Origin of the sequence: Chryseobacterium sp. C39-AII1 (assembly GCF_039672645.1) — a bacterium.
Classification (GTDB): domain Bacteria; phylum Bacteroidota; class Bacteroidia; order Flavobacteriales; family Weeksellaceae; genus Chryseobacterium.
Map to the genome: position 1 here is coordinate 178,568 of NZ_JBDFPQ010000002.1, position 57,671 is coordinate 236,238.

Consider the following 57,671-nt stretch of genomic DNA (forward strand, 5'->3'; position numbering starts at 1 on the left):
GGCGGCTTCGCCGCCGAAACCAATCCAAAAAATTCCATCAAAATAATGAAAGGCAAAGGTAACTTTCACAAGCCATTTAATCTTTTTTTAAGCTGTAATAAACTTTAGTTAAGTTTCTAAAAGCTATTTTTTCAGTCCGTTTTTTATCTACCTTTGACTCAAGAAAAACAAAACAAATATCATTATTATGAAAAAATTTTTAACAGCAATGTCTATAGCTTTAGGACTTGGACTTGCTACAGCTCAGCAAACTGCACCTGCTACTGCAGCTAAAACTCAACAACTTGCCCAAACAACTAAAACAGCAGCAAAAGCAACGACTGCAGATGCAAAAGCAGCAAAACCGGCAACGCAAGCAAAATTAAAAAAGGATGGAACTCCTGATAAAAGATATAAAGAAAATCAAAAACTAAAAAAAGACGGAACCCCAGATAAAAGGTACAAAGAAAACAAATAAACTCAACTTATAGTTGTTATTTTCATAATCAAATTTCGAAGAACCGATGACCACTCATTCATCGGTTTTTTTTGGCTTATCTCACAAAAATGGTTTCAGATTCTCTACTTATTTATAAATTTGAACCATGTTAAACTTCCTAAAGAAAAATGCGGCATTGGTTTGGGCAAAAAAACATGTTCAAAAAGCTGAAGAATTCAAGAAAAATGCAGAGAAAAATCAAGAAGATCTTTTATTATCTCTCGTAGCTACTGCCCAAAAAACACTTTTTGGAAGAGAACATGATTTTGAAAACATCAAAAGCGTAAAAGATTTTCAGGAGAGAGTTCACATTGGAGATTATGAAGTGTTGAAACCTTATATTGAAAGAGTAAAAAAAGGACAAGCCAATATTCTCTGGACAGAAACGCCCGAATATTTTGCTAAAACTTCAGGAACAACTTCCGGTGCTAAATATATTCCCATTTCAAAAGAAGGAATGCCTTTTCAAATTAAAGGAGCTCAAAGTGCCCTTTTTCATTATATTGCCAAGAAAAATAATGCTGATTTTGTAAAGGGAAAAATGATCTTTTTACAGGGAAGCCCTGAATTACAGGAAAACTTCGGAATAAAAGTCGGTCGCCTTTCTGGAATTGTAGCCCATCACATACCTAATTATTTACAGAAAAACAGACTTCCAAGTTTGGAAACCAATATGATGGAAGACTGGGAAGCAAAGGTTGATAAAATTGTAGAGGAAACCGAAAAGGAAAACATGACTTTGATTTCAGGAATTCCGCCTTGGTTGATTATGTATTTTGAAAAGCTGATTGAAAAACACGGCAAAAAAATCAAACAAATTTTTCCAAATCTTCAATTGATCGTTACGGGTGGCGTAAATTACGAACCCTATCGCGATAAAATGGAAGAATTATTAGGTGGAAAAGTTGACATTGTTCAGACATTCCCCGCTTCCGAAGGATTTTTTGCGTTTCAGGATGATTATACAAAAGAAGGATTATTACTTTTAACCAATCATGGAATTTTCTATGAATTTATTCCGTTGGAAGAATACGGAAAACCAGATGCCAAAAGATTAACCTTAAAAGAAATTGAACTTAATAAAGATTACGCGTTAATTTTAACGACAAATTCAGGACTTTGGGCGTATTCCATTGGGGATGTGGTGAGATTTATTGATAAAAATCCGCACAGAATTTTGGTGAGTGGACGGACGAAACATTTTACCTCAGCATTCGGGGAACACGTGATTGCTTTTGAAGTGGAAGAAGCCATAAAAGCGACTTTGGAAAAATACCCTGCACAAATTACCGAGTTTCATCTTGCTCCACAGGTAAATCCTAAAGAAGGACTTCCTTATCATGAATGGTTTATTGAATTTGAGAAAAATCCTGAAAATTTAGATCAATTAAGAAAAGAGCTTGATGAGCAATTAAGAAAAAGAAATACGTACTATGATGATCTAATTTCAGGGAATATTTTACAACCACTCCATATTTCAACATTAAAGAAAAATGCTTTTAATGAATATGCAAAATCTCAGGGTAAATTAGGCGGACAAAATAAAACACCGAGACTTGCCAATGACAGAAAAGTTGCAGATTTATTGGAAATATATAAACTTTAAACACATTTTTTCAATTCCAGAAAGGTATATTCAAAAAAAATTATAAATTTGAAAAACTAAAAAATAATAATGAAAGCATCTGTACTTTTAAAATCATCTTTACTGACTTCTCTATTTGTAATTTCATCTTGTGCTACAACAAAATACACAGAAGACGTTTCTAAAAATAACTATTCTAATTTGGAAGCAGGAAGAATGTATACGGTAAAGATGAAAGATGGCTCGAAAAGCAAAAAAATGTTATTCCGTAATGTAGATGGTGATAACCTGATTGGTACAGCAGGAAAAAAAGACAGTACAGAAGTAATTATTCCAAAAGCTGATGTTGCTGCGGTAAGAGATAACAGAAAAGCGAGAATTACAGCGGGTGCAGCAGTAATTGGCGCAGCAGGAGTTGCAGCCATCGTACTGAGCTCATCGAGAGCAGACTAAAATAGATTTTATCTTTTAGACTTCATTTGATTTATCATTTAAAATTCAATGATATGAATAGCCCTAAGTAAATATTTAGGGCTATTTTTGCACATGATTTCTTTTACGCCGTTAAAGACATTACAAAATGTCGAATTCAGAAATCTTCTTACGGGGAGATTTTTTATCGTTTTAGCCTTCAGAATGCTTGCTACGTTATTGGGATGGTGGGTTTACCAGCTAACAAAAGACCCTTTTTCCATCGGGCTTATCGGGCTTTCAGAAGTAATTCCGGCGGTGAGCTGTGCTTTATACGCTGGCCACGTAATCGATATGAACGAAAAGAAAAGACTTCTTCTTACTTGTAATTACGCCTATATTTTTCTGATCGGTTTACTTTTGATTCCTGCATTTTTAAATGTAGAAATGCACTTCACAGGACATCAGATCACTTATTTTATTTATGGTGTAATTTTCTTTACAGGAATCGCAAGAGCGTTCATCGGGCCGATGATTCCCGTTATGATACCTAAAATCGTTAAAAAAGATAATCTTCCCAATGCCATTACTTTAAATCAGGCAACATTTTTGGTTTCTTCTGTTTGCGGACACGCGATCGGAGGATTTTTGATTGGCTATTTTGGTGTAAAATGGACTTTAGTTGTTATTATTTCATTAATTTTTATCGCTTCCCTATTCTTTTTTCAATTAAATAAACAAGAATCTGAACATAAAAAAGGACAAATAAATATAGTGGAAAGTATGCGCGAAGGAATCACCTATATTTTTAAAACGAAAGAAATTTTAGGAGCTCTTTGTTTAGACATGTTTGCCGTATTATTCGGAGGTGCTGTTGCCATGATACCTGTATATGCAACTGATATTTTGAAAGTTGGTGCGGAAGGGTTCGGTCTCTTAAATGCCGCGTCGGATATTGGCTCGATGTGTATTATCACGATTTTATCATTAATTCCTTTACGCAAAAATCAGGGTAAAATTTTATTAGGCGTGGTAACAGGATTCGGGCTTTGTATCATCGGATTCGGGCTTTCAAACTGGTACTGGCTTTCATTCATGTTCCTTGTTTTAAGTGGAATGCTGGATGGAATTTCCGTTGTTATCCGAGGTACGATCGTTCAGCTAAAAACTCCGGATCATATTCGTGGAAGGGTTCTAAGTGTGAACTCTATCTTCATCATGTCGAGCAACGAAATGGGACAATTTGAAAGCGGATTATCTGCAAAAGTACTTGGTGTTGTACGTTCTGTTGTTTTCGGCGGAACCATGACCGTGCTTATCGCCCTTCTTGTAGGAAGCACAAACCCTAAACTTAGAAAAATGCAATATTAAAAGCAATAAAGCGGATTTTATTAAATATATAATAAAAACTTTAATTCAACGTTAATAATTTTTTATATTTGTATATTAAAATTCCCCTTTATGAAAAAAACTCTACTCATTTGCTTTTGCGTATTGGGTTTTAGTGTGAGTGCACAATCCTTTACCGATAAAAATCTACAACAATCTGTTTTGCAAATAAATACTGCAAAAACAGCGAGTGACTATGAGGCTCTTTTTAAGAAGTTTTCAGAATCTAAAACTACTGAAAGATGGCAGGCATATTATTATGCAGCTGTATCGATGTATCTTAAAACAGAATCATCTATAAAAAAAGGAAACAACTCGTCTCTAGCAGGCTCTAATGCATTAGCAGATAAATTTGCAATGGGTGCATTAGGTACTCAGCATAGCAATGATGAAATAGAAATTCTTTTAGGTTTAATTCATCTTCAAAAAGTTGCATTGAACACTTCTACAAATGTTCAGAAAGATGTAAAAGCTGCTTCTGATTATATATCAAAATTGGAAAGCACTTCATCCAATAATCCAAGATTGTCAATTCTTAAGGCCAGAATGGCTCAACAAGCTAATAATACCACAGAAGCTGAAAACTTTTATCAGAAAGCTTTAACGGAATTTAGTGTAGCCGCTTCTTCAAATACCTCTCCTACTTGGGGCAGCCAATTAATTAAATCTAAAAACTAATCTCAGGATTAAGATAACTTTAAATCGATCGACATGAAAAAATATCTACTGGTCTTTCTTTTTTTTATAACCCAAATGGTTTTTGCCCAGCAAGACTGTATTACGGCCATCCCTATTTGTAGTGATGCTGATATTGCTTTGACACCGGGAGGAACTGGTACTGTAGCAGAGTCTGAGCATTCTTCAGGTTCTTGTTTATATGGTGAAAGTAACTCGATCTGGCTTACTTTTAGCATACAAACTGCAGGTACTTTAACATTCCTGATTACACCTACTGGACCTGGTTCTAATAGTATTGACTATGACTGGGCATTATATGGGCCGAATCACAATTGCGCCAATCTTACCGTACCGCCATTAAGATGTTCTTATGCCGGACTTGGTTCGTCTATAACACCTCCACTTACAGGATTAAATATGACTGCACTAGACACTTCTGAAGATGGTGGTGGTGATGGTTTTGTAAAATATATAGACGTGCTACCAGGGCAAATTTACCATTTGCTTTTAAACAACTTCTCTACTACAGTAGCTCCGTTTTCATTAACATTTGGAGGAACAGCAACTTTACTTACTCCATTTGATAACAATTCTTTGCAGATTTATCAGCCTAATCCATTCTTTGGAGCTGGGCCTGCTAAAGATGGGAAAATAGATGTTTGTAGCCAATCTTTTACTTATGATTTTTCACAATGGTCTACACAGATCATTAACGGAAACCCTAATTTCGTTGTAAAATATTACAAGAGCGCAACAGATGCTATGGATGATGTAAACCCTATTACAACTCCAATTACAGCAAACGTCGCAACAACATATCATTATTCAATTTCATACGTAGATCCGGGTAGCCCGTTGAGCTTCCTGAATCAATGTAGGGAATTTGGAACCATTGAGTTTACCGACCGATCGTTTGTATTAACCAATGCCACTCTTACAGAATGTAGCAATAATAATTCGGGGACAGCAACATACAATTTAATGGGACCAAATATTGGGTTAACACCCAACCTTACGGTAAAATATTATCCTTCTATGCCTGATCTGAATGCAGGTACAAACGAAATCACAGTTCCGTATGCTTACGTATCTGCTGAAGGCTCTGCTTTTGTAAAAGCTACAAACGAATATGGCTGTGTAACTATATCAGAGTTCACATTGAAATTCCACCCGATTGTTGTGGTAAATGATAATGCTATTATTAGATCTTGTTTCCTTGAAGCGAATCATTCAACAGCAATATTTAATCTTACAGCGGCGGCAGTAACAGCCCAAACAGGAACTACAAAAACATATTATCCGTCTATGGCAGATGCGGTAAACGGAACAAACCCAATACCAAATCCATCTACATACATTGCCCCAAGTGGTGTAGCGTATGTAAAAGTTACAAATGCACAAGGATGTTATGCAGTAGCGAAAGTTACATTAGAAGTAATTCCGCCAGTATACTCTTCTGTTTTAGCAGAAAAAGTGATCTGTATTGAAAACACAACAACGCTGGATGCAGGACCTGGATTCAACGGATACGAATGGAGCACTGGAGCAACAACACAATCGATCACAAATGTAGGAGTTGGAACGTATTGGGTAAAACTAAAAACAGGAGATTGTATTGCTTTACAAACCGTAAAAGTATATCCGGCAGAAGAGCCTGTAATCACGAATATCGATATTGCTACAAATACTGTTACAGTAAATGTAATGGGAGGAACACCACCTTATAAGTACTCTATCGATAATGTAAACTGGCAAGATTCAAATGTATTTGAAAATGTATCAAGAGGAGATCATACAGTTTATGTGAAAGATGCCTACAATTGTAACTCTGTAGACGTTACATTCGTTCTTCCGAACTTAGTAAATGTAATTACACCAAACGGAGACGGTATTAATGATGTGATTGATTATTCTTCACTTTCAGGAAAAACAGGCTTAGTTTTAAGCATCTTCGACAGATATGGAACTAAAATACACCAAGCCGATAAGAGCAACGGCTACAAATGGGACGGAACCATTGGAGGTAAAAAAGTTTCTACAGGAACATACTGGTATTCTGTAACCTGGAACGAAAACAACAAAAAGAATACAGCATTCAAGTTTTCAGGATGGGTAATGGTTAAAAACAGAGATTAATTAGAATCATACTAAAAACCGCTCTTCGGAGTGGTTTTTTTGCTATTCTTCAATATATTATGTTAATTAATTATTATTTTCGTTAGACTATTATAAATTCATTTAAAATGAAGAAATTATTACTGCTTTTTATTTTATTTACGTCACAGCTATTTTTTTCACAATCAGATTGTATTACGGCAATTCCGGTTTGTGGAAATTCAGATTTATCTTACAACCCGAGTAGCTCAGGAACTATTCAGGAGCAAACATCCGGAAGCTGTTTAGGTTTAGAACACTATTCTGTTTGGTATGTATTTACCGCTGCAACTACAGGCACAATAGAATTTACCATTACACCTTATACCGTCCCAAACGTAACCCGCTATGATTACGATTTTGCAGTTTACGGTCCAAATATCGATTGTACAACATGGGATTTTGGTAATGCTGTAAAATGTAATTATTCAGGAACCAATGGATCTACAGGATTAAGTTCTACAATTACAGGCGACCGATGGGAAACTCCATTAGATGTTATCGCTGGAGAAACATATTATCTACTTATTGACAACTATCTTCCCTCAAACCCTTATGGTTTTTCATTAACATGGGGAGGAACAGCACTTTTAACTTCAGCCTTTAACGATCCTGCATTAACCCCTAACCCTTTCATCCCGCCAGGTTCTCCGGCAGCAAATCCTGCTGATCCTAATGAAGTTTTACACTGTTCATTACCTGCAATGTTTGACTTAAGTTCATTATCAGCACCAATTATCAACGGAAATCCGAACTTTACAGTAAGCTATCATTTAAATCAAAATGATGCCATTTCAGGAGACGCACCTGTTACAGCTCCGATGATGGTAAATGATACAGACATCTACTATTATAGATTAAAATATGAAAACCTTGCCGATCCTACGAATGCAGCCAACGGTTGTTTCCAAGTTGGAAAATTTAAATTTAAACAAGGAAATATCGTTGCTAATGATGCTACAGTTTATGCCTGTAACAACAATAATGTAGGAACTGGAGTATTCGATCTTACTTCCGCAAACGTGTATGGAGGAACTAATACTACAAAAAAATATTATCCAACAATGGCTAACCTGACTGCAGGTACAAGCGAAATTCTAAACCCGGCCGCTTACTCTTCTACATTACCTAAAAAAGTGTATGTAAAAGTAACAACAGCGGAAGGCTGTACAGATAGTGCAGAAATTACATTAGCATTTCATCCTTTGGTAGTTTTAACAGAAGCCACTCTTGAGTCTTGTTATATTACGACAAATATTACAACAGGTTCGTTTGATTTAACTTCAGCAAATGTTTCAACACTTACCAACCCAACGAAGAATTTCTACACAACGCTGACAAACGCTAAAAACGGAACTAACCCAATTGCAAACCCAACCAACTACATTTCAACTACAGGAGAAGTTTACGTAAGAGTTTACAGCGCCAACGGATGTTATTCGATTACCAAAATTAATCTTAAAGTTTTACCACCTGTAAAATCTGCAGTATTAAAAGATCAAACAATTTGTATTGAAGATAGAACAACTTTAGATGCAGGCCCTGGATTTGACGGTTACGAATGGAGCACGGGAGCAACCACTCAATCTATCACTAATGTTTCTGTGGGAGCTTATTGGGTAAAACTACAAACAGGAAAATGTTTCACACTTCAAAATGTAAATGTTTATCCTTCAGAGCAGCCTGTAATTTCTAGTTTGGATATTACAAACAATACGATCACCGTATTTGCAAACGGAGGTAAAGCACCTTATAAATATTCATTAGACGGAATCAACTGGCAAGATTCAAACGTATTCAGCGGACTTCCGAGAGGTGAAAATAAAATTTTCGTTAAAGATGCTTACGATTGTGAGCCTGTAGATATTCAGGTAACTGTTCCGAATTTGGTGAATGCTATTACGCCAAATGGAGATAATGTAAATGATGAAGTAGATTATACTGCTTTAGCCTACAAAAAGAATCTTGTATTTACGGTTTACGACAGATACGGAAACAAATTGTATCAGGCTGATAAATTGAGAAACTTCAAATGGGATGGAACGGCTTCCGGTAAAAAAATCCTTACGGGAACATATTGGTACACCATTACATGGAATGAAAATGATAAAAACAATACCGCGACCAAATACAGCGGATGGATATTGGTAAAAAATAAAGAATAATTTCATTTTAATATTTAACTTAAGTCACCTCAAATTTGTTGGGGTGATTTTTTTTATGCACCAAAAGAAAGCCTTTTACTACGAAGATTTTAAAACTTATCAACAATAAATCTTGGTTAGTATTTTTTAATTCCTTTTCAAATAAACTATCTTTGCACAATGGCGCAGAAAGAAACACTATCATCTCTTACCCACGGAAACTTCGCGAAAGAGCTATCGATTGCTGATGGAAAAATGCCTCCTAATGCAGTAGATTTTGAACGGTTGATCATTGGTACTTTTTTAATTGATAAAAAAGGGCTCGACCATTCTATTGATTTACTGACTCCTGATGTTTTTTATGACCCAAGACATCAGGTAATTTTTGCTTCTATATTAAAACTTTATGAAGGAAACCATCCTGTCGATCTTATGACGATCATTCAGGATTTAAAAAAAGAAGATAAGCTGTCTTCTGCGGGCGGAGATCATTATATTATTGATCTTACTATGGGAGTTAGTTCATCTGCTCACATCGAATATCACGTTCGCGTTATCCTTGAAAAATACATCCTAAGAAGTTTAATTAATGTTTCTGCCAATGTAATTGATTCGTCTTATAAAGAATCCACCGACGTTTTTGAGCTTTTAGATAAAGCCGAACAATCATTTTTTGAAATTACAAACGGAACGATCAAAAAAGGATTCGACACTGCCAATTCATTAGTAAAACAGGCGATCGATACCATAAAATCTTTAAAAGATAAAGAAGGACTTTCCGGAGTACCTTCAGGATTCCGAGATGTGGATAAAGAAACGGGAGGTTGGCAAAATTCCGATTTAATTATTATTGCGGCACGTCCTGCAATGGGAAAAACGGCTTTCCTTCTTTCCATGGCGAGAAATATTGCGGTTGGTCACAAAATCCCGATGGCGCTGTTCTCTCTTGAGATGGCATCGGTACAGTTAATCACCAGAATGATCGCTTCCGAAACAAGAATTTCTTCAGAAAAATTAAGAAAAGGAACTTTGGATGATGAAGAATGGCAACGACTGTTCTCCAACGTATCCGAATTGGAAAATGCTCCTTTATATATAGACGAAACTCCTTCCCTTTCGATCTTCGACTTCCGTGCAAAATGCCGACGATTGGTAATGCAGCATGGTGTAAGAATTATAATGGTCGATTATCTTCAGCTGATGACAGCTGGAGGTGGCGGAAAAGGAGCCGGAAACCGTGAACAGGAAATTTCCATGATTTCCCGTTCATTAAAAGCCATTGCAAAAGAATTAAATGTTCCTGTAATTGCACTTTCCCAGCTTTCCCGTAGTGTGGAAACGCGTCCCGGAAAAAGACCTCAGCTTTCTGACTTGAGGGAATCTGGGGCGATTGAGCAGGATGCCGATATTGTATCATTTATCTTCCGACCAGAATATTATAAAATTACCGTTTGGGATAATGATGAAGAAGGGCAGGAAACTTCAACGGAAAATCAGGCAGAATTAATTATTGCAAAACACAGAAATGGTGCAACTGCTGATGTAAGATTATCTTTCTTAAAACATTTTGCCAAATTTGCAGATATCGAAGCTGCATTTGATGGCGCAATTGGATATAATTCTAATGCCGGGTTATTAGGAGAACCGAGCGGATACAATAGCATCACAAAGGGAATGGACCCAAGTAAAGCATTTGATTTACCAGATAGCTCTAAACTTTCAGGTTCATCGATGAATGATTTGGATGACGATGATGATTTTCCTTTTTAAATTAAATTCTTCTTTTGTATGAATATAAAAACAGTAAGATTAAAACCCATTACAATTAAATCAATTAGAGATTTTATATTGGATAATCATATTGATGAAAATAAGGTCATCATTTTGAATAAATATAATTTTGACGATATAATTCTTGAACATTTGGAATTTTATAAGGTAAGTGCCACATTTCCATATAAAATAATTACCGTTCTTATAGAGGAAGATCCATTTAACACAATAACTCAAAATAATATTGGTATAATTAACGATTACGATTATGATTTTAATTATATCGAGGATTCTGATAATACAACTTTTTATTAATTGAAAATAGAGATTTACACAGACGGAGCTTGCAGCGGAAATCCCGGAAAAGGAGGATACGGAATTCTTATGCGCGTTCCTGAAAAAAATTATCAGAAAACATTTTCAAAAGGTTTCAGAAAAACAACCAACAACAGAATGGAACTTTTGGCTGTGATTACCGCTTTGGAGAAATTAAAATCTCCTGAAAACGAAATTCACGTGTACACAGACAGCAAATATGTTTCCGATGCCATCAACCAAAACTGGATCGCCGGATGGATAAAAAGAGGCTGGAAAAACGTAAAAAATCCTGACCTTTGGAAAAGGTTTGTAGAACTGTATAATATCCATTCTCCGAAAATGCACTGGATAAAAGGTCATGCAGGGCATTTTGAAAACGAACTTTGTGATAAACTTGCCGTAGCAGCTGCTGCTTCGCCAGATCTTGAAATCGACACGTATTTCGAGAATATTGAAAATAATTCTTTATTCTAATTTTTCCATTTAATATTAATTAGAATAATCTCAAATCGCTAGTATTTAATTTTTCATCACCTTATCTTAAATTCTTTGCTAATTCGCACCGCAATTTTATTAAATTAATATTAAATATACATTTATTAAGAGGAAATTAATATCTTTACACATCTAATAAATGTGATATACTAAATGAATAAAAAACTACTGCTTTATTTTTCCCTTCTATTACTATGCTGTTCGGGCAACCTTTTTTCGCAAACGTATCAACTAGCAGGAAGTCCTATTAGTACAACGGGCTGGACGATGGTTTCGCCAACAATATTAGAACCAGGAGGTGAATTCATTCAGCTTACTCCGGATACCAATGATCAATCCGGATCTATAAGGCTGAATGATCCTATTAACCTAAAGTATTGTGACAAGTGGAGAGTAGAATTCGATTTCAGGATGGATTCTAACCAAACGGCGAACGGAGACGGTCTTGCTTTTTGGTATCTTCAAAACCCACCTGTGGCAAGTGTTTTAGGCTCTGGACTTGGTGTTTCTCAGAATGCCGTGGGACTTATTGTAGGATTTGATACCTATAACAATACCACAACGGCTGTTATGAGTAAAGTACATGTTGCATATGGTCAAGTTACAAATACGACTGACACAAATAATGTAGAATTCTTCAATGTTGCAGGGAGCTCTTTCCACTCTCCTGATATGAATGCAACCCTGCCTTTTCAAGGTGCTACTTACAAGCATGTGGAAGTGACTGCAGATGTTGTACCCGGTACTCAAAACTGGACTATTAAAATTACTATTGACGGAACTGTGATCTGTAATCAGGTTTTCGCACCTTCCGGTACTGCTGCCGCAATGACGGTTGGATATTTCGGATTTTCAGCTTCTACGGGAGGAAACAGATCAAGACATTCTATTAAAAATGTAAAAATTTATACAGATAAAGTTACAATTAACCAGCCTTCGGTATCAGCAACTTTTTGTCCGGATCCTTCTACAAATCAAGGGACGGTAAATCTTACAGCCTATCAGAATCAGTTTGTAGCGAATCCTTCAAATTATACATTCACGTATTTTACGCCTGGAGGAACTCAAATTGCGGCACCTACCGCTTATCAGTTTGCTGCAAACACAACCGTATCGGTTGTGGTGAAAGATAATGCGGGCGTTCTCTGTGATAATCCGGATGGAAAAATATTGCTAACATTAGCTCCGTTAAAGGCTGATGATGTAACAATTCAGGCATGTAACAACAATAATGCGGGGACAGCATCTTTCAATCTTGCTGCTGCACCTGTAACCACTGTAGTAGGAGCCACGAAGAAGTTCTACAAAACAATGAACGACCTGAATGCAGGAACAAATGAAATTGTAAATACAAACGCTTACGTTTCTGCTCCCGGAAAAGTATTTGTAAAGGTAACAACACCGCAAGGATGTACAGATACCGCAGAAATTACATTGGCTTTCTACGCTGCAATTCCTATAAAAGAAGCTACTTTACAGTCTTGTTATATTGATAATAATATCACTTCAGGATCTTTTGATTTAACAAAAGCTGATGTTACTACATTAACTACAGCAACAAAAAAATACTACACTACTGTAAACAATGCAATAAACGGAACCAACGAAATCGTAATTCCTACTCCATACATTGCTACAACAGGAACAGTATATGTAAAGGTAATAGATGCAAACGGATGTTACATGATTGCTAAAGTTAATCTTATTGTAAATCCTCCGGTATATTCATCAATTTTAAAAGACAAAACGATCTGTATTGACAGCAGAACCAATCTTGATGCAGGCCCTGGCTTTGACAGCTACGAATGGAACACAGGAGACACTACCCAAAGCATCGGTGGCGTACCAGTTGGGATATATTGGGTAAAATTGAAAACGGGCAACTGCTATACCATTCAGACAGTAAAAGTAATTCCGGCTACAGAGCCTGTAATTTCAACAATAGATATTACAAACAATACGATAACAGTAAATGTAAACGGAGGGCTTGCTCCATACAAATACTCTTTAGATGGAACTAATTGGCAAGACTCAAACGTTTTCACAGGTTTGGCAAGAGGTGAAGTTGTGGTATATGTAAAAGACTCCTACAACTGTACGCCAGTTCATACACAGATTACTGTTCCGAATTTGGTAAACGCAATCACACCAAACGGAGACAACGTAAATGACGTAATTGACTACTCCGCATTGGCATATAAGAAAAATCTTGTCTTCACGATCTACGACAGATATGGAAACAAACTTTATACTGCCGACAAAATGAGAAACTTCACATGGGACGGAACAGCCTCAGGTAAAAAGATCCTTACAGGAACTTACTGGTACACCATCACATGGAATGAAAATAATAAAAACAGTACTCCGACCAAATATTCGGGCTGGATATTAGTAAAAAATAGAGAATAATCTTCTTTAGGTAAAATCACTCCCTCTTTTCGGGGGTGATTTTCTTTTTATCATTAAAAATAAAAACAGAACAAAATAAATTAAATCTAAGATTTTTAAATTAAATTTTAAACTAAAAACAAAATTTTAACAAATTCATTATACATATATCACAATGTAATCGATTTTCATTACATAATTATTACTGAATTTATATAAAACAACTAAAAATCAATATATTTACAACTTTAACACATTAACCAACTCGCTCACATGAAAAAAACTCTACTCAATTTTTTCTTAATTACCTTACTGAGCTTATCTGGCAAACTATTGGCGCAGACATATCAACTTTCAGGAAACCCTGTAGTAACCACTGGTTGGGATTTGGTATCCAGTGCACAGATAAACGGAGACTTTATTCAGCTTACTCAGGATGTAGGAAATCAATACGGAGCTATAAAGTTAGCAACTCCTATTAATCTTAAATACTGCGACAAATGGAAGGTAGAATTCGATTTCAGAATAGATGGTAACGGAACTACGGCATTTGGTCGTGGTGACGGATTCACTTTTTGGTATTTAAATAATCCACCCACAGGATTTACTTCCGGAGGCGGTTTAGGAATTCCGGCTAATGCCAATGGTTTAATGGTAGGATTTGACATCTTCAACAATACAACTGAAGGCCAGATGAGTAAAGTTCACGTTTTATACGGAACTAATAACACACCTACAGGAAATCCGAATATTGAATACAACAATACTGCCGGAAGTACTTTCCACTCACCAGATCTTAATCCTACACAACCTTTCGTAGGGGCAACTTACAAACATGTTGAAGTAAACGGGCAAACCAATATGATAAATCCTGACAATTGGGATATCATCATTAAAATAGATGGAACAACCATCGTTTCACAAACATTTGCTCCTTCAGGAGGTGCAATAGGTATGACTACAGGATACTTCGGATTTTCGGCTGCAACAGGGGGTGCTTCTGCAAGACACTCGATTAAAAATGCTAAAATCTTCATTGATAAAGTTCCTATTTTAAATAATACAATCACCCCGTTTGTTTGCGTAAACCCTGCAACAGGAAACGGAACGGTAGATTTAACAACGTATCAGAATCAATTTGTAACAAACCCCTCAAATTATACATTCACATATTCTACAGGAGGAACTGTTATCACCAACCCTGCAGCATTCCAATATTCAGGGCCAGTGACAATTAATGTTGTGGTAAAAGACCCAACATCTACCCTTTGTGACAATGGTGACGGACAAATTGTTTTAAACCCATCGCCATTCGCCGCAGATGATGCCACATTGATTGGATGTAATAATGATAATGCCGGCGTTGCTATTTTTGATTTAACAACAGCCAATGTTTCAAGTGTTCCGGGCTCTACGTTGGAATTCTTCAATACAATGTTTGATTTAACGAATAACATCAACCCTATTCCGAATCCTACAGCGTATGCAGCGGCTCCGGGAAAAATTTATGTACGAGTAACAACACCGCAAGGATGTACCGACGTTGCTGAAGTTACCTTAAATCACCATCCTGTAGTTGTGGTAAACAATAATGCTATTTTGAGATCTTGCTTCTTGGCTACCAATCCATCAATGGCAACCTTCAACCTTACAGTAGCAGCTGTAACTTCACAAACGGGTACTACCAAAACATATTATCCATCGTTAACAGACGCGATTAACTCTACAAATGCAATTTCGAATGCACTTACTTATACCGCTCCAAATGGGGTAATTTATGTAAAAGTAACAAACGCTCAAGGATGTTATGCTATTGCAAAAGTGACATTGGAAGTGATTCCGCCAGTATATTCTACTGTGTTGGCAGATAAAACTATTTGTATTGAAGACACGACAACGTTGGATGCAGGACCTGGATTCAATGGTTATAAATGGAGCACAGGTGCAACGACTCAATCAATTACAAATGTTGGGGTAGGTATTTATTGGGTTGAATTGAAAACAGGAGACTGTATCGCTCGTCAAACAGTAAAAGTAATTCCTTCAGAACAGCCTGTAGTTACAAATATTGAGGTAAGTACTACGACTGTTACAATTAATGTAATGGGCGGAACTCCGGCTTACAAATATTCTTTAGACAATGTAAACTGGCAAGATTCGAATGTATTTAATAATGTTTCAAGAGGGGATCATACAATTTATGTGAAAGATGCTTATGATTGTGACCCGATTGTTATTGCTTTTGTTGTTCCGAATTTGGTAAACGTAATCACACCAAACGGAGACGGCGTAAACGATATTATTGATTATTCTTCACTGGCAGGAAAACAAAACTTGGTATTCAGTATTTTCGACCGTTATGGAGCAAAAATTCATCAGGGAGATAAAGCTAACGGATACAAATGGGACGGAACTGTTGGCGGAAGAAAAGTACCTACAGGAAACTACTGGTATTCTGTAACTTGGAATGAAAACAACAAACACAATACACCATACAAATATTCAGGATGGATTATTGTTAAAAACAGGGATTAAAACCAAATAACCATTCATTATACGAGAAAGAATCACTTCAACACGAGAAGTGATTCTTTTTCATTTTAAAACCACTTTATTCATATCCAATTCTTAAATTTGTAATATGAATTATTTGGAAGCTTTAGGCAGAAGATATTCTGTAAAAAAATTCAACAACGAAATCATTCCTCAGGAAACACTTCACAACATTCTTGAGTCAGGAAAATTATCGGCAAGCTCTTTGGGGCTTCAGCCTTATAAAATTCTGGTGGCTGAAAGTGAAGAAATAAAACAAAAGCTGGTTCCGGCTTTCTATAATCCCTCACAGATTTCTACTTGCTCTCATTTAATTATTATTGTTTCTAAAAAAACAGTTGACGAGAGCTATATCAACGGATATTTCAGACATATTTCAGATGTTCGCGAAACCCCGATTGAAAATCTGGAGCTTTTCAAAAACAGCATCAACCAACATATTAATCAGAAAACCAGTGATGAAATTTTCAACTGGGCAGAAAAACAGTCTTACATCGTTTTGGCAAATTTAATGTACGCTGCAGCGATTGAGAATATAGATACCTGCCCGATGGAAGGCTTCCGACAGGATGTGATTGAAGACGTTCTCAACATCAATCCTGAAACCGAAAAAGTAACCGTTACCCTCGCATTAGGCTACCGTTCGGAGGAAGATCATTTCCAGCACATGAAAAAAGTAAGAAAACCAAACGAAAAATTGTTTAAATTTATCTAGTTATTTAGACGATTGTACCTAAAGCAAGCATATGATAAAAGCGGATGTATTAGTAATTGGTTCCGGTATTTCGGGACTTTCTTATGCCATTAAAGTTTCTGAGCAGCTCCCCGATGCCAAAATAATCATTGTTACAAAATCTGATGAAGATGAAAGCAACACCAAATACGCACAAGGCGGCCTGGCGGTAGTTACCGATTCTAAAAATGATAATTTTGATAAGCATATTGAAGACACAATGCGTGCCGGAGATGGCGAAAACAAACGCGATGTTGTAGAAATGGTGGTGAAAGAGGCTCCTGCAAGATTCAACGAAATTGTAGAATGGGGCGCTAATTTCGACATGAAAAATGGTGAATTTGCTTTAGGAAGAGAGGGCGGTCACACCGAAAACAGAATTGTTCATCATAAAGACATTACCGGTTTCGAGATTGAGAGAGCTTTATTGCAAACCGCAAAAACAAGCCCGAATATTGAAATTCTCGATCACCATTACGTAATCGATATCATTACACAACACCATGTTCCGGGAAAAGAATTAAATGAAGGCGATATTCACTGCTATGGTGCTTATATTTTAGATGAAAAGTCTAAATCTATCAAAAAAATTACTTCAAAAATAACATTAGTTGCCACAGGAGGAGCTGGTCACGTTTACAAAAACACGACAAATCCTACGATTGCAACGGGAGACGGAATTGCTTTTGTTGCAAGAGCAAAGGGTAAGGTTTCCAATATGCAGTATTACCAGTTTCACCCAACCGCTTTATACAGCAAAATGGATGGTATGTTGTTTTTAATTTCTGAAGCCGTTCGCGGTGACGGAGCCAAATTAAGAACCAAAAGAGGTGAAAAATTCATGCATAAATATGATGAGCGTGAAGAATTGGCTTCCAGAGACATCGTAGCAAGAGCCATTGATGCCGAAATGAAAATTACAGGAGACGAATTTGTAGGTCTTGACTGTAAAGAAATGGATCACGAAAAATTCTTAGAACATTTCCCGAATATTTATAAAAAATGTAAAGACGAAGGAATTGATCCTTTTACCCAATTGATTCCTGTAGTTCCTGCATGTCATTATCTGATGGGCGGAATTGAAATTGATAAGGACGGACAATCCTCCATCAAAAATCTTTTTGCCGTGGGTGAATGCACTAATTCCGGGCTTCACGGAGCAAACAGACTGGCCTCCAACTCATTATTAGAAGGTTTAGTTTTCGGACATAGCGCCGCAATGACAACTGTTGATCTTTTAAATGAAAATAACTTCAACTTTGAAGATCTTAAAGCCGTTCCGGAATGGAATGAAGAAGGAATGAAAATTATGGACGAAATGGTAATTGTTTCCTATTTAAGAAAACAGCTTCAGGAAATGATGAGCGATTTGGTAGGAATCGTGAGAAGCAACCGCCGTCTAAACATGGCTTTGCAAAAACATCAGGAAATTGCGGCTGCCGTGAATGAAATTTACCACTACTCTATTCTTTCGCCTCAACTTTCAGAACTGAGAAATTTAACAACCGTTGCTCACCTCATCATAACACAATCGATGGAAATGAAGGAAAATAAAGGAGCATTCTACAATAAGGATTTAGCCTAAAATCAAATAAAAATGAAAAGACCAGCGTACGTTACCGATAAAGTTTTAAAACAATTCATAAAAAATGCTTTGGAAGAAGATATTCAGGATGGAGATCACTCTACCCTTTCCACCATTCCGAAGGATTTGGAGCAAAGCGCCAAATTGTTGGTAAAAGAAGACTGTATTTTGGCGGGCGTGGAATTGGCTGAAATTATTTTTAACACGTTTGATAAAGATCTGAAAATAGAAATTTTCATTAAAGACGGAACTCCCGCGAAAGTTGGAGATATTGCCATGATCGTTACCGGAAGTGCAAGATCGATCCTTTCAACAGAAAGATTAGTGTTGAACTGCATGCAGAGAATGAGTGGAATTGCTACTTTAACTCACGAATGGGATTCAAGATTAGTTGGAACAAAAACAAAATTATTAGACACCAGAAAAACGACTCCGAATTTCAGAGTTTGTGAAAAATGGGCGGTTGCTATTGGCGGCGGAACCAATCACCGATATGGTCTTTATGATATGATTATGTTGAAAGATAATCACGTTGATTATAACGGAAGTATCACCAATGCAGTAAAAATGGCGAAAGACTACGTTAAAAAGACTAAGAAAAAACTGAAGATTGAGGTTGAGACAAGAAACCTTGAAGAAGTTCAGGAAGCCATTAAAGCAAAAGTTGACAGAATTATGTTGGATAACATGGATGTGAAAACGATGAAGCAGGCAGTTGAGATGATCAACGGTTCTTGTGAGTCTGAAGCATCCGGCGGAATTACCCGAGATATGTTAAAAGAAATAGCCACAACAGGCGTTAATTTCATCTCTGTAGGCGCTCTAACGCACTCTGCAAAAAATATTGATTTGAGTCTCAAGGCGGTGAAATAGCGTTGAATTTTTAACAAAAATACCCCATTATTGTTAAAAATTCAATAATATGATTTTTTTCATACAAAATATCGATTATTATTCAATGCATTATAAATCAAGCAATTAAACCTTATTGAGATTGATTAAAAATTAACATACAGTTAATATTAGTTAAAATTTATTTACCGAATTTTGCATAAAATTTAAATCTAACTATTACTAACGATTATGAAATTAATCAACAAATCGATTCTAACTGCGGTAATTACATTATCAACAGCTAGTGTCTATTACGCTCAACAAGTTCAGGATACTGTTTCTAAATCCAAAGACATTGAAGAGGTAATCCTAAGAGGTGTAACCGATATCGCAAAAGATAGAAAGACACCAGTTGCAGTATCTACTATTAAAGCTGCACAGATCCTAGAAAGACAAGGAAATCAAGAGCTTGTTGAATTGCTAAATACAACCCCTTCTGTATATGCTACGAAAGGTGGTGGTGGTTTCGGAGACTCACAGATTGTTATGCGTGGTTTCGAATCGAGAAACATTGCAGTAATGGTAAACGGTATGCCTGTAAACGATATGGAGGGCGGTACTGTTTATTTCTCAAACTGGACTGGTTTATCTGACGTAACAAGTTTCATGCAGGTACAGAGAGGTCTTGGTTCTTCTAAATTGGCAATTGCTTCTGTAGGAGGTACAATGAACTTCATTACAAGATCAGCCGATATGAAGAAAGGAGGTATCGTGAGATTAGGAGTTGGTAACAATGATTATTTAAAAACTTCATTCGCTTATAATACAGGTAAGTCTGATAAAGGTTGGTCTTCTTCATTCTTAATGAGCAGACAGTCTGGTTCTACTTACATTCAAAATACAGATTACGAAGCATACGCATATTACTTCGCATTAGGTTGGGAGGCTAACAAAAAGCATAACTTCCAATTTACAATCACTGGTGCGCCACAATGGCACGATCAAAGATCTTACGCTCCAATGATTTCTGATTATATCAGATACAACCCTGATAATGACGGAAGCCCGGATAGAACTTATAACAGTGACTGGGGTTATTACACAAACGCGGAAGGTAGAAGAGTAGCTTTATCTAACAGATCTAACTATTATAACAAACCAGTTATCATGCTAAACTGGGATTATAATATCAACGAGAAATCTAAGTTAAGTACTGTAGCTTACATGTCTAATGGTAGAGGTGGTGGTACTGCTGATCTTGGTAGAGTAAATAATAGAGGCCTATCTGCTCTTGTTAATAATCAACCATACTTCAGAGATGCGCAGGGACTTTACAACTATGATAAAGTTTTCGCTGAAAATGCTGCTGTAAATCCAAACACTGCGGGAAATGGGGCAACACTTATTCGTAGAGCAAGTATCAATTCTCATAACTGGTACGGTGTATTGATGAATTTCCAACATAAAATCAATGATAACTGGAACTTCTCAATTGGTACAGATGACAGATATTACTATGGATATCACTATCAGGTAATTTCAGATTTATATGGTGCTTCAGGGTATAAAGACAATGCAAACAAAAATATTGCACCAAACGTAGTATCAGCAACTTCTGATTATAAAAAATTAAGTTGGAATCCTTTTGGAGGAAGCCAAGTTCCATTAAATGAAAGAATTGGATTCAGTAATGATGGAGAAGTGCTTTGGTACAGTGGTTTCGGTCAGGTTGAATATACAAAAGATAATTTATCAGCTTTCATTCAAGGGTCAGTTTCTAATCAAGGTTATCAGAGAATTGACGAGTTTATTCAAGATGGCGTTACAGTACAAAGAAATCAAACTGTAAATAGAAAAACAGGATTTAAAAATCTTTTCGGTTACAACATCAAAGGGGGTGCTAACTATAACATCAACGAAAATCACAATGTATTTGCAAATGTGGGTTACTATAGCAAACAACCATTCATGAATACAGTGTATCCAAGCAACCAGCAAGTTGTTAACCCTCAATTGACAAATGAGAAAATTTTCTCTGCTGAAGTTGGGTATGGTTTCAGGTCTGCAAACTTTACCGCAAACGTTAACATTTACAGAACTCAGTGGAAAGATAGAGCATTAAGAAGAACAATTACAGTTCCTGATGTAACAGATGCTTACGCTGAAATGAATGGTATTACAGAGATTCACCAAGGGGTTGAAGTTGATGCAACTTACAGACTAAACAAATTCTTAGAATTTAACGGTATGTTCTCTTGGGGAGATTACTATTATAAAGGTAATGCAGTCGGTACTACATTCGACGGTAATAACAATCCTCTAACTGTAGCGGGTGATTCTAACACAACTACTCTTTATCTTGATAAAGTAAAAGTTGGAGGAACAAGTAACAACAGTATCCCTCAGATGACCGCTTCATTAGGAGCTACTGTTAAGCCGGTAAAAGACTTGAGCATCTACGCTGGATGGAGATTTGTAGGCAAACTTTATTCTACTATTGATATTGCAACTTTCTCAAATATTGCTAATCAAGACAGAGGTGTATTGAAATTGCCTGATTACAACTTAACAGATATCGGTGTATCATATAAAATAAGATTGAGAGACGCTAATCAATATTTCACTATCGGTGCTAACGTTTACAACTTGTTTGATACAACATACATTCAAGATGGTGCGACAAACATCTTTGGAACCGATAAAATTACAACTACAGGAGATCCTGATGCTGGTAAAACTTATCAGGAAGCAGGAAGAATGTACAATGGTGTAGCAAGTGCAAACAGAGTATTCTTCGGATTCGGAAGAACATGGGCTGCTAACCTATCATTCAACTTCTAATTAATTAAAATATTAGATTTTATAAATATCAATCCCGGCTTTTCGCCGGGATTTTTGCTATATTTGTGGCAGAAAAAACAGAAAAAAACTAAATATGGATTTTTACAAAATTTTGCTTAGTGCTCACAAAGGATTTGGGTATTTAGAACTACTTTTAACATCATTATTTGTGATTGCACTTTTAGTGACAATGTTTGGATTTAGCGGAAAAGTGAATAAGTTTTTAAAGAAAATTACGCTATTCACAATGATCTTTTTCCACGTTCAATTTTTAATCGGGATTATTATGTTGGTAATCAACTTCACAAACGGATTAAATATGGGCGAAGTAATGAAAAACTCTGCACTGAGATTTCAATATGTAGAACATCCATTTTCAATGTTAATCGCGGCTGTTTTAATGACCATCGTTAACAAAAAAGTAAAAGTAAACCCTACCATCTCTTTAGGAATTGTCATTATGGGGCTTATCGCGGTTGGCTTATTCGCATTCGCATTCCCTTGGACAAGAGTTTTCGGGGCATAAATAGTAGGATCGCACTTTGTCAAAGTTCAGAATCTTTGACAAAGTTTATATATTAACTTAATAAATTTTTAATTAAATCAATGAAAGTAGCTGTAGTAGGTTCAACAGGAATGGTTGGACAAGTTATGCTGAAAGTTCTTGAAGAAAGGAACTTCCCTATCTCCGAATTAATTCCGGTAGCATCGGAAAGATCTATTGGTAAGAAGGTGAAGTATAAACAGGAAGAATTTACGATTGTAAGCATGCAAGACGCTATAGCTGCCAAACCGGATATTGCGATCTTCTCTGCCGGCGGTGGTACTTCTCTTGAATTTGCTCCTCTTTTCGCAGAAGCAGGAACAACGGTGATCGATAATTCTTCAGCCTGGAGAATGGATCCTGACAAGAAATTGGTAGTTCCGGAAATCAATGCTGATGTATTGACGAAAGAAGATAAAATCATCGCAAATCCGAACTGTTCTACTATTCAGTTAGTAATGGTTTTAGGACCTTTGAACAAAAAATATGATTTAAAAAGAGTAATCGTTTCAACGTATCAGTCTGTAACAGGAACTGGTAAAGCGGCTGTGGATCAATTAAACGGAGAAATCAGCGGAGACGATTCTATTGCAAAAGTATATCCTTATCAGATCTTCAAAAACGCATTGCCACATTGCGACGTTTTTGCAGATGATGATTATACGAAAGAAGAAATTAAATTAATGAAAGAGCCTAAGAAAATTTTAGGTGACGATACATTTAATTTAACTGCAACTGCAGTGAGAGTTCCTGTTCAGGGAGGTCACTCGGAAAGTGTAAACATCGAGTTTGAAAACGAATTTGATTTGGATGAAGTAAGAAAAATTTTATCTGAAACTCCTGGAGTTGTGGTAATGGATAACGTGAAAAACAACGAATATCCGATGCCGCTTTATTCTGAAGGGAAAGATGAAGTTTTCGTCGGAAGGATAAGACGAGATCTATCGCAACCAAAGACACTGAATCTCTGGATTGTGGCAGACAATCTGCGAAAAGGAGCCGCAACCAACGCGGTACAGATCGCAGAATACATTGTAGCAAACAACTTAGTGTAAACTAACAAAATAAAAAAGAGTCTCAAAATTGAGATTCTTTTTTTTATCAAACCTATGAACAAACAGAAGAATAAAAATAAAGATAAAATAGGCTTTCAAAAACTAATCGCCGTTTTTGGAGTCATTCTTTTTATCGGAAAAATTATAGCCTGGAAACTAACGAATTCCGATTCCGTTTTTTCTGATGCTATGGAAAGTATTGTGAATGTGATCAGCGCATTTATGGGGCTTTATTCTTTACATCTTGCAGCGAAACCCAAAGACGAAGATCATCCTTACGGTCACGGAAAGGTAGAATTTGTAACCTCAGGAATTGAAGGCGCATTAATTGCCATTGCCGGCATCATGATTATCTATGAAGGAATCAACAGTTTGATTGTGGGAAAGGTTCTGGATAAGCTAGATTGGGGAATTGCCATCATTGCTGTAACAGCTATTGTTAATTATCTTTTGGGTTACATTTCAGTTAAAAAAGGAGAAGCAGAAAATTCTCTGGTTCTAATTTCTTCAGGAAAACATTTACAATCGGATACAATTACCACCCTTGGCGTTGTAATCAGTTTGATTGTTGTTTATTTCACTAAAATTTATTGGATAGATTCTGTTGTAGCTTTAATTTTTGGAGGCTATATCATTTTTGTAGGCTACAAGATCGTTCGTAAATCGTTAAGCGGTATTATGGATGAGCAGGATCCAGATCTTTTAAATCAAATCATCAACGTATTGGAAGAAAACCGCCGCACAGAATGGATTGATGTTCACAACATGAAAATCCAGCAATTCGGGGCCAATCTTCACATTGATGCACACATTACTTTACCTTGGTATTACAGCCTTCGTGACGCGCACAATGAAATGGAAAAGATGATCATTCTTCTAGCTAAAAACACCAAAAGAAGTGTAGAATTTAATTTTCATATGGATGATTGCAAGCCGATTTCGTGCGCCGTTTGTCAGATTAAAGATTGTCCGGTTCGTGAAAAAGAATTCGTAAAAAGAGTAAAGTGGACACCAGAAAACGTGACTAGTGTGGATAAACACACAATAGATTGAATTTAGTTTAAACTAAAATATCTTTCAATTTTAACTAAAGCCAATTTCTGTTGATAAAAATATTCGTGGCATTTGTGTTTTAGAGATTTGTGCTATTCGTGTTTTGATAAATCTTCGCCTTTTTCAACCTGCTTTCTATAATAAAACATCGGCACAATCAACAACAAGATTAAAGGCTGAATCACAAACCTTCTCATGTAAAATGAGAATAAATACCCAATTTCAAATCGTTCATAAATACAATACAGATAAATTGGGAAAGTAATCAGGAAAATAATCGAAATAAGAATCGCGCCTTGAATCGTCCATTGCTTATTTTTAAATAAAAAATGAATGATAATACAGGAAAAGAATAAATTTAAAATAAATCTGAAAAGGTGTCCAACAATTAATTTTCCCCATTCGAAAGCAGGAAAATCAAGATGCTTATTCGCTTCATGAAAATAATTCAGGAAAGGATCATAGAAAATTCTATCTTCCAAAACTCTTACACTTACAAGTCCTACAAGTCCGATTATTACTAAAAACCAACTAAGAATTTTCATTTTTCAGTGCAAAAAATTTAATCCAGATCAACCAAAGTAAAACTACCGTTCCGTAAATTATCGCCGGAAAAAGATAATCATGAGACATTTTTCCGTATTGGCTAAAGTCCCTCACAACTATATTTAAGCCTACAATCCTAAGCACATTCATTACATAAAGTATGATAAGCCCAAGAAAAGCAAAAATAAAAGTTTTAGCTCCTTTGTAAAACGCAAAGACAAAAGCCAGAAACAAAATCATGACCGAAACTGCGTTACAGCCTTCTACCATTCGTGTCGCATAGCTTTGTTTTACGTAAAACCAAACCTGCTCCCCTTTCACATCATCATACAACAGAGTTGGATAGCCCACCCTATTCTGTACGCTCATCACCTGGTTGGCGATTAACCTTGAAAAAGGATCCAATCCCTGATTCTGAAAGGTATTCAGATAAAACTGATAGCCAAAAAGCAACACCAGATAAATGATGATGAACCTCAGTAAAATACCTAAAACGGGCTTAAAGTCCTTTAGCATAATGCAAATATAAAAATTCGCCCGTAAATTACTATATTTGTTTCTTACTATGATTTCCGAATACGCAAAACGATTTTTTGAAAATTATATAGGTAAAGCATCTTCTGAATTTACTATTTTGGCTCAAAGCGGCTCCGCGAGGGTAAATTTTTTGGCTAAATGTGAAAACGAAAAGTATATTATCACGTATAATGAAAATATTCACGAGAACGAAAGTTTTTTGTATTACTCTAAAATTTTCTCAGATTTACATCTTAACTCGCCTAAAATTTTAGCTATTTCCGAAGATCGGAAAATATATATTCAGGAATTTTTGGGAAGTAATACCTTATCAGAAGTGATTGCAAGAGAAGGTTTAACAGACAATGTAAAATCTTTGGTAAAACAGACTTTACAGAAACTTTATACACTTCAAATTCAGACAGAAAATAAAATCGATTTCACTAAAACTTTCGAATATGAAAGTTATGATGAGCTTCCGGTAACGCACGATCTTTATTATTTTAAAAATTTCGTAGCCGATGTTCTGGAACTGGAATATCATAAATCTACTCTTCTGAAAGAATTCAAAAATATAGTGAACCTCATCGAAAATTTGAATCCGAAAGGAATTATGATTCGAGATTTTCAGGCGAGAAATATTATGGTAAATGATAAGAATGAAGTTTCATTTATTGATTATCAGTCGGCAATGAAAGGGCCACTGATGTATGATGTGATCTCGTTTTTATTTCAGGCTAAAGCTAATTTTCCTGAAGATTTTAAAAATGAAATGCTGAATTTTTATATTCATCAGTTTGAAAGTAAAGAAATTCAACGTCAACTAAAAGATTCGGTGAAACCAATTCAATTGATGAGATTTTTACAGGTTTTGGGCGCTTATGGCTTTAGAGGACTGATTCAGAGGAAGCAACATTTCATTACAAGTATCGAAAAAGGAATTGAAAACATCACAGAGTTTACGCAAACCTGGGAAAATATGAAAGATTATCCTGAACTGGAAAAAGTGATTGGACAATTGAGTTTGGAGAAAACGAAGTGGAAAATTGAGGAAATATTAAACCATTAAGTTTTATATTTAAGAAGTTAAGTTTAATTAAGTTTTATGACGAAAAAAGAAATTACACAACTATCTTATGAGATTACTGGTTTTGCTATAAAAGTTCACAAAACTCTTGGACCAGGTTTACTTGAAAGCATTTACGAAGAATGTCTGAAAATTGAGCTTATTAAAAATGGATATGATGTAAAACAACAACTTTATACAACCATCAATTACGAAGGAGTTGATATTGAAACTAAATTAATCGTTGATTTACTTGTAAATGACATGGTAATTGTAGAGCTAAAAGCGATTGAAGAAATTTTACCAATTCATGAAGCTCAATTGCTGACTTATATGAAAGTTTTAAAGAAACCTCAAGGTTTATTAATTAATTTCTTCACAGATAATATAACAAAGTCTTTAAAACCTTTTATTAATGAGTATTTTAAAGAACTTCCAAACTAAATTTTTGATTTATCAAAAATCTTAATTAAACTTAACTTCTTAAATAGACCTTAACGGTTCATAAAAATAATTAGAAATATAAAGAAAATGCTACACATCGACATACACAGTTTTTCGTACAAGAAAGGAGGAATTCCAAAAGATGAATCCGGAAACGGAGGCGGTTTTACATTTGATTGCCGCGGAATTTTAAACCCCGGAAGAATTGAAGAATACAAAATTCAAACAGGAAACGACATTGGCGTTCAGGAATATCTTGAAACAAAAACCGAAATGCCGAAATTTTTAGATTTAATAAAAAACATCGTTTCTATTAACATCGATAATTATCTGGAAAGAGGTTTTGAAAACCTTCAGATCAATTTCGGATGTACAGGCGGACAGCACAGATCGGTTTATTCAGCAATAAAAATTGCAGAATTCATCAAGGAAAAATATCCTGAAGGCACAGAAATAAGCCTTCATCACGACGAACAACATCAACTTAATCATTAGTAATAAGCAATGTGCAATAAGTAATATTTTCACCCTATTAATATTATGTAAGCATTTTAAAATTACTCATTACCAATTATTCATTACTCATACTATATGAAGGCTTTAATTTTCGCAGCAGGAAAAGGAACAAGACTCAAACCTTTTACAGATCATCATCCGAAAGCATTAGCAAAGGTGAACGGAATTCCGCTTTTGGAAAGAAATATCAACTATCTTAAAGGTTTTGGAATTAATGATTTTGTGATCAATATCCATCATTTTGGAAATCAAATTGTTGATTTTTTAAAGCAAAACAACAACTTTAACTGTAAAATAGAAATCTCCGACGAAAGCGAAGAATTGCTGGAAACTGGAGGCGGCTTGATTTTTGCTAGAAAGTTTCTTGATCTTGGGGAAGATTTTCTGATCATGAATGCAGATATCTTAACGAATATAGATATCAATGCTTTTGTAGAGTATCACAAAAAGATAAAAGATTTTGCTACATTAGCCGTTTCTGATAGAGAAAGTTCAAGAAAACTGCTCTTTAATGATGAAATGGTATTGAGAGGTTGGCTGAATGTACAAAGCGGTGAGCAAAGGCTTGCAGAGTTTAACAAAGGCTTTAAAGCACTTGCTTTTAGTGGCGTTCACTGCATCAACCCTTCGATCTTTGATAAAATAAAAAGAACAGGCAAATTTTCTGTTATGGAAGAATATCTGGATCTGATGTTAACAGAGCATATTCATGGTTTTGTGCACGACAGCATCCTTATCGATGTGGGAAGACCAGAATCTGTGATAGAAGCCGAAAAATATTTTAAATAAAAACTTATGATGGAAATTGATGGAAGAGATGAAAGTTTGGTAAATCCGGAATTGGATGTAAATGAAACAAAACTTCATAATAGTTTAAGACAAAAAACCTGGGACGAAACCATTACTAAAGACAGCTGGATGGTTTTCAAAGTAATGGCTGAATTTGTAGACGGCTACGAAAAACTAGCTAAAATTGGGCCTTGCGTTTCTATTTTTGGTTCTGCAAGACTAAAGCCGGAAAGCAAATATTACGAAATGGCGGTTGAGATTGCCGAAAAAATCACCAAAATTGGTTTTGGAATCATCACTGGCGGCGGTCCCGGAATTATGGAAGCAGGAAACAAAGGCGCTTTCAAGGCTCAAGGAAAATCGATCGGATTGAATATTGATCTTCCTTTTGAGCAGCATTTTAATCCTTATATCAACAAATCGTATTCGATGAATTTTGATTACTTCTTCGTGAGAAAAGTAATGTTTGTAAAATATTCTCAAGGATTTGTGGTGATGCCCGGCGGTTTCGGAACTTTAGACGAGCTTACGGAAGCTTTAACTTTAATTCAGACCAATAAAATTGGAAAATTCCCTATCGTTTTGGTAGGTTCGGAATTCTGGAGCGGATTATTAGGTTGGTTTAAAGAAACTTTACTGAAAGAAGGAATGATACACGAAGATGATCTTGATCTTTATCGTGTGGTAGATACCGCAGACGAAGCTGTAGCGCACATTAAGGCATTTTACGATAAGTACTCTGTGAATGTAAACTTCTAATTGGCATATTATTTGTGACTTAAACATAACAAAGATGATTGTAAATCTATTAATTAAGATGAAAAAACTTTTATATATATCAGGAATTTTAACATGTTTTATGTTAATGAGTTTTATGTATGTAGACTTTTTCTCTTCAATGACAAAGGTGGATTATATTGATGGAAGCAAGACATTGAAGTTTACCACAAAGATGAATACTGGTCATATTTCAGATGCCATTAAAATAAATCCCAACACCGCAGGTTTTGAAGCAGAAGTAAAAAAATACGTAAATAATAATTTTGATGTGTACGTGAACGGCTCTCCTAAATCGATTACTTTTACGGGTAGCCAAGTGAGCGGAGAAACTGTTTGGGTGTATTTTGAAACGGGCGGCGTTTCGGATATCAGCACTCTGAAGATAAAAAATACGATACTTTTAAGCGCTTTTCCTAAGCAGATTAATCTTGTGAATATTGCTTACAAAGGAAATCAGAAAACAATGAATTTCCAACGTGGAAAAGAGGTAAATGAAGTTTCTTTTTAATAAAGATTTAATTTAAATAATAACATCCCTGTTTCAGTTTTGAGACAGGGATTTTTTATTCAAAAAAGTTTTTATCCATAAATCCGTCATCCCTGTAGAGATCTAAGCATAGTACTAGAAAACAAGATTAAAACAATTCTTTATTGTCTCTTTAACGCTATCGATCGCTAAAGTTTTGTATCTTATTTTAAATATTTTTAATCGCCATGGCATTCTACTCAGCAATTGATAGCAACTTTTTTAGCTAATCAATACCCCATATAATTGAACACAGAGCACACCAAACTTTTTTGACTATTAATTGTTTTGAGTTTCATAAAGCCGTTTCACTTATAAAAAACCGCAGAGATTCCATCAATTCTCTCATCATGTTTTGAAACTCATCCTTCTTCTATAATTGATGGATAATGATTTATTTATAGAAAAATCACTATAATTTGATATTTTATTTTATTTTTGTTGCATTGATATTTTTCAATTGTACCGTTTAGACACCTTTTAGGCTTTAGTTATTCATTCTGAATAATTATGGCTGATTATTACCTAAAAACTGAATAAACGAAACGATAAAACAATGAATCTATCAATGAAAAATTTACTAAAGTATCTTTTACTATTATCAACCATTTCTTTTTCTGTAGCTTGTAGTTCAGATAGGGATGAATTCGAATCGAGCGAAGTGATAAGCGTTTTCTATAAAAATGCAGATGAATTTGCCGCAACTTATGATCCTTCCGGAACTGTAAATGCTACACTTAGAAGTCAGGCATTTGATCTTTACAGAACAGCAAGATGGGCTGAACTGGAAGCCTTATTTAAAGACAATAACCTAAATGGAGGCTGGCCACCGGCAAACGGAGGATATAATATTGTAGATGATATTACCTTCACTGCCGGGCAAAAATATGACAGATACAGCGGTGCTGTCGGCACTTACACCGGAACTGGAGTTCCTACCCTTGGAGGAAGCTTTACTAGCCCAATTATCAACGGTTATACCTATACTTTTACGCAAAGAGCCTTAAACCAAACTGAAGATAAATATGATTTTTATTATGAAATTGAGGTATTGAATAATTTATTAAATTTCAAAGGTCAAACGGCAGATATTATTCCTTGGTTTGGGCAAGCTGGTAAAGGAAAACAAACAATGTGGAAAATTCCTATCGACATCAACACAGGTTACCAAAAAACATGGAATAAACTGGCTGAAGAAGGCTATATTAAAGTAACCATCAAGAAAAGCCCAAGCGGAAAGTATAATAATGTCGTTGGGACTGTTATTCAGCAATAATATATCATGTATTCAATTTCAAAAAAAATAAATATTTTAAAACAGGTTTCTGTTGCGAAAAGTAATTTCAGCAATGAAGAAATTTCAAATTCTGCAATTACTACATTCACTTGTTGCAATTGCGGTCATGAAAACACAATTACGATAACGCCTTATGAATCCGGATTTCCTATTTTTCAACTTTATAATGAAGGTAAAGTTTTATCTAAAGATGAATTATTGAAAAATAAAATGGTAACCGAAACATCAAAAAATCTTCTTCATTATGGAGAATTAACGGTATATAACTTACCTACTTTATACTTCGGAACTGATTGTAATTCTTGTAATGCAAGATATATAGGGATTTTCAGCTATGGCGAAAAGCAACCCGGATTAACAATGCTTACCATTTCAGGTATCTGGAAGTATGAATAATTGAATATTTAAGTTTGTTAGATATAATTCTTTAGTCAAACCACAGCCTTTTTGGTTGTGGTTTTTGTTTATTCAAATTTCAATAATTTGCAACTACAAAATATAGATTTTTTTCTTCATTCATCCCATTTACTTTTTCACAAAAATAAAAAAGACGAACCAAACGGTTCGCCTTTAAGTAAAATATTTTAAACTCGATTATTGAGCTTTAATTTTGAAATCATCAATCTCCCAAGTAGAAGATGCAGAAGTTGTAGAAGTATATTTAAATGCAATTCTTACGTTTTTACCTAAGAAGGCAGATAAATCTACATTCCCAGAGCTTACCCAGTCTCCAAATGCTCCTGTATTGGTATCCAAGATTGGTGATAGCTGCGTCCAAGTAGTTGTAGAAGGATTTCCACTGTAGTTATCCGTTGCGTATACTTGCAGAACATTTCCTGCATATCTTACGTCTGTCGTAAACGTTACTGCAGCTTTCGTTTTACCTACTAAGCTTACCGCTTTAGAAATCAACCAGTCTTCGTTTGCGTTACTTGTTCCTACAAACCCATTCATTACAGCATAATAGTTTGTTCCGTTTCCTTGGTTAGAAGTTGTCCAAACCTGAGCTCCAAGAACGTTTACTAAAGTCCAGTCTGAAGTGAATCCACCTGAAGCAAATTCGTCGCTATAGATTGTAGGAAGCGGAGTATAAACCGTTCCATCACATCTTGCATTAGTAAACTTAATATCTGTAAGCTGAGGAATCCAAAGCTGATAGCTATCATTAAAAATACTTACAACAGCATAGATATCACCTTTACCACCTGCCACATCAATAGCACTAGCTGTTTTTAATCCGAAAATAGCACGTCCGCTGGTTCTCAATGTAATCTTGTTTCCTGAACAATCTTCTAATGTTCTGTTAGATGTCGCTGTACCGTCTGCATACGTTCTACCCAAATCACCATCTACGAATTGTAGATCTTTAATTTTAATCCATCTACCAACATCAGCTTTTGTAAGTTGAGTGATAGTTCTTTCTGTTGCGACAACTGTTCTTGGTAGAGAATTGCTATCGAATAAATACTTATAGATTTCTTCGTCTTTAATTCTGTAGGCAACCGCAGAAGAAGAATCATTTGACCCTAATTGAAGTTCACCACTAACGTTTCTGATATGCAAATCTTTTAATTTGATATATAAATCTTTACCAAGCTTAAATCTATTTTCAAGATATAAATCTGCTCTGTTGATATTTACTTTAATACCTCCTGTAGCATCTTCTACGTAAAGATATTTAAAAAGGTTTCCAGTTGCATCATCAGCAACAATCTGTGCTTTAAGATAGTAATCACCCGTAATCTTTAAAAGACCATTTGGAGCAAGACTTCCTGCCAACTGTTTAACTTCTGCTACTGTTTTTGCCGTTAATCCATCTGGGCTAAAGCTGCAGGGATCTTTATCTTTACCATCTAAACGAGGGAAAGCAGGCCCAACATCTGTAGGATTGTTGGCATCCATCTTCAAGTCTGAAAGCTTGTTGATATATAATTGGTAAGTAGAGTTATATTTACTAAAAATACCTACAAATCTTCCTTTACCTGCAGGAACAATTTGGTTAGCAAAAGATGCATATCCACTATTTCTTACAATTGCAGTTGATACATATTTAAGAGTTGAACTATTCCAACCTTGCCCAATTGTTTTATCCACAGTTTGTCCATTAGGAGCAAAATTTGTACATAATGCTCTCTCGTCGAATTCTACGCCATCAAGCTGTACTAGACATCCAATAAGAGCATCGTTTGCAGCAAATTGAGCCATTGTTAAAACTTTAGGTTTAATATTTGCTCTTTCGTTACAATCTCTAAAAATATGATTTGGAACCTCTTTTTCTAAAATTCTGGTTCCTGCAGGAGTTACCTGGCCTAGTTGTCTTACATTACCATAAGCTGTTACAGATAAGCCTTTTAGCTCGATATATACTTTAGAACCTTGTGGAAATCTAGTATAAGCACTCACCATATCAACACTTACCGTTAAACCTTCTGTCGGGTTTTCCGGAGCATCCTGAATATAAATTGTTTTGTAGATATTTCCAGATTCGTCAGTTGAAGAAACGTATCCTTCAACATAGGCGTTTTCTGTAATTTCTTCATTTAAAGTTTTTAGCTTTAAATCATGCAAAGTCCATTTTACAAACTTGTTGTTTGTATTTGTATAATAATCAGCATTTCTACACTGATAATTATCTAGATTGGGAGCATCGTATTTGTCGTCATGCACACAGCCTATAATAACCAAGGCTGTAATGACAGCAACAATATAAGAGAAAATTGAATTATATTTTTTCATAGTAGTCAATAGTTTAGAATCTTAAATAAACATTAGTAAAGAACGTTCTTCCTCTATCATACCAAAGTTTTGGTCCGAAGTAAGGAGTCCCTCTGTTGTATTCTTCCAAAGCATCCGGAAAGTTTGCCAATCTTCCTTGCTCGAATCCTCCAGTTACGTAGTTTCTGTTATTTAAAATATTATTTACAGAAACACTGATTCCCATTCTGTATTTTCCAAATTGGAAAGATTTTCCTGCGTTAGCATTCAACATAAACTGATCATCAAATTTCTTCTGTGCAGTCAATTGTTGGATAACATCAGGAGTAGCACCGTCGTAAATCAAATCTGTTCCAGGAACTGTATAAAGAGTTGCCGTTTTGTTAAGCGCTGAAAAATCTAAATACTGATCCATCAAATAGTTTGCAGAAGCACCTACCCACCAGTATTTAGGCGAATTGTATTTCAACCCGAAAGAGAAAGCTTTTTGAGGAGTTCCCGCTACTTTGTAATCTTTCACGTTTGCTGTACCAAAGCTTCTGAATCCGTTTTGATCATCAAATGAATATACCTGAGGAGTATTTGTAAATTTATATTCACCTACACTCGCAACACCGGTAGCATTTAAAGTAGGAGTAACTTTAACATCGAATCCTAATTCAGCACCAATATATCTTTTGTCCGCTCCACTCATTGCTTCGTTGATCAACGTATTATAAGACCCAGAATTGGTGTTTACAGCAGCATAATATCTTGCGATTTCAGTTGAATTACTGATTGTTGTATAATAACCGGATAATCTTAATTTCAAAATTTGACCTCTCATGATGTAGCTCAAATCATTTGAATTTACAATCTGATTTTTAACACCCGGAGTTACATAGTCTACAACTCTTGGGTTAATATAAATTTCGTTAAGTGTTGGTGCTAAACTGAAGAAAGCCCCGTTATAAACGATGAAGTTTTTACCGTTGATTTTATAGGTAATTTTACCTTTAATACCGGCATCTAAAGCATTGTAAACAGCACTTTTTCCTTTAGAATTATTAGCAAATTGAGCCAATCCGCTTCTGTAATCTCCATTTCTGTAAGCCTCAGAATAAGAAGAGAAGATAGACGCAACGATATTCCATTTGTTGAAATCAACTTCTGTAGAAACGTTTAAAGTATAGTGATTTTTATGAAGCTGATAAGAATACTGAGTTCTGTCTCCTTCTTTTACTTTATAATTTTCATCATCACTATTATATCTTACATCATTATTGAAAGGGTTAAGATTATTAGCATAATTAGCCCCTAACAAATCTTTGATTCTTCTAAAGTTATCTGAATTTAGATTCTGATAATTAAAGTTAATATTTAATTTCCAGTTTTCTTTTAATCTTGTATCAAAGTGAGATGCCCAGTTGAATGTTTTATCTTTATTCACATCCTCCACCAATGTGTAAGAAGCACCTTTTTCTGAACCATCCATATTGGTAAGGTTCAAACGGTTGGTATTGTATAGATAATTCCAGTCGATTTGAGATTGAGCTTTAAACTCATCTGCCGTTAAAAGACCGTAGCTAGGAAGTTTTCTGTAATAAGTCGGGTTCGGGTCAGCTGCGTGGAACCAGTCAAGTCTGCTTCTTGCATCGCTACCGATTTGGTAAGAAACAGTGTTCGTCCAGTTTGAGCTTTTCCCGATTTTCAAATAATCAGTTAGCATAAACATCGGTTCGAAAACCTTTCTGATTCTTGAGTTTCTCTTCTCACCATCTTGCCATCCCCAATATGAGTTGTAATCTTTACCCATGATGTCATAAACTTCCTGAGTATTTGGAGAATTGGATGCTCTATATGTGGGAGAACCAAAAGCTGTTAAGTTGATCGAGTGTCTGTCACTGAATTTCTTCTCGATAGATCCGAAATATGCATAAGCATCTTGGTAAACCCCATCAATAATAGCTTTATCACCCCATCTTCTACTTGCAGAGAAGGTAAATGCCCATCCACTCTTGCTAAGGCCAGAAGAGTAAGTAGCCATTAATCTGTGCAAATAACTTCTATTAGTAAATGAATATGCTAACGAAGTCTGTTTTCTATAAGAAGAAGCTCTTGTATTGTAGTAAACTACCCCACCTAAATTACCGAAAGTATATTCTGAAGGCGTAATATTGTCTACGTTTTCGTAAGGATATCTTGTAACATCGTTAAGACCTCCCCAGTTACTAAAATCGATTCTACCGTCATCATTTTTAGACATAGAAACACCATTAAATACCACATCCTCAAATCTGTTGTCTACCCCTCTTGGTCTGAACCAGTAAGCACCTAGTTCAAAAGCGGAAACATTTTGGAAAGCATCTCTTCCTGAGCTTAAAAGTCCTACCGTAGGCTGCATTGCAGAACCTCCGTCTTCAGTGTCATTTGCAGAATCATCGATTACAACAACTCCTGCATCTGTTCCTAAACTGTAATTAAGTGTAATAACACCTAAGTCTTTTCTCTTCTCATCAGCAGTTACATCAAACTCCAAAATTTTAGATTCAAAATTTGGTTTTGCAACGGTAATAAGATAATGGCCAGGCTTTAAATCCACAAACTGGAAGTATCCAATTTTGTCCACAGTCACATCGTCTGTAGACTGCGCCAGATCTACTTCTGCTCTCTCCAATGGCTTACCTTCAGCATCTTTAACATACGCAAAAACAGTAGTTTGTGCGAAGTAATAAGACGCAGGAAGTAATGTAAACAAAGAGATTAAGGATAGTTTTTTAATCATAGTAAACTTGTTTTTAACTCCTTTTTATTTAAGGGGCAACAAATTTAGGACTATTTTCATTAATCCAAACATTTTTAGCCTTTTATTCTATTAATTTTTCTTAACGCACCATCATTATGCTAAAAAAATCCCTTTTTTCTAATTAATCACAAAAACGTATATTAAAATTTTTTAACCTTAAATATTATATAAAATTAGTACTTTTACACCCCTTAATTTTTTGAATACTAAGAATATGAAGAAATATTTAATCGCTGTTGCTGTTTTTTGCTCCACCTTTGCATTCTCGCAACAGAAACAAGTAAAGAGAGCTGCCGTAGGTTTCCTGAACGTAGAAAACCTTTGGGACACAGTGCCTTCAGCTGATTATATTGATGGAACATTGTCTGTTTCAAACCCTGCTTTTCATAGAAGTGTACCTGTAGATTCTTTGAAATATCTTGAAACAACTGAAGATTACAAAGGTGAATGGAATGATGAGCTTTTAATGGGTAAAAAAGTAATCCGTAAGCAAATTTTAGCGGATGAATTTACAGAAAACAGCCCAAAAAGATGGGGAGCCAAGTTTTATAATCAAAAATTAGAAAACGAAGCAAAAGTAATTTCTGAACTGGGGAGACAATATACCAATGACAACCCAGCAATCTGCGGATTGATTGAGGTTGAAAACAGACAGGTTATCGAAGATTTAATTAAACAACCTGCTTTGGCAAAAAGCAATTACGGAATTGTTCACTTTAATTCTTACGATGCCAGAGGTATTGATGTGGCGATTATTTATCAAAAAGCAAGATTTACTGTTTTAAATTCATATAAAAAAGAAATTAAGATCTTCAACGAAGACGGAAGAAGAGAATACACGAGAGATATCGTAGTTGCGATTGGTTTATTGGATGGTGAAAAAGTAGCCGTTTTGATGAATCACTGGCCATCAAGAAGAGGTGGCGAAGCAATTTCTCAGGCAAAAAGAAACACCGCAGCTACCGTTTTGAAAACTGAAATGGAAAAGATCACCGCAGAAAATCCTGGAGTTAAAATTTTCTCAATGGGAGATTATAATGATGACCCTGTGAGTCCAAGTTTGAAGAAACATTTAAATGCGGTTGGTGACCCAAGCGAATTGTCTGATAAATATCCTTATTATAACTTAATGTATAAATTATACAAGGCAGGTGTTGCTTCTTTGGCATACAGAGATGCACCAAATTTATTTGACCAGATCATTGTTTCAAAGAATTTATACTCTCCAGAAAAGCTGACTCCAACTTATAGTATTTACAAGGCCGAAATTTACGCTCCATCTTATTTAGTAAATAAAGAAGGGCAATGGAAAGGCTATCCTTTACGTTCTTGGGACGGCGACAGGTTCACCGGTGGTTATAGCGATCACTTTCCAGCAGTTTCAATTGTTCAGAAAGAATATGTTAAGAAATAAAATTAAAGCACTCATTTTGAGTGCTTTTTTTGTGTAAATTTAGGATATGAAAAATCTTCTTCTCATTATTTTTATTGCTCTTATCCCTTTTAGTTGTGGCGCGCAAAACAAATCTAAAAGCGATAAAGAAAAGTCAGAAATTAAACCCTCAAAAAATGAGGATGGAGAATGGGATATCACTGTAATCGATACTCAGTTTGATTATTTTCTGAATGCCATTGCAAAACCCATGAATCAGTATTCAGAATCTTATTTGAAAACAAAAAATACAATGCTGGTAACGGAGTGGAATTCTTATTATTTTTCAGGAAAATACAGAAATGTCATCGAATCATCGATTGATTATGATCCCAAAGAAAATTACGGAATTAAGTTTGAATATAAGCTCTATCAAGTTTTCGCGTATGTCAATTGGAAATATGGCTTAAAAATGAACGGCTTAACCGGAAGTGACGGCGTAAGATATTAAAAGTAAAAAGGTTCAGAATTACTCTGAACCTTTTCTTTTTTATGATAGCTAAAAATTATTTGTTGAATAATTCTTCTACTTTATCCCAGTTTACCACAGAGAAAAACGCTGCCACATAGTCAGGTCTTCTGTTTTGGTAGTTTAAATAATAAGCGTGCTCCCAAACGTCAAGTCCTAAAACCGGAGTACCTTTCACGTCTGCAACAGGCATTAACGGATTGTCTTGGTTTGGAGTAGAAGTTACAGAAACAGAACCGTCAGCATTTTTTACTAACCAAGCCCATCCAGAACCGAATCTTGTTTTTGCAGCATCAGAAAAATCAGTTTTGAATTTTTCAAGACCACCGTAAGCTTCGATAGCAGCTTTTACGTTTCCTACAGGCTCATTGCTTCCCCCAGGAGTTAAAATTTCCCAGAATAAAGAGTGGTTGAAGTGCCCTCCTCCATTGTTTCTTACCGCTGGCTTATCAGTTCCCGTCTGGTTGATTTCTTCTATTGTTTTTCCTTCTAGGTCAGTTCCTTTAATTGCATTATTTAAATTGTCGATATATGCCTGGTGGTGCTTTGTATGGTGAATTTCCATAGTTTTAGCATCAATAGTTGGCTCTAATGCGTCGTAAGCATATCCTAGTTTTGGTAATTCAAATGACATAATTTTATTTTTAATGTTATTACCCAAATTTAACCATTATTTAAACTATTTTCAAACAATGGGGATTACTTTAATAAATCTTTAACATTGATATATTGATTTAGAATGAATTAAATTTTTAAGTAATGAAGTTGGAGGCTGGAAGATGGAAGTTTATTGAGTTCGAATTAATGTTGAATTGAAAATTTTTTCCACAAAAAAACAAACATGGTCATTAAAAACTTCCCGCCTCCAACATCCATCTTCCCGCCTAAAAAAGCCAAAAAGCACGAACATTGCTGCTCGTGCTTTTCATTTAACAAAATTAAATTAATTATTTATTCATAGACATCAGGAATTCTTCATTATTAAGAGTTCCTTTGATGTTTTTACTCACAAATTCCATCGCTTCAATAGGATTCATTTCAGAAAGATATTTTCTTAAGATCCACATTCTCTGAGAAGTAACTTCATCAAGAAGCAAATCATCTCTACGAGTACTCGAAGCTACCAGATCAATTGCCGGATAAATTCGTCTGTTGGCAATTTTTCTGTCTAATTGAAGTTCCATGTTACCCGTTCCTTTGAATTCTTCAAAAATCACCTCGTCCATTTTAGAACCTGTATCAATAAGAGCCGTTGCTATAATCGTTAAAGATCCGCCCCCTTCAATTTTTCTAGCCGCCCCGAAGAATCTTTTTGGTTTGTGAAGTGCATTGGCATCAACACCACCTGATAACACTTTTCCGGATGCCGGCGTTACTGTATTGTAAGCTCTTGCTAATCTGGTAATTGAATCTAAAAGAATCACTACATCATGACCGCATTCTACCATTCTTTGAGCTTTCGCCAAAACAAGATTCGCTACTTTTACGTGCTTATCTGCCGCTTCATCAAATGTAGATGCAATAACTTCCGCATTTACACTTCTTTCCATATCGGTAACCTCTTCCGGACGTTCGTCGATCAAAAGTACCATCATGTAAACTTCAGGATGATTGGCTGCGATAGAATTCGCAATATCTTTCAACAACATTGTTTTACCCGTTTTTGGCTGGGCAACAATCATTGCTCGTTGTCCTTTCCCAATTGGCGCAATCAAATCCACAATTCTTGTAGCCATTGTAGATCCTTTTCCTGCCAGGTTGAATTTTTCTTCAGGGAAAAGTGGAGTTAAATATTCAAAAGCCACACGATCTTTAATGAAAGCAAGATCACGGCCATTTACTTCTGTTGGTTTTAATAAAGAGAAATATTTTTCACCTTCTTTCGGAAGTCTTACAATTCCTCTTACTGTATCTCCGGTTTTCAGACCAAAATTTCTGATCTGTGCCGTAGAAACGTAAACATCATCTGGCGAAGAAATATAGCTGAAATCTGAAGAACGTAAAAATCCGTAGTTATCCGGTAAAATTTCCAATACCCCTTCAATACTTACCATTCCGTCGAAACTGAACTCTTTTTTCTGTTCATGATGTTCCTCCGTTCTTTCAGAATGTTGCTGCTGTTGCTGTCTATTCTGATTTTGGTTTTGATTCGGATTCTGGTTCTGATTTCTATTTTGATTTCCGTTGTTATGCGGATTGTTGTGTTGTCCTTTTTGAGGTCTTGCCTGATTTCTTTGTTGAGGGTTATTAGACTTTTCTTCTGCGGGAGCAGCTTCTTCGGAATCTGTGTTTTTTGGAGCTTCTGTTTTCTCCTGAGGAGTTTCTGTGTTACCTGCATTCGTAGTAGGCGAAACTCTTTTTCTTTTTTGCTTAGGCTGTGCTGCTGCAGTTTGCGCTTCCGGAGTCGCTGTAGATTCAGCTTGTATTTCTTCCGCTTTTGGCTCTTCAGAAACAACTTCTTTTACTTCTGCCTCAGGTTTTTCCTCAACCTTTGGTTTGGTTTCTGCCGGAGCTTTTGTTTCTGCTTTCGGTTTAGCTGCCGTTTTCTTCGGAGCAGCTTTTTTAGCAGGAGCCTTCGTTGGTTTTTCCGCTACTATTTCCTCAGTATTCGTACTGGTTTCTGTGGTGTTGAAATAATCTTTTGCCACTTTGGGATTTGAGGCCTGAAAGTCAAGAATTGCAAAGATTTTGTCATTTTCATTGCTGTTCCTTGCAACTTTAACGCCCAAATCTTTTAAGATTTTAGTCAACTCCGTTACGGATTTTGACCTTAACGTTTCAATGTTAAACATATTTAATGTAAAAAATGTAATTAATTGTGAATAAGAAAAGTAAGTCCGGTGACTGTTGTTTTCAAGTGCATTCGTATAATGCAAATCTACACTTATTTTTGAATTGTGCAAAATTTATATTACTTTTGCCAAGTATTTAATATTCAATGCTACAAAGAATACAGACTATATGGACTTTTTTAGCAGTTTTGGCTGCGGTGTTCCTGTTCGTGACAGGGCAAGATGTTATCATTTCCGATAGCATTCCTGTGCTAAATATTGGTTGTGTGGTACTTGTTTTGGTTGGATTGCTGAGTGTTTTCAGCTTTAAAAACAGAAAAAGACAAATTTTGCTGAATAATATCAGCATCATTATAAACGCTTTGTTGATTGGTGTATTGATTTACTGGTTACTAAAATTATCCGGAGGAGTGCAAATTCCTGAGAAGGGTATTGAGCCAATTTTCCCATTGATCGCGATTATTTGTTTGTTTATCGCAAACATCTACATCAAGAAAGATGAGAGGCTCGTAAAATCTGTAGACAGACTTCGATAACCTTACAACGATTTTTTGAGTGAGAACAGCTTCTTTTTAGGAGCTGTTTTTTTATTTTTTAGCTTAAAGAGCTTTGTCAAAGTTTAAAACTTTGACAAAGCTCTGACGTTAAAATCTCAGAAAGATGCAAAAAGTAAAAATTAAAGTGCAACATTTCTGTTTTAACTGCGACATATTATTTATTAAATTTGATCTAAAATGAAAAAACTTACTTACCTCACCTTTTCACTTTTCTCGATATTTACTTTTTCTCAGGAAGTTTCAAAAGAAAGAGTTCAAACCGTACTTTCAACACTGGCTTCAGATGAAATGAAAGGCCGCGAAATAGGAACTCAGGAAAACGAAAATGCCGCCAATTATATTGCTAAACTTTTTAAGGAAAATAATTTAGAATATTGTACCGGAAATTCTTATTTAGTTCCGTTCGATTATAAAGGAAAAACGGCGTACAACGTTTGTGGAGTTAAAAAAGGAAAAACGGATAAATATCTAGGCTTTTCAGGGCATTTCGATCATATTGGTGTTAGCAAAAAAGAAGGAACCGACACTATTTACAACGGCGCAGATGACGATGCCAGCGGAATTACAACTTTTGTAGGCATTGCAGATTATTTCAAAAATAAAAAGCCTGATTTCTCAATGGTTTTTATGGCATTTAATGGTGAAGAGAAAGGCATGCTGGGTTCAAAAGCCATTTCTACAGATAAAAATTTAGATAAAATTTATAATAACATGACTGCTCTTTTCAATTTTGAAATGGTAGCCACAGAATCTGAGTTTGGTAAAAATGCAGTTTTCATGACGGGAGATGAATTTTCAGATCTTGCAGAGCTCTTCAATAAAAATGCGGTAAACGGATTAAAAATATATCCAGATCCGTATGCTAAAGAACAATTATTTTACAGATCAGATAATGTAAGTTTCGTGAAAAAGAAGATCATTGCCCATTCTATTTCTACGGCAGATATGAGCAAAATAACCCATTATCACCAACTCAATGATGATGTAAATGTGGTGGATTTTGATAATCTTACAACCCTTATTAATAATTTCGCAAAGACTTTTGAAAAGCTTAATACAAAGAACTTTGCCCCGAAATATAATGATACAGTAAAGTTTTAATAAAGTTTTAATAAAATTTTAATGACAACCAAAGACCTTCACCTGCGAAGGTCTTTTATTTTATTCATAAGATAAATAATACAATTCCCCTCCTATTTTGATCTAAAACTGTAACAAAAGCAAAAGAATATTCACCTATTATATAAAGTAAAACGTTACACAAAACGTCTTATCATTTAAATTACGTAATTTTGCTATCCAATTTTTTCATTGAATGAATCAATATATAAAAATATTAAAGTTCGCGAGACCCCATCAAAAATACATTTACGGAAGTTTATTCTTCAACATCATGTATTCTGTATTTCAAATTGCGTCTTTGGGAACTATTCTTCCGGTTTTGGGAATGCTTTTCGGAACCATTGAAGCTAAAAAATACAAAACGGCTCCGGTTTATTCAGGAGAGATTCTGGATTTCTTTTCTTATGCAAAAGAGTATGCCAACTATTATGTTCAAAGCATGGTTACGCAATATGGTGCATTGAATGTTTTGGCTTGGCTTTGTATCATCACTGCTTTTATGTTCTTATTAAGAAACCTTTTCAGATATTTGGGATCTTTTTTACTCATCAATTATCGTGTAGGTGTTACCAAAGACCTTCGTGGAGCGATGTACAGAAAAATTCTTTCTCTACCCGTTTCATTTTTTACAGAAAGCCGAAAAGGAGATCTAATGTCTCGTATGTCAAATGATGTAGGTGAAGTGGAAGGAAATATTTTAGGAAGTTTGGTTGAATTAATCAATGCTCCTTTTATGTTGATCAGTACTTTGGTGACTTTATTTTTCTTGAGTACGGAAATGACACTTTTCTCACTTTTAGTTTTACCTGTAATGGGAACCATGATCGCTTTGATTGGAAAAAGTCTGAAAAAAGATTCTCACGAAGCGCAAAACGAGATGGGAAATATTTTTTCTATTGTGGATGAAACTTTAAAATCGACAAAAGTTATTAAGATTTTCAGTGCCGAAAAAATAATGGACAACCGTTTTATGAAGTCGATGCAAAAATGGATCGACAGTTCCATCAGATTAGGCAGAAAAAAGGAATTAGCCTCTCCCATGAGCGAATTTTTGGGTTCGGTTACCTTCTTAATTATCGCTTGGTACGGAGGAAAACAAATCATTGTAGAACAGAGCATTTCGCCAGCCGATTTCCTTGTTTTCTTAGGAATTTTCTTCCAAATTTTACCACCAGTAAAAAGTTTATCCCAATCAATTTCCAATGTTCAAAAAGGAGAAGCTTCGCTGGAAAGAGTATTGGATATTTTGGATGCTGATGTGAAAATTGATGAAGTTGCCAATCCGGTTTCTATTTCAACATTAGATCACTCCATTGAATTTAATAATATTGGTTTTTACTATGATAAAGACCACACAATTCTTAAAAACTTTAGCTTAAGCATTCCGAAAGGTAAAACAGTGGCTCTTGTAGGGCAAAGTGGTAGTGGTAAAACAACCATTGCTAACCTTTTAGCAAGATTTTATGATGTTTCCGAAGGAGAAATTCTTATCGATAAAACCAACATCAAAAATTTAAAACTACAGGAATATCGCCAGTTATTAGGAATGGTTACTCAAGAATCGGTATTATTCAATGATACGGTTTACAATAATATTTTGATGGGTAAACCGAATGCTACGAGAGAAGAAGTAATTGCCGCAGCAAAAATTGCTAATGCCGATGCATTCATAACGGCGCTTCCTCAAGGTTATGATTCGAATATCGGGGATGATGGAGGAAAACTTTCCGGAGGTCAAAAACAGAGGGTTTCTATCGCAAGAGCGGTATTGAAAAACCCACCAATCATGATTTTGGATGAAGCAACCTCTGCTTTAGACACCGAATCTGAAAGATTTGTTCAGGATGCGTTGGAAAAAATGATGGAAAACAGAACTTCCCTAGTGATTGCTCACCGTCTTTCAACCATTCAAAAAGCCGATTGGATTGTAGTAATGGAAAAAGGAGATATCGTAGAACAGGGAACTCATCACGAACTAATCGCCAAAAAAGGAACGTATCAGAAATTGGTTGAGCTTCAAAATTTTGATTAAAACGGTCGGAAGTTAGGAGAGGGAAGCTGGGAGTTTACTAGCATCATGCTTATTTTCAATCCAAATAAAACAAACAAAATGAACCCCATACAAGAGTATTTCTACAGAATCGAAGAGCCTGATAGAAGTACTCTTCTTTTTTTACGCAAAAAGATCCTGGAATCTGATACGGAACATATTACCGAAACTTTGAGCTTCGGTCTCCCGTTTTTTAAGTATAAAAAGAAAATGCTTTGCTATCTCTATTACAGCAAAAAGCACAAACAGCATTATATTAGTTTTTATCACGGCGATCGGCTGGATCATCCTTTACTGCTTCAGGAAGGCAGAAAGAAGTTTAAAATCCTTTTAATTGATATGGAAGAGGATTTGCCAATAGAATTGGTTTTAGACCTTATAAAAGAGGTTAAAACGTTTATTAAATAATCAACTTCATCATTTGTTGGGTGATTACAAACAATCTTGTTTTGCTTCACAGAAGTACTCCGAAGATCTCCCGCAACTTGTTTGAAACAAAATACGAACTCCGGAGATGACAAACAACCTTGTTTTTAACATTTGGAGAAAGTATTTTATTACAAACGTGGTTGTTTTAAATGATCGGAGAACTTAATTTTGTTACAACCATTCTTATCTTAATTGACTTTCTTTTTAATTAAATTAAAATATACTTTAAACAAAGGCTTTATTCAACAAAATCATTAATTAACCTTTTGTATCAATTATAACTGCATAAAAAAGAGCAAACTTAGTTTACTCTTTTCCTGAAATATTTAAAATATTTTTAATTCTCTTTTAATTTCGCGATCACATCCAGACCACCTTTGGTAATGTCTCCGATCTTACAGATAATTTCTGTGTCTAAAGGCAAAAATACGTCCATTCTCGAACCAAATTTAATAAAACCGAACTCGTGTCCCGCTTTTGCTTTATCACCTTCATTACAATAGAAAACAATTCTTCTCGCCACGTATCCTGCAATCTGTCTGAAAACCACTTTATGATTGGTTAAACTCTGAACAGCAACCGTTGTTCTTTCGTTTTCAGTAGACGATTTTTCGTGCCACGCCACAAGATATTTTCCGGGGTGATATCTTTTGTAAATCACCTCTCCGGAAACGGGATATCTACAAATATGCACGTTTAATGGCGACATAAAGATAGAAACCTGAATGGCTTTTCCTTTGATGAATTCATCTTCATCTACCTCTTTTATCATGACCACTTTTCCGTCTACAGGTGCAATCACGTTTTCTCTGTGCTCCAGAATATCACGATTCGGAACTCGGAAGAACCAAAATACCAAACTGTAAACCACCAACAATGGCATGATGATCAGCAACGACCACATTTTAAGGAAATAAATAGCTAAAGCACCCAATATTACAAAAAGGATGGTGGCTACGGTAATCGTACCTTTCGATTCTTTATGCAGTTTCATTAAATAAATTTTTCTAAAATAAAGTACAAATATACAACAGGAGCGCAGATTAAAAAACTATCCAGCCTATCTAATACTCCGCCATGCCCAGGAATGATGTTTCCGCTGTCTTTTACGGCGAAATTTCTTTTCAGTTGGCTTTCCACCAAATCTCCTAATGGTGCAAAAGCTGCTACCAAGAAACCAACAACCATCCAGTTTCCACGAAGATCCTGCTGATATTTTTCAATGAAATAAGATAATATTAAAGTTAACACCACTCCACCGATATATCCTTCCCAGGTTTTTTTAGGTGAAATTTTCGGAGCCATTTTATGTTTTCCAAAAAATTTTCCAACCAAATAAGCAAAGGTATCGCTGCTCCAGATTAATATAAAGAGGAACAGCACTTCTAAGGTGAAAGTATCTTCATACGTAGAATACTTTGGTAATCCCAATGCAAAACTGAAAGGAAGTGCCACATAAATAACGGTGAATATTAATTTTCCGCTATCGAAGTATAATTCGTTTGGATATTTAAATAAAGTAACGGCTGCGATTAAAATTAAAAGCAAAGCCAGAATTTCACTCAGTCTAAAATCAAAGAAAAAATCGTGATGGAAATATCTTTTTGAAAAGATATAAAATATAAAGCCGATCAACGGGAAAACAACCCATTTTTCGTAGCCGTTTCCGAATTTCATAATCTTTACACACTCCCAAGAACCGACAGCCATTAAAAGTGTTATTAAACCATAAAACAAATATTGTTGTTTAACAAGATCCGGAGAAATACTGTTGATGAGTTGTGCTCCCAAAGGAGTCGTACAAAGAATGATAACTGCAACGTAGATAAGTCCGGAAAGGGTTCTTTGAATAAGATTTTTGTCCAAAATTTAAAATTTAGAAAGTTGATGCTTAATCTTCAAGCAACAATAAAAATAGTTTTGTATTACCTGTGGATACGGTATCCATCTTCGACTGGCTTCCGCTGATGGAAGTAAGGTTCTTAATATTCCCGTTTCGCTTTATTTTGCTCATAGCATCGTTAAGATTACTCACGATTTGCGAAACATTGGCGATAATGATAATTTTTTCTGGCAGTCTTGAAGAATGATAATGGAGAATATTATTATGCGAAAGCATGATTCTGCCATCATAAGCGATAAGGTATTCACACGAGATGAACGCCGCATCGTTTGACGACTGCAATTCTGAAGTGTAAGAAGTCTTCACAACATTCAAAAAGTTCTGAAGATCCTTATCCCAACAGAAGAGATTTCTCATTCCTTCAATTTTGATGATTTGGTTTAAAGTCTGTAGAGCTTCCGCTTCATCCGCACAATAATTAAAAAATCCTCCCGAATGCGTAAATAATTGCGCAAACTTATAGTCGAGATCCGCATTTTTCAGCGAGTCCCCTAGCTTTTCCAGGCTCTGTTTATCCTCTTCCTCAGGCTGGTTTGTCAGTTTGCTTACAATCCTCTTGAATAAATTCAACTTAATTTATTTTTAGTCAACTTTATACAAAAATAAAGAATTAATTACAATACAGTCCAAAAATCTCCCTTTAAATATGAAAAAACCTGACAATTTAGCTATTGTCAGGTTTTATATGGTTTAATTTCTTTATAAAAATTACAGTTGAGTTGGGCTTTCAGGCGCCTGAATTTCGCTATCCTCTACTTTATCTTTTATAATAATTTCTTCTGTTGGTTCCTTTGCCTCAGGAATAGTATTGGTAACTGGTTTCTCTGTTAATTCAGGATCCCAAGCTCTTTTTCCAAATATTTCTTCCAAATCTTCACGGAAAATAACTTCTTTTTCTAAAAGCTTATTCGCCAACGCATCAAGCTTATCTTTATTCTCAGTTAAAATCTGAATAGCTCTGTCATACTGATCGCTTACAAATTGTTTAATCTCAGCATCAATAAGCTCAGCCGTTTTTTCAGAATATGGTTTTGAGAAAGAATAATCTGCCTGACCTGAGCTATCATAGTAAGAAACGTGTCCTACTTTTTCGCTCAATCCGTAGATCGTAACCATTGAATTTGCCTGTTTGAAAGCTCTTTCAAGGTCATTCTGTGCTCCTGTAGAATAGTTACCTAATGCTACCTGCTCTGCCGCTCTACCTCCTAAAAGAGAACACATTTCGTCTAATAACTGTTCTGTTGTAGTGATTTGTCTTTCCTCAGGTAAGTACCATGCAGCTCCTAGAGAACGACCTCTTGGTACGATAGTTACCTTCAATAGCGGAGAAGCATGCTCTGTAAGCCAAGAAACTGTTGCGTGTCCTGCCTCGTGGTATGCAATTCTTTTCTTTTCAGAAGGTTTAATTGCTTTATTTTTCTTCTCAAGACCACCGATGATTCTGTCTACAGCATCAAGGAAATCTTGTTTCACTACAAATTCATGACTGTTCCTAGCTGCAATAAGTGCCGCTTCGTTACATAGATTAGCAATATCTGCACCACTGAAACCAGGAGTTTGTTTTGCAAGGAAATCTCTGTCAACGCTGTCATCAAGCTTGATTTTCTTTAAGTGAACATCAAGAATCTGTCTTCTTTCATGTAATTCCGGAAGGTCTACATAAATTGAACGGTCAAAACGTCCTGCTCTCATCAAAGCTTTATCTAAGATATCTGCTCTGTTGGTTGCTGCCATTACAATTACGTTGGTATCTGTTCCGAAACCATCCATTTCTGTAAGAAGCTGGTTCAATGTATTTTCTCTTTCGTCGTTTCCGCCAGAGAAATTGTTTTTACCTCTTGCACGTCCAATTGCATCAATCTCATCAATAAAGATAATTGCAGGAGATTTAGCTTTAGCCTGAGCAAAAAGATCTCTAACTCTTGAAGCACCTACCCCAACAAACATTTCTACGAAATCTGAACCTGAAAGTGAGAAGAATGGAACTTTAGCTTCACCCGCTACCGCCTTCGCCAATAACGTTTTACCTGTTCCCGGAGGCCCTACCAAAAGTACACCTTTAGGAATTTTACCTCCCAGTTTTGTATATTTTTCTGAGTTTTTCAAGAAATCTACCACTTCCTGAACCTCTTCTTTAGCACCTTCCAAACCTGCAACATCCTTAAATGTTACCTGAATTCTTTCTTTTTCGTCGAAAAGTTTAGCCTTAGATTTTCCGATTGAGAAAATTTGTCCGCCAGGACCTCCTCCACCGCCCATCTTTCTGAAAAGAAGGAAATAGAAAATTCCTAAAATTGCGATCCAGATGAATGCTGAAACCAAAATATCCATGAAAGGGCTTTTCCCCGCACCATAATCTTTGGTTGTTTTAATAACAGGATTCGTTGCCTTTACCTGATCAAATTTTTGAAGGAAAAGCTGAAGATCTCCGTATTTTACAGTGTAATCTGCTTTTGGAGTTACGGCAAATGCTGAAAACGGATCATTTTCTTTGGCTTTTTTGTTCACCATTTCCGTTTTAGCAGCTTGAGTTAAAAAAACATCAGCCTTTTCAGTGTCTTTATATATTAAAATGTTCTGAACTTTCCCGGCTTGCATGACTTTGAAAAACTCGTCCTCGTCTATAGATTTTGCACTGCTATCGCCGAAAAAATTCGGGATAAAAAATAGCAAAAGAGCTATGATCGCAATCGGAAAAAACCAGTTAAATCCTTTATTGTTCATTGATACTTTTTATAATTATACATTTTCTATTCTTGTGATTTCTGCATCTCCCCAAAGTTCTTCAATATCATAATATTCACGAGTTTCTTTTTGGAAAATATGCACCACCACAGAAACGTAATCTACCAGAACCCACATAGAATTCTCAGTTCCTTCTACGTGCCAAGGTCTGTCTTTAAGATCGTTTCTTACTTTTTTCTCAACGTTACCTGCTAATGCAGACACCTGAGTGTTTGAGTTTCCGCTACAAATTACGAATGTTTCCGCTACAGAATTTTCAATTTTTGAAAGATCAAAAATCATAATATCTTCCCCTTTTACATCTTGGATTGCCTCAACAATTTTATCTATTAGCGCTTGCTTTTCTGCTGTTTTGTTCATTAAAATATCTATAATCTGCAAATTTATTGTTTTTTCTTTACTTTAGCCTTATTTTTAACCCTTTAAAAGTCTTAAAGTTTTCTTAAATGCCCCATTTATTCTATTTAAAAGAGTGTTCTTCTACTAATGACGAAATATCTAAGTTTTTACTTTATGAAAATTCAGATTTTATCGGTTTACATACTTTCAACCAAACAAAAGGTCGCGGACAATATGGAAATACCTGGTCTTTCAATGCTGAAAAAAATTTAGCGTATACGTTAGCGGCAAAAATCGAGAATTTTACGTGCTCTGATTTTATGTTCAATTATTATACCGCAATTGTGATAAGGGATTTCCTTGCCAATTTGACTGATAATGACGTGAAAATAAAGTGGCCAAATGATATTATCCTTAAAAATAAAAAAATCGTCGGAATTTTAATAGAAAAGAAAAAAATAAATCAAAATAATTATTTCATCATTGGAGCAGGCTTTAATATTCTTCAGGAAAAATTTGAGGAAGTTTCTAACGCTGGTTCGCTTTTAACCCAAACAGGAATCGAATTTGACTTAAATGAAACCACTGAAAAGCTTCAGAATTATTTGGTTGAAAAACTACAAAATATTCCTTCTGATGAAGAAATCATGAAACTTTTTAATCAACATTTATTCAGAAAAGATCAGGTTTCCGTCTTTGAATTAGACAAAAAGCGACAAAATGGCATCATAAAACATGCTGACGAAAAAGGAGAACTTTGGATTGATTTGGAAAATGATGGTTTACAGTCTTTTTATCACAAAGAAATAAAACTTCTTTACTGATTGGCTCTCTTCAAATATAAAACAAGCGCAATCGGGAAGAAAATCATATTGGGCAACCACATCGCCGTTAATGGCGTTAAACTTTTATTCTCGGAAACAACTTTTAATGCTTCAAAAGAAAATACAAAAACGAAAGCCAAAGAAATACCTACCGCAAGGTTAATCCCCAGCCCGCCACGCTTCTTCTGAGATGCTAATGAAAGGGCTAAAAACGTAAGAATAACAATTGAAACAGGCATTGAAGTTCTTTGATGAAGCTCGTTCAGGTAAGAATTCAGGTTACCGTTTCCTTTATTTTTTTCGCGTTCGATGAATTTTATAAGTTCAGGAGTCGTTTTATTTTGTCCCAACAATTCATTCGGAAATAACTCTTCCGGCGCGTGACCATAACTTTTTCTTAACTCATAGTTATTCGCCAGCTTTTGAGAATCATCTTTATTGATCGTTTTTTCCGTATAATTATTTAAAATAAATTGTTTTTTAGCCTGATCCCAAGAAACCTCCGATGCTTTTAATTCATAAAGCAATCTTCTGTCTTTATCAAACTTTTGGAAAACGAAACCAGTTCCTCTACGCTCTTTTTTATTCCATGAGTTTACGAAAATATATTCCGTTTTACTTAACTGAGCAGAAGCCGGCGCGGTTCCTAAAATTTTCTCTTTATTGGTTGAGTTATAGGTATATGCTTCGAGTGCGTTTTTTTTGATATTCGCCCACGGCAAAACCATATGATTGACAGTAAGAGAAATCAGTGCAATAAAAACCGAAGTAATTAAGTAAGGTCTCGCAAACCTGTGAAAACTTGCTCCGGAACTGATAATCGCGACAATCTCCGTATTATTTGCCATTCTGGAGGTAAAATAAATCACCGAAATAAAAACCAAAATCGAAAGGAATGTTACGATAAGATTCAAAATCCAGAATGGATAAAAATGAATCAAAAAGTACATTAAATCCATTTTTGGATCTAATGCTTTTGCGTTTTCAATTCTCGGAATTTTTTGCTGAACATCAATCACCAAAACAACAATAGACAGCAATATCAGCATGAAACTAAATGTTCCAAGATACTTTTTAATGATATATTTGTCTACAATCTTTAGCATTGCTGCGTTTTTTTCTTAATTATTACAATAGGATTTGCATCCTATTCTGATGTAAGTCGTCCCTTCGGGACTCCCCAGAACTCTTTATATTTTTAAAGCCTTTGTCTAAGCACAGGAACCACAGAATTTTTCCATTCGTAGAAATCTCCTGCTAAAATATGTTCTCTTGCAACTTTCACCAAATCTAAATAGAAAGCCAAGTTATGAATAGAAGCGATTTGTTTCGCCAAATATTCTTTAGAGACAAATAAATGTCTCAAATAAGCTTTCGAATACTCTCTGTCTACGAAACTTGTACCAAATTCGTCAAGTGGCGAAAAATCTTTCTTCCACTTTTCGTTTTTCATATTCATAACGCCTTGCCAAGTGAAAAGCATTGCATTTCTTGCATTTCTTGTCGGCATTACACAATCCATCATATCGATTCCCAACCCGATAGATTCCAAAATATTCCACGGTGTTCCTACCCCCATTAAATATCTTGGTTTTTCTTTAGGCAAAATATCGGTTACTTCGTCGGTAATTCTGTACATTTCTTCTTCAGGTTCCCCTACGGAAAGTCCGCCAATGGCATTTCCTTCAGCTCCTGCTTCAGAAATAACTTCCGCAGAAATTTTTCTTAAATCTGAATATGTTGAACCCTGAACAATAGGAAAAAGTCTTTGTTTGTGACCGTAGATTTCAGGATTATTTTCCGTCCATTCGATACATCTTTTTAGCCAACGATGCGTAAGTTCCATCGAAGATTTGGCCTGATTATATTCGCAAGGATAAGGCGTACATTCGTCAAAAGCCATGAAAATATCAGCTCCGATCTGTCTTTGGATTTCCATAGATTTTTCCGGAGAGAACATGTGATAACTTCCGTCGATATGAGATTTGAATCTCGCTCCTTCTTCGGTCATTTTTCGGCTGCTTGCCAATGAAAACACCTGAAAACCTCCTGAATCCGTAAGAATAGGAAGATCCCAATTCATAAATTTATGCAAACCTCCCGCATCCTGCATGGTTTCCATACCGGGACGAAGGTAAAGGTGATACGTATTACCCAAAATAATCTGGGCTTTTATGTCTTCTTTTAATTCTCTTTGGTGAACTGTTTTTACACTCGCTACAGTTCCTACAGGCATAAAAATAGGCGTTTGAATTTTACCGTGATCTGTGGTAATTTCTCCTGCTCTTGCCTTTCCCTCAGAGGTTTTTTCTATCGTAAAAAACTTTTGCATCATAACTAATTTTCCAAATTCGGCGGATTTACTCCGTTATTCTTGGCTTTATCCTGAATATATTTTTCCGCTTTTGGATCTTTTTTTAATAATAATTTTTGTGCTTCTTCCGTAATTCCTTTCATTTTCTGCTTCAGCACATAATATTTAAAACTTTCTGTAAAATCTGCCGGTTTTACATTGTATGTTTTCAAAACATATCTCGTTCCGGCTTCCATATTGGTATTCTGAAAATTAATACTCGCCTGATCGTTGATCGACAAGTCTGCCAATATTTCTGCCATTGTATCTTCCGGAACCAGATTTTTAGGCTTATCAATATAATCTGTACATGAAAATACAAACATCAAAACAAAAAGTAAGATCAGTTTTTTCATAATTTATTGATTATTGATTTCCATTTTAAATTCAGAACGCCAAAAACGGCTTCATGAATAATACCTCCGTTCATTTTGCTTTCACCCAAAATTCTGTTGGTAAAGATAATAGGAACTTCTGTAATCTTGAAACCTTTCTTAAAAGCTCGGAATTTCATCTCAATCTGGAAACCGTATCCTTTTAATTTCACATTATCCAAGCCTATTTCTTCCAAAACTTTTTTTGAAAAACAAACGAAACCTGCCGTTGTATCATGAATTGGTAATCCCAAAACAAATCTCACATATTTTGACGCAAAATAAGAAAGTAAAACCCTTCCCATTGGCCAATTTACAACATTTACTCCTTTTGAATAACGTGAACCAATGGCCATATCTGCATTCAGACAAGCTTCATATAATTTCGGCAAATCGTTGGGATTGTGTGAGAAATCGGCATCCATCTCGAAAATATAATCGTATTCGTTTTCAAGAGCCCATTTAAACCCATGAATGTATGCCTTTCCCAAACCATCTTTTATATGCCTGATCGACAGGTGTAAATGATGAGGGAATCTTTTTTGCAAATCTCTCACAACTTCTGCGGTACCATCCGGAGAAGTATCATCCACAACCAAAACATGAAAGTTTTCTTCCAACGCAAAAACCGCGGAAATAATATTTTCAATATTTTCCTTTTCGTTATAAGTTGGGATAATGACCAGTTTTTTCATTTCAGTTTGCAAAGATAGTTTATTTAACCTTTTTATTTTATACAAAATATTCTATAATTTTGCAAAAAAATTCCTTTGCCGCTATCACAAAACTTCACAAATCATGTAAGAATACCTGAGAACAACGATTGGGTAATCTTTATATTGCTTGGATGCATCTTTTTATTCATTTTTATGATGAATATTGTAGAGCGAGATGCCAACCTGAAAGATTTTCTGCTTCAAAAATATTTTGATGCCAGCAATAACCTTCCCAGTTGGATTATCACTTCGTGTGTAACAGCACTCACCTTGTCTGTTTTAATTTCGCAATACATTCCTGTAGTTCCGAAATTTGTAGCAGATATTCATCCTTTTGGCTACGAATTGAATAAATTTGGATTTACTTTAACTGCCGTCGTACTTTTTTATTTATTAAAATCCGGTTTAGGCTTTTTATTTTACCAAAGTATTGGCGACGGAAAAAAATGGAGTATTTTTTACTTTACCTCTACAAAATTTTATTTCATCCTGTCTTTTTTGTTGATAATATTATGTGTAACCCACTATTATTTCCCGATAGACAGAAATGAAATGTTTTTATATTATTTATACTTTACTGCTTTTGTGTTTATTTTTAAGATTTTTTTCTATTTATTTCACAAGAACAAGATCTTACCCGAAAAATGGTATTATAAATTTTTGTATATTTGCACCCTCCAAATTGCACCTCTTATGTTGCTTTGGAAATTATTATTTTTTTAATAAAAGTCAATGATGAGAATAAAGTCTATATTGGTATCACAACCATCGCCTAGCGAGTCGTCTCCATACCTGGAAATAGCGAAGAAGGAAAAAATAAAGATTGATTTCCGTCCTTTCATCCACGTCGAAGGAGTTGACAACAAAGAATTGAGAACACAGAAGATTGATCTTACGCAGTACACGGGTATTATCTTTACCAGTAAAAATGCGATAGACCATTACTTTAGATTAGCAGAAGAATTGCGCTTTGCCGTTCCGGATACCATGAGGTATATCTGCCAGTCGGAAGCGATTGCGAATTATCTTCAGAAGCATATTGTTTACAGAAAAAGAAAGATCAGCTTTGGGGAGAAAAACTTCGCAGATCTGGCTCCACTTTTCAAAAAATTCCCTTCGGAGAAGTACCTTTTACCATCTTCAGACGTGTTGAGTCCGGATATTGTAAGAACGTTAGACGCAGCAAATATCGACTGGACAAGAGCGATCATGTACAGAACGGTTTGTAGTGATTTAACAGACATTACTATTAAAGATTACGATATGTTGATCTTCTTCAGTCCACAAGGAATTAAATCTCTACAACAGAATTTCCCGGATTTTACACAGGGAGAAACTAAGATCGGCGTATTTGGAGCAACCACTTCGGCAGCAGCGGAAGAAGCAGGATTGAAGGTAGATTTAATGGCTCCTACAAAGGAAACTCCGTCTATGACTATGGCTCTTGAAAAATATATTAAAGCTTTACACAAGTAAAATTTAATACGAAAACATATAATAACCGTCTTTTCAACAAAGGAAAGATGGTTTTTTTTTAATTAAATTTGAACAAAATTTAATATTGGCTAAAATGTTCTTAAATTCCGACCAGATTATGTAAAGACATTTTAAAAATATAAAAAGAATCAAAATATTCGAATGAAAGCTCCACAGGCAAAAAAAATAGAAAAAATACTCGAAATACACGGAGATAAAAGAACTGACAATTATTTCTGGCTGAACGAAAGAGAAAACCCTGAAGTAACAAAATATCTAGAAGAAGAAAATGCGTATGCAGATTTCGTAATGAAAGATACAGAGCAGCTTCAGGAAGATCTTTTCGAGGAAATGAAGGCACGATACAAAAAAGATGATGAATCTCTACCCTATTTCTTTAACGAATATTGGTATATCGTACGCTATGAAGAAGGAAAAGAATACCCTATTTTTTGCAGAAAATACCAAAGCTTAGATAACGAAGAGGAAATTATTCTCGACGTAAATATGTTAGCAGAAGGACACGAATATTTCGAAGTGGGAAGCGTTGCCGTTTCACCCAATAATCAGCTGACTTCATTTTCAACAGATAATGTAAGTCGAAGAATTTACACCATCAATTTTAAGGATTTAAAAACAGGCGAAATTCTTTCCGATAAAATCGAAAACACCACAGGAAAAGCAGTTTGGGCTAATGATAACGAACACATTTTTTACATTAGAAAAGATGAAAGTTTAAGAGCTTTTCAGGTTTACAGACATCAATTGGGAACAGATTCTTCGGAAGATGTTTTAATCTTCCATGAAAAAGACGATACTTTTGACGTAAATGTTTTCAAGACCAAATCGCTGGAATATATTTTCCTTGCAAGTTCGAGTACGATTTCAGATGAGCACAGATTTATCCCTTCAGATAATGTTTTTGCCGAATGGACGATCATTCAGCCAAGAATTGATGATCTGGAATATTCTGTAGAACATTACGAAGATGAGTTTTATATCATCACCAATGCAGACGACGCCTTCAATTTTAAAATCGTAAAAGCTAAAATTGATAACTGCGGAATGGAAAATTGGGTAGATGTGATCCCTCACCGCC

Annotated in this window: 52 protein-coding genes (1 of these 52 cut by a window edge); 37 read left to right on the plus strand and 15 right to left on the minus strand. The window is 35.4% G+C overall.

The features are described 5' to 3' along the window. Positions 1-187: 187 nt before the first annotated feature. The 19 genes from ABEG63_RS03645 (at position 188) to ABEG63_RS03735 (ending at position 25,011) form a co-directional block, all read left to right on the plus strand. Positions 188-457, plus strand: a complete 270-nt coding sequence (locus ABEG63_RS03645; RefSeq protein WP_346583060.1) for a hypothetical protein — start codon at positions 188-190, stop codon at positions 455-457. A gap of 127 nt (positions 458-584) precedes the next feature. Then, entirely contained in the window at positions 585-2,084 is a 1,500-nt protein-coding gene (locus ABEG63_RS03650; protein WP_346583062.1) for a GH3 auxin-responsive promoter family protein, read from the plus strand. 69 nt (positions 2,085-2,153) lie between these two features. Further along, on the plus strand, positions 2,154-2,516 hold the full coding sequence (locus ABEG63_RS03655) for a hypothetical protein (protein ID WP_267405657.1): 363 nt from the start codon (positions 2,154-2,156) through the stop codon (positions 2,514-2,516). Between the two features lie 93 nt (positions 2,517-2,609). Continuing rightward, on the plus strand, positions 2,610-3,845 hold the full coding sequence (locus ABEG63_RS03660) for an MFS transporter (protein WP_346583064.1): 1,236 nt from the start codon (positions 2,610-2,612) through the stop codon (positions 3,843-3,845). Positions 3,846-3,935: 90 nt separating this feature from the next. After that, complete coding sequence (locus ABEG63_RS03665) at positions 3,936-4,541, plus strand: hypothetical protein (RefSeq protein ID WP_346583066.1); 606 nt, start codon at positions 3,936-3,938, stop codon at positions 4,539-4,541. A 33-nt stretch (positions 4,542-4,574) separates the two neighbouring features. After that, the gene (locus ABEG63_RS03670; RefSeq protein ID WP_346583068.1) at positions 4,575-6,677 is read left to right on the plus strand and encodes a T9SS type B sorting domain-containing protein; all 2,103 of its coding nucleotides are present in this window, start codon (positions 4,575-4,577) and stop codon (positions 6,675-6,677) included. 107 nt (positions 6,678-6,784) lie between these two features. Next, on the plus strand, positions 6,785-8,860 hold the full coding sequence (locus tag ABEG63_RS03675; protein ID WP_346583070.1) for a T9SS type B sorting domain-containing protein: 2,076 nt from the start codon (positions 6,785-6,787) through the stop codon (positions 8,858-8,860). A gap of 159 nt (positions 8,861-9,019) precedes the next feature. Continuing rightward, positions 9,020-10,609, plus strand: coding sequence for a replicative DNA helicase (gene dnaB / locus ABEG63_RS03680; RefSeq protein WP_346583072.1), 1,590 nt, complete (start codon positions 9,020-9,022; stop codon positions 10,607-10,609). 18 nt (positions 10,610-10,627) lie between these two features. Beyond that, complete coding sequence (locus ABEG63_RS03685; protein ID WP_346583074.1) at positions 10,628-10,927, plus strand: hypothetical protein; 300 nt, start codon at positions 10,628-10,630, stop codon at positions 10,925-10,927. Then, positions 10,928-11,404: a ribonuclease HI gene (gene rnhA, locus ABEG63_RS03690; protein WP_346583076.1), complete on the plus strand. Its 477-nt coding sequence runs from the start codon at positions 10,928-10,930 to the stop codon at positions 11,402-11,404. Positions 11,405-11,578: 174 nt separating this feature from the next. After that, complete coding sequence (locus ABEG63_RS03695; protein WP_346583079.1) at positions 11,579-13,834, plus strand: T9SS type B sorting domain-containing protein; 2,256 nt, start codon at positions 11,579-11,581, stop codon at positions 13,832-13,834. A gap of 252 nt (positions 13,835-14,086) precedes the next feature. Then, the gene (locus tag ABEG63_RS03700) at positions 14,087-16,348 is read left to right on the plus strand and encodes a T9SS type B sorting domain-containing protein (RefSeq protein WP_346583080.1); all 2,262 of its coding nucleotides are present in this window, start codon (positions 14,087-14,089) and stop codon (positions 16,346-16,348) included. A gap of 106 nt (positions 16,349-16,454) precedes the next feature. Next, positions 16,455-17,081, plus strand: coding sequence for an NAD(P)H-dependent oxidoreductase (locus ABEG63_RS03705; protein ID WP_346583082.1), 627 nt, complete (start codon positions 16,455-16,457; stop codon positions 17,079-17,081). 31 nt (positions 17,082-17,112) lie between these two features. Continuing rightward, on the plus strand, positions 17,113-18,684 hold the full coding sequence (gene nadB / locus ABEG63_RS03710; RefSeq protein WP_346583083.1) for an L-aspartate oxidase: 1,572 nt from the start codon (positions 17,113-17,115) through the stop codon (positions 18,682-18,684). Positions 18,685-18,696: 12 nt separating this feature from the next. Further along, positions 18,697-19,557: a carboxylating nicotinate-nucleotide diphosphorylase gene (nadC, locus tag ABEG63_RS03715; RefSeq protein ID WP_346583085.1), complete on the plus strand. Its 861-nt coding sequence runs from the start codon at positions 18,697-18,699 to the stop codon at positions 19,555-19,557. A 210-nt stretch (positions 19,558-19,767) separates the two neighbouring features. Next, a complete protein-coding gene (locus ABEG63_RS03720) occupies positions 19,768-22,359 on the plus strand; it encodes a TonB-dependent receptor (RefSeq protein ID WP_267405673.1) in 2,592 nt (863 codons plus the stop codon). 94 nt (positions 22,360-22,453) lie between these two features. Continuing rightward, positions 22,454-22,885 carry a hypothetical protein gene (locus ABEG63_RS03725; RefSeq protein WP_267405675.1) on the plus strand — a complete coding sequence of 144 codons (432 nt, stop codon included), beginning with the start codon at positions 22,454-22,456 and terminating at the stop codon, positions 22,883-22,885. 80 nt (positions 22,886-22,965) lie between these two features. After that, positions 22,966-23,958, plus strand: a complete 993-nt coding sequence (locus ABEG63_RS03730; RefSeq protein WP_346583087.1) for an aspartate-semialdehyde dehydrogenase — start codon at positions 22,966-22,968, stop codon at positions 23,956-23,958. A 54-nt stretch (positions 23,959-24,012) separates the two neighbouring features. Continuing rightward, complete coding sequence (locus ABEG63_RS03735) at positions 24,013-25,011, plus strand: cation diffusion facilitator family transporter (RefSeq protein WP_346583089.1); 999 nt, start codon at positions 24,013-24,015, stop codon at positions 25,009-25,011. 92 nt (positions 25,012-25,103) lie between these two features. Here ABEG63_RS03735 and ABEG63_RS03740 read toward each other — a convergent pair whose 3' ends face one another. Continuing rightward, positions 25,104-25,556 (minus strand): exosortase F system-associated protein, encoded by a 453-nt coding sequence (locus ABEG63_RS03740; RefSeq protein WP_346583091.1) that lies wholly within the window; start codon positions 25,554-25,556, stop codon positions 25,104-25,106. Continuing rightward, positions 25,543-26,073 (minus strand): exosortase family protein XrtF, encoded by a 531-nt coding sequence (gene xrtF, locus ABEG63_RS03745; protein ID WP_346583093.1) that lies wholly within the window; start codon positions 26,071-26,073, stop codon positions 25,543-25,545. The genes ABEG63_RS03740 and xrtF overlap by 14 nt, the downstream gene beginning before the upstream one ends. A gap of 49 nt (positions 26,074-26,122) precedes the next feature. On the opposite strand from xrtF, the gene ABEG63_RS03750 reads away from it, so the two are divergent. The 8 genes from ABEG63_RS03750 to ABEG63_RS03785 all read left to right on the plus strand — a co-directional run bounded on the left by ABEG63_RS03750 (position 26,123) and on the right by ABEG63_RS03785 (position 31,887). Then, the gene (locus ABEG63_RS03750; RefSeq protein ID WP_346583094.1) at positions 26,123-27,142 is read left to right on the plus strand and encodes a phosphotransferase; all 1,020 of its coding nucleotides are present in this window, start codon (positions 26,123-26,125) and stop codon (positions 27,140-27,142) included. 36 nt (positions 27,143-27,178) lie between these two features. Then, on the plus strand, positions 27,179-27,583 hold the full coding sequence (locus ABEG63_RS03755; RefSeq protein WP_346583095.1) for a GxxExxY protein: 405 nt from the start codon (positions 27,179-27,181) through the stop codon (positions 27,581-27,583). 87 nt (positions 27,584-27,670) lie between these two features. Continuing rightward, positions 27,671-28,078, plus strand: coding sequence for an RNase adapter RapZ (locus tag ABEG63_RS03760; protein WP_346583097.1), 408 nt, complete (start codon positions 27,671-27,673; stop codon positions 28,076-28,078). 96 nt (positions 28,079-28,174) lie between these two features. Then, positions 28,175-28,888 (plus strand): nucleotidyltransferase family protein, encoded by a 714-nt coding sequence (locus ABEG63_RS03765; RefSeq protein WP_346583099.1) that lies wholly within the window; start codon positions 28,175-28,177, stop codon positions 28,886-28,888. 9 nt (positions 28,889-28,897) lie between these two features. After that, on the plus strand, positions 28,898-29,647 hold the full coding sequence (locus ABEG63_RS03770; RefSeq protein ID WP_346583656.1) for a TIGR00730 family Rossman fold protein: 750 nt from the start codon (positions 28,898-28,900) through the stop codon (positions 29,645-29,647). A 58-nt stretch (positions 29,648-29,705) separates the two neighbouring features. Then, positions 29,706-30,176 (plus strand): DUF6702 family protein, encoded by a 471-nt coding sequence (locus ABEG63_RS03775; RefSeq protein ID WP_267405685.1) that lies wholly within the window; start codon positions 29,706-29,708, stop codon positions 30,174-30,176. 586 nt (positions 30,177-30,762) lie between these two features. Next, positions 30,763-31,470, plus strand: coding sequence for a hypothetical protein (locus ABEG63_RS03780; RefSeq protein ID WP_346583101.1), 708 nt, complete (start codon positions 30,763-30,765; stop codon positions 31,468-31,470). A gap of 6 nt (positions 31,471-31,476) precedes the next feature. Beyond that, complete coding sequence (locus tag ABEG63_RS03785; RefSeq protein WP_346583103.1) at positions 31,477-31,887, plus strand: hypothetical protein; 411 nt, start codon at positions 31,477-31,479, stop codon at positions 31,885-31,887. A 198-nt stretch (positions 31,888-32,085) separates the two neighbouring features. On the opposite strand, the gene ABEG63_RS03790 is transcribed toward ABEG63_RS03785, so the two are convergent. Beyond that, positions 32,086-34,227 carry a DUF5689 domain-containing protein gene (locus ABEG63_RS03790; RefSeq protein WP_346583105.1) on the minus strand — a complete coding sequence of 714 codons (2,142 nt, stop codon included), beginning with the start codon at positions 34,225-34,227 and terminating at the stop codon, positions 32,086-32,088. Positions 34,228-34,240: 13 nt separating this feature from the next. After that, on the minus strand, positions 34,241-36,970 hold the full coding sequence (locus tag ABEG63_RS03795) for a carboxypeptidase-like regulatory domain-containing protein (protein WP_346583106.1): 2,730 nt from the start codon (positions 36,968-36,970) through the stop codon (positions 34,241-34,243). Positions 36,971-37,205: 235 nt separating this feature from the next. Between ABEG63_RS03795 and ABEG63_RS03800 the strand changes: the two genes are divergently transcribed. Next, a complete protein-coding gene (locus ABEG63_RS03800; RefSeq protein ID WP_267405691.1) occupies positions 37,206-38,405 on the plus strand; it encodes an endonuclease in 1,200 nt (399 codons plus the stop codon). A gap of 46 nt (positions 38,406-38,451) precedes the next feature. Continuing rightward, positions 38,452-38,874, plus strand: coding sequence for a DUF6146 family protein (locus ABEG63_RS03805; protein ID WP_346583108.1), 423 nt, complete (start codon positions 38,452-38,454; stop codon positions 38,872-38,874). A 55-nt stretch (positions 38,875-38,929) separates the two neighbouring features. Here ABEG63_RS03805 and ABEG63_RS03810 read toward each other — a convergent pair whose 3' ends face one another. Next, the gene (locus ABEG63_RS03810) at positions 38,930-39,526 is read right to left on the minus strand and encodes a superoxide dismutase (RefSeq protein ID WP_346583111.1); all 597 of its coding nucleotides are present in this window, start codon (positions 39,524-39,526) and stop codon (positions 38,930-38,932) included. Positions 39,527-39,839: 313 nt separating this feature from the next. Further along, positions 39,840-41,684: a transcription termination factor Rho gene (gene rho, locus ABEG63_RS03815; protein ID WP_346583113.1), complete on the minus strand. Its 1,845-nt coding sequence runs from the start codon at positions 41,682-41,684 to the stop codon at positions 39,840-39,842. Positions 41,685-41,830: 146 nt separating this feature from the next. On the opposite strand from rho, the gene ABEG63_RS03820 reads away from it, so the two are divergent. From ABEG63_RS03820 to ABEG63_RS03835, 4 genes are all read left to right on the plus strand, one after another. Beyond that, on the plus strand, positions 41,831-42,220 hold the full coding sequence (locus tag ABEG63_RS03820; RefSeq protein WP_346583115.1) for a DUF4293 family protein: 390 nt from the start codon (positions 41,831-41,833) through the stop codon (positions 42,218-42,220). Between the two features lie 198 nt (positions 42,221-42,418). Next, positions 42,419-43,342 (plus strand): M28 family peptidase, encoded by a 924-nt coding sequence (locus ABEG63_RS03825; protein WP_267405699.1) that lies wholly within the window; start codon positions 42,419-42,421, stop codon positions 43,340-43,342. 214 nt (positions 43,343-43,556) lie between these two features. After that, on the plus strand, positions 43,557-45,395 hold the full coding sequence (locus ABEG63_RS03830) for an ABC transporter ATP-binding protein (RefSeq protein ID WP_312389534.1): 1,839 nt from the start codon (positions 43,557-43,559) through the stop codon (positions 45,393-45,395). Positions 45,396-45,473: 78 nt separating this feature from the next. Next, positions 45,474-45,821 carry a DUF1801 domain-containing protein gene (locus ABEG63_RS03835; protein WP_346583118.1) on the plus strand — a complete coding sequence of 116 codons (348 nt, stop codon included), beginning with the start codon at positions 45,474-45,476 and terminating at the stop codon, positions 45,819-45,821. Between the two features lie 358 nt (positions 45,822-46,179). Here the strand turns inward: ABEG63_RS03835 and ABEG63_RS03840 are convergent, their stop codons facing one another. From ABEG63_RS03840 to rsfS, 5 genes are all read right to left on the minus strand, one after another. Then, positions 46,180-46,836: a phosphatidylserine decarboxylase family protein gene (locus tag ABEG63_RS03840; protein ID WP_346583119.1), complete on the minus strand. Its 657-nt coding sequence runs from the start codon at positions 46,834-46,836 to the stop codon at positions 46,180-46,182. Further along, positions 46,836-47,708, minus strand: coding sequence for a phosphatidate cytidylyltransferase (locus ABEG63_RS03845; protein ID WP_346583120.1), 873 nt, complete (start codon positions 47,706-47,708; stop codon positions 46,836-46,838). Before ABEG63_RS03845 ends, ABEG63_RS03840 begins: the two co-directional genes overlap by 1 nt. Positions 47,709-47,733: 25 nt before the next feature. After that, on the minus strand, positions 47,734-48,315 hold the full coding sequence (locus ABEG63_RS03850) for an LUD domain-containing protein (protein ID WP_267405705.1): 582 nt from the start codon (positions 48,313-48,315) through the stop codon (positions 47,734-47,736). A 138-nt stretch (positions 48,316-48,453) separates the two neighbouring features. Next, on the minus strand, positions 48,454-50,469 hold the full coding sequence (gene ftsH / locus ABEG63_RS03855; protein ID WP_346583121.1) for an ATP-dependent zinc metalloprotease FtsH: 2,016 nt from the start codon (positions 50,467-50,469) through the stop codon (positions 48,454-48,456). Between the two features lie 15 nt (positions 50,470-50,484). Beyond that, on the minus strand, positions 50,485-50,850 hold the full coding sequence (rsfS, locus tag ABEG63_RS03860; RefSeq protein WP_267405710.1) for a ribosome silencing factor: 366 nt from the start codon (positions 50,848-50,850) through the stop codon (positions 50,485-50,487). Positions 50,851-50,936: 86 nt separating this feature from the next. Here rsfS and ABEG63_RS03865 point away from each other — a divergent pair, with 86 nt between their 5' ends. Then, complete coding sequence (locus tag ABEG63_RS03865) at positions 50,937-51,653, plus strand: biotin--[acetyl-CoA-carboxylase] ligase (RefSeq protein WP_267405711.1); 717 nt, start codon at positions 50,937-50,939, stop codon at positions 51,651-51,653. Here the strand turns inward: ABEG63_RS03865 and ABEG63_RS03870 are convergent. From ABEG63_RS03870 to ABEG63_RS03885, 4 genes are all read right to left on the minus strand, one after another. Next, positions 51,647-52,759, minus strand: coding sequence for an LptF/LptG family permease (locus ABEG63_RS03870; protein ID WP_267405714.1), 1,113 nt, complete (start codon positions 52,757-52,759; stop codon positions 51,647-51,649). The genes ABEG63_RS03865 and ABEG63_RS03870 overlap by 7 nt on opposite strands. 92 nt (positions 52,760-52,851) lie before the next feature. Then, positions 52,852-53,985, minus strand: coding sequence for a tRNA guanosine(34) transglycosylase Tgt (gene tgt / locus ABEG63_RS03875; protein ID WP_267405716.1), 1,134 nt, complete (start codon positions 53,983-53,985; stop codon positions 52,852-52,854). 5 nt (positions 53,986-53,990) lie between these two features. After that, positions 53,991-54,362, minus strand: a complete 372-nt coding sequence (locus tag ABEG63_RS03880) for a DUF4296 domain-containing protein (protein WP_312389549.1) — start codon at positions 54,360-54,362, stop codon at positions 53,991-53,993. Beyond that, positions 54,359-55,075, minus strand: coding sequence for a polyprenol monophosphomannose synthase (locus ABEG63_RS03885; RefSeq protein WP_346583122.1), 717 nt, complete (start codon positions 55,073-55,075; stop codon positions 54,359-54,361). The genes ABEG63_RS03880 and ABEG63_RS03885 overlap by 4 nt, the downstream gene beginning before the upstream one ends. A gap of 174 nt (positions 55,076-55,249) precedes the next feature. On the opposite strand from ABEG63_RS03885, the gene ABEG63_RS03890 reads away from it, so the two are divergent. The 3 genes from ABEG63_RS03890 to ABEG63_RS03900 form a co-directional block, all read left to right on the plus strand. Then, entirely contained in the window at positions 55,250-55,819 is a 570-nt protein-coding gene (locus ABEG63_RS03890) for a DUF4271 domain-containing protein (protein ID WP_312389553.1), read from the plus strand. Positions 55,820-55,831: 12 nt separating this feature from the next. Continuing rightward, on the plus strand, positions 55,832-56,572 hold the full coding sequence (locus ABEG63_RS03895; protein WP_312389589.1) for a uroporphyrinogen-III synthase: 741 nt from the start codon (positions 55,832-55,834) through the stop codon (positions 56,570-56,572). A gap of 162 nt (positions 56,573-56,734) precedes the next feature. Next, on the plus strand, positions 56,735-57,671 hold the beginning of the coding sequence (locus ABEG63_RS03900; protein ID WP_346583123.1) for a S9 family peptidase. Its footprint extends 1,115 nt past the window's final position; 937 of the gene's 2,052 nt are visible here — the first part of the coding sequence; its start codon is at positions 56,735-56,737; its stop codon lies off the right edge, out of view.

Bases quoted from the DNA above. Each gene is read 5' to 3' on its own strand.
- ABEG63_RS03740 (WP_346583091.1), bottom strand. From the start codon at position 25,556: ATGAAAATTCTTAGTTGGTTTTTAGTAATAATCGGACTTGTAGGACTT.
- ABEG63_RS03830 (WP_312389534.1), top strand. From the start codon at position 43,557: ATGAATCAATATATAAAAATATTAAAGTTCGCGAGACCCCATCAAAAA.
- ABEG63_RS03705 (WP_346583082.1), top strand. From the start codon at position 16,455: ATGAATTATTTGGAAGCTTTAGGCAGAAGATATTCTGTAAAAAAATTC.
- ABEG63_RS03730 (WP_346583087.1), top strand. From the start codon at position 22,966: ATGAAAGTAGCTGTAGTAGGTTCAACAGGAATGGTTGGACAAGTTATG.
- ABEG63_RS03655 (WP_267405657.1), top strand. From the start codon at position 2,154: ATGAAAGCATCTGTACTTTTAAAATCATCTTTACTGACTTCTCTATTT.
- ABEG63_RS03670 (WP_346583068.1), top strand. From the start codon at position 4,575: ATGAAAAAATATCTACTGGTCTTTCTTTTTTTTATAACCCAAATGGTT.
- ABEG63_RS03765 (WP_346583099.1), top strand. From the start codon at position 28,175: ATGAAGGCTTTAATTTTCGCAGCAGGAAAAGGAACAAGACTCAAACCT.
- ABEG63_RS03755 (WP_346583095.1), top strand. From the start codon at position 27,179: ATGACGAAAAAAGAAATTACACAACTATCTTATGAGATTACTGGTTTT.
- ABEG63_RS03785 (WP_346583103.1), top strand. From the start codon at position 31,477: ATGTATTCAATTTCAAAAAAAATAAATATTTTAAAACAGGTTTCTGTT.
- ABEG63_RS03770 (WP_346583656.1), top strand. From the start codon at position 28,898: ATGGAAATTGATGGAAGAGATGAAAGTTTGGTAAATCCGGAATTGGAT.
- ABEG63_RS03660 (WP_346583064.1), top strand. From the start codon at position 2,610: ATGATTTCTTTTACGCCGTTAAAGACATTACAAAATGTCGAATTCAGA.
- ABEG63_RS03675 (WP_346583070.1), top strand. From the start codon at position 6,785: ATGAAGAAATTATTACTGCTTTTTATTTTATTTACGTCACAGCTATTT.
- ABEG63_RS03695 (WP_346583079.1), top strand. From the start codon at position 11,579: ATGAATAAAAAACTACTGCTTTATTTTTCCCTTCTATTACTATGCTGT.
- ABEG63_RS03810 (WP_346583111.1), bottom strand. From the start codon at position 39,526: ATGTCATTTGAATTACCAAAACTAGGATATGCTTACGACGCATTAGAG.
- ABEG63_RS03665 (WP_346583066.1), top strand. From the start codon at position 3,936: ATGAAAAAAACTCTACTCATTTGCTTTTGCGTATTGGGTTTTAGTGTG.
- tgt (WP_267405716.1), bottom strand. From the start codon at position 53,985: ATGCAAAAGTTTTTTACGATAGAAAAAACCTCTGAGGGAAAGGCAAGA.
- ABEG63_RS03775 (WP_267405685.1), top strand. From the start codon at position 29,706: ATGAAAAAACTTTTATATATATCAGGAATTTTAACATGTTTTATGTTA.
- ABEG63_RS03885 (WP_346583122.1), bottom strand. From the start codon at position 55,075: ATGAAAAAACTGGTCATTATCCCAACTTATAACGAAAAGGAAAATATT.
- ABEG63_RS03760 (WP_346583097.1), top strand. From the start codon at position 27,671: ATGCTACACATCGACATACACAGTTTTTCGTACAAGAAAGGAGGAATT.
- ABEG63_RS03870 (WP_267405714.1), bottom strand. From the start codon at position 52,759: ATGCTAAAGATTGTAGACAAATATATCATTAAAAAGTATCTTGGAACA.
- ABEG63_RS03795 (WP_346583106.1), bottom strand. From the start codon at position 36,970: ATGATTAAAAAACTATCCTTAATCTCTTTGTTTACATTACTTCCTGCG.
- nadB (WP_346583083.1), top strand. From the start codon at position 17,113: ATGATAAAAGCGGATGTATTAGTAATTGGTTCCGGTATTTCGGGACTT.
- ABEG63_RS03750 (WP_346583094.1), top strand. From the start codon at position 26,123: ATGATTTCCGAATACGCAAAACGATTTTTTGAAAATTATATAGGTAAA.
- rho (WP_346583113.1), bottom strand. From the start codon at position 41,684: ATGTTTAACATTGAAACGTTAAGGTCAAAATCCGTAACGGAGTTGACT.
- ABEG63_RS03725 (WP_267405675.1), top strand. From the start codon at position 22,454: ATGGATTTTTACAAAATTTTGCTTAGTGCTCACAAAGGATTTGGGTAT.
- ABEG63_RS03820 (WP_346583115.1), top strand. From the start codon at position 41,831: ATGCTACAAAGAATACAGACTATATGGACTTTTTTAGCAGTTTTGGCT.
- ABEG63_RS03685 (WP_346583074.1), top strand. From the start codon at position 10,628: ATGAATATAAAAACAGTAAGATTAAAACCCATTACAATTAAATCAATT.
- ABEG63_RS03700 (WP_346583080.1), top strand. From the start codon at position 14,087: ATGAAAAAAACTCTACTCAATTTTTTCTTAATTACCTTACTGAGCTTA.
- ABEG63_RS03645 (WP_346583060.1), top strand. From the start codon at position 188: ATGAAAAAATTTTTAACAGCAATGTCTATAGCTTTAGGACTTGGACTT.
- ABEG63_RS03800 (WP_267405691.1), top strand. From the start codon at position 37,206: ATGAAGAAATATTTAATCGCTGTTGCTGTTTTTTGCTCCACCTTTGCA.
- ABEG63_RS03865 (WP_267405711.1), top strand. From the start codon at position 50,937: ATGCCCCATTTATTCTATTTAAAAGAGTGTTCTTCTACTAATGACGAA.
- ABEG63_RS03720 (WP_267405673.1), top strand. From the start codon at position 19,768: ATGAAATTAATCAACAAATCGATTCTAACTGCGGTAATTACATTATCA.
- ABEG63_RS03825 (WP_267405699.1), top strand. From the start codon at position 42,419: ATGAAAAAACTTACTTACCTCACCTTTTCACTTTTCTCGATATTTACT.
- ABEG63_RS03895 (WP_312389589.1), top strand. From the start codon at position 55,832: ATGAGAATAAAGTCTATATTGGTATCACAACCATCGCCTAGCGAGTCG.
- rsfS (WP_267405710.1), bottom strand. From the start codon at position 50,850: ATGAACAAAACAGCAGAAAAGCAAGCGCTAATAGATAAAATTGTTGAG.
- dnaB (WP_346583072.1), top strand. From the start codon at position 9,020: ATGGCGCAGAAAGAAACACTATCATCTCTTACCCACGGAAACTTCGCG.
- ABEG63_RS03880 (WP_312389549.1), bottom strand. From the start codon at position 54,362: ATGAAAAAACTGATCTTACTTTTTGTTTTGATGTTTGTATTTTCATGT.
- ABEG63_RS03890 (WP_312389553.1), top strand. From the start codon at position 55,250: ATGATGAATATTGTAGAGCGAGATGCCAACCTGAAAGATTTTCTGCTT.
- nadC (WP_346583085.1), top strand. From the start codon at position 18,697: ATGAAAAGACCAGCGTACGTTACCGATAAAGTTTTAAAACAATTCATA.
- xrtF (WP_346583093.1), bottom strand. From the start codon at position 26,073: ATGCTAAAGGACTTTAAGCCCGTTTTAGGTATTTTACTGAGGTTCATC.
- ABEG63_RS03835 (WP_346583118.1), top strand. From the start codon at position 45,474: ATGAACCCCATACAAGAGTATTTCTACAGAATCGAAGAGCCTGATAGA.
- ABEG63_RS03780 (WP_346583101.1), top strand. From the start codon at position 30,763: ATGAAAAATTTACTAAAGTATCTTTTACTATTATCAACCATTTCTTTT.
- ABEG63_RS03805 (WP_346583108.1), top strand. From the start codon at position 38,452: ATGAAAAATCTTCTTCTCATTATTTTTATTGCTCTTATCCCTTTTAGT.
- ABEG63_RS03735 (WP_346583089.1), top strand. From the start codon at position 24,013: ATGAACAAACAGAAGAATAAAAATAAAGATAAAATAGGCTTTCAAAAA.
- ABEG63_RS03840 (WP_346583119.1), bottom strand. From the start codon at position 46,836: ATGAAACTGCATAAAGAATCGAAAGGTACGATTACCGTAGCCACCATC.
- ABEG63_RS03650 (WP_346583062.1), top strand. From the start codon at position 585: ATGTTAAACTTCCTAAAGAAAAATGCGGCATTGGTTTGGGCAAAAAAA.
- ABEG63_RS03790 (WP_346583105.1), bottom strand. From the start codon at position 34,227: ATGAAAAAATATAATTCAATTTTCTCTTATATTGTTGCTGTCATTACA.
- ftsH (WP_346583121.1), bottom strand. From the start codon at position 50,469: ATGAACAATAAAGGATTTAACTGGTTTTTTCCGATTGCGATCATAGCT.